General features: G+C 72.4%; 48 protein-coding genes and 1 tRNA gene. 21 read left to right on the forward strand and 28 right to left on the reverse strand.

What is annotated here, in order from left to right:
• Positions 1–25: 25 nt before the first annotated feature.
• Positions 26–1,099 carry a bifunctional RNase H/acid phosphatase gene (locus ACFWGZ_RS05680; protein WP_382450284.1) on the reverse strand — a complete coding sequence of 358 codons (1,074 nt, stop codon included), beginning with the start codon at positions 1,097–1,099 and terminating at the stop codon, positions 26–28.
• Between the two features lie 59 nt (positions 1,100–1,158).
• On the opposite strand from ACFWGZ_RS05680, the gene ACFWGZ_RS05685 reads away from it, so the two are divergent.
• Positions 1,159–1,241: transfer RNA gene (locus ACFWGZ_RS05685), tRNA-Leu, on the forward strand.
• A 252-nt stretch (positions 1,242–1,493) separates the two neighbouring features.
• Here ACFWGZ_RS05685 and ACFWGZ_RS05690 read toward each other — a convergent pair.
• The 4 genes from ACFWGZ_RS05690 to ACFWGZ_RS05705 are packed head-to-tail and all read right to left on the reverse strand — an operon-like array spanning position 1,494 to position 4,291.
• Positions 1,494–2,231, reverse strand: a complete 738-nt coding sequence (locus ACFWGZ_RS05690; RefSeq protein WP_382450285.1) for a zinc ribbon domain-containing protein — start codon at positions 2,229–2,231, stop codon at positions 1,494–1,496.
• Positions 2,228–3,055 carry a Nif3-like dinuclear metal center hexameric protein gene (locus ACFWGZ_RS05695; protein WP_382450286.1) on the reverse strand — a complete coding sequence of 276 codons (828 nt, stop codon included), beginning with the start codon at positions 3,053–3,055 and terminating at the stop codon, positions 2,228–2,230. The genes ACFWGZ_RS05690 and ACFWGZ_RS05695 overlap by 4 nt, the downstream gene beginning before the upstream one ends.
• The gene (cobC, locus tag ACFWGZ_RS05700) at positions 3,052–4,047 is read right to left on the reverse strand and encodes an Rv2231c family pyridoxal phosphate-dependent protein CobC (protein WP_382450287.1); all 996 of its coding nucleotides are present in this window, start codon (positions 4,045–4,047) and stop codon (positions 3,052–3,054) included. Before cobC ends, ACFWGZ_RS05695 begins: the two co-directional genes overlap by 4 nt.
• Positions 4,048–4,084: 37 nt before the next feature.
• On the reverse strand, positions 4,085–4,291 hold the full coding sequence (locus tag ACFWGZ_RS05705) for a hypothetical protein (protein WP_090104856.1): 207 nt from the start codon (positions 4,289–4,291) through the stop codon (positions 4,085–4,087).
• Between the two features lie 85 nt (positions 4,292–4,376).
• Here ACFWGZ_RS05705 and ACFWGZ_RS05710 point away from each other — a divergent pair, with 85 nt between their 5' ends.
• The 4 genes from ACFWGZ_RS05710 to ACFWGZ_RS05725 are packed head-to-tail and all read left to right on the forward strand — an operon-like array spanning position 4,377 to position 6,918.
• Complete coding sequence (locus ACFWGZ_RS05710; protein ID WP_382450288.1) at positions 4,377–4,829, forward strand: low molecular weight protein-tyrosine-phosphatase; 453 nt, start codon at positions 4,377–4,379, stop codon at positions 4,827–4,829.
• Entirely contained in the window at positions 4,808–5,539 is a 732-nt protein-coding gene (locus ACFWGZ_RS05715; RefSeq protein WP_382450289.1) for a fructosamine kinase family protein, read from the forward strand. The genes ACFWGZ_RS05710 and ACFWGZ_RS05715 overlap by 22 nt, the downstream gene beginning before the upstream one ends.
• Positions 5,540–5,543: 4 nt before the next feature.
• Positions 5,544–6,092 (forward strand): DUF1349 domain-containing protein, encoded by a 549-nt coding sequence (locus ACFWGZ_RS05720; protein ID WP_382450290.1) that lies wholly within the window; start codon positions 5,544–5,546, stop codon positions 6,090–6,092.
• 4 nt (positions 6,093–6,096) lie between these two features.
• Positions 6,097–6,918, forward strand: a complete 822-nt coding sequence (locus ACFWGZ_RS05725) for an SURF1 family protein (protein WP_382450291.1) — start codon at positions 6,097–6,099, stop codon at positions 6,916–6,918.
• On the opposite strand, the gene ACFWGZ_RS05730 is transcribed toward ACFWGZ_RS05725, so the two are convergent.
• Positions 6,826–7,758 (reverse strand): cobalamin biosynthesis protein, encoded by a 933-nt coding sequence (locus ACFWGZ_RS05730; RefSeq protein ID WP_382450292.1) that lies wholly within the window; start codon positions 7,756–7,758, stop codon positions 6,826–6,828. The two genes, ACFWGZ_RS05725 and ACFWGZ_RS05730, sit on opposite strands and share 93 nt — an antisense overlap.
• A gap of 72 nt (positions 7,759–7,830) precedes the next feature.
• Here ACFWGZ_RS05730 and ACFWGZ_RS05735 point away from each other — a divergent pair, with 72 nt between their 5' ends.
• The 4 genes from ACFWGZ_RS05735 to ACFWGZ_RS05750 are packed head-to-tail and all read left to right on the forward strand — an operon-like array spanning position 7,831 to position 15,555.
• Positions 7,831–9,303, forward strand: a complete 1,473-nt coding sequence (locus ACFWGZ_RS05735; protein ID WP_382450293.1) for a DUF2397 domain-containing protein — start codon at positions 7,831–7,833, stop codon at positions 9,301–9,303.
• Positions 9,300–10,493, forward strand: coding sequence for a TIGR02678 family protein (locus tag ACFWGZ_RS05740; RefSeq protein ID WP_382450294.1), 1,194 nt, complete (start codon positions 9,300–9,302; stop codon positions 10,491–10,493). Before ACFWGZ_RS05735 ends, ACFWGZ_RS05740 begins: the two co-directional genes overlap by 4 nt.
• Positions 10,490–14,542 carry a TIGR02680 family protein gene (locus ACFWGZ_RS05745; protein ID WP_382450295.1) on the forward strand — a complete coding sequence of 1,351 codons (4,053 nt, stop codon included), beginning with the start codon at positions 10,490–10,492 and terminating at the stop codon, positions 14,540–14,542. The genes ACFWGZ_RS05740 and ACFWGZ_RS05745 overlap by 4 nt, the downstream gene beginning before the upstream one ends.
• Positions 14,539–15,555: a DUF2399 domain-containing protein gene (locus ACFWGZ_RS05750; protein WP_382450296.1), complete on the forward strand. Its 1,017-nt coding sequence runs from the start codon at positions 14,539–14,541 to the stop codon at positions 15,553–15,555. The genes ACFWGZ_RS05745 and ACFWGZ_RS05750 overlap by 4 nt, the downstream gene beginning before the upstream one ends.
• On the opposite strand, the gene ACFWGZ_RS05755 is transcribed toward ACFWGZ_RS05750, so the two are convergent.
• Positions 15,544–16,020 carry a MarR family winged helix-turn-helix transcriptional regulator gene (locus ACFWGZ_RS05755; RefSeq protein WP_382450297.1) on the reverse strand — a complete coding sequence of 159 codons (477 nt, stop codon included), beginning with the start codon at positions 16,018–16,020 and terminating at the stop codon, positions 15,544–15,546. The two genes, ACFWGZ_RS05750 and ACFWGZ_RS05755, sit on opposite strands and share 12 nt — an antisense overlap.
• A 56-nt stretch (positions 16,021–16,076) precedes the next feature.
• Here ACFWGZ_RS05755 and ACFWGZ_RS05760 point away from each other — a divergent pair, with 56 nt between their 5' ends.
• Together ACFWGZ_RS05760 and ACFWGZ_RS05765 are read left to right on the forward strand one after the other, a co-directional pair.
• The gene (locus tag ACFWGZ_RS05760) at positions 16,077–17,276 is read left to right on the forward strand and encodes an FAD-dependent monooxygenase (protein WP_382450298.1); all 1,200 of its coding nucleotides are present in this window, start codon (positions 16,077–16,079) and stop codon (positions 17,274–17,276) included.
• A 46-nt stretch (positions 17,277–17,322) separates the two neighbouring features.
• Complete coding sequence (locus ACFWGZ_RS05765; RefSeq protein ID WP_382450299.1) at positions 17,323–18,939, forward strand: hypothetical protein; 1,617 nt, start codon at positions 17,323–17,325, stop codon at positions 18,937–18,939.
• On the opposite strand, the gene ACFWGZ_RS05770 is transcribed toward ACFWGZ_RS05765, so the two are convergent.
• The 7 genes from ACFWGZ_RS05770 to ACFWGZ_RS05800 all read right to left on the reverse strand — a co-directional run bounded on the left by ACFWGZ_RS05770 (position 18,930) and on the right by ACFWGZ_RS05800 (position 26,235).
• Complete coding sequence (locus ACFWGZ_RS05770) at positions 18,930–20,081, reverse strand: hypothetical protein (protein WP_382450300.1); 1,152 nt, start codon at positions 20,079–20,081, stop codon at positions 18,930–18,932. The two genes, ACFWGZ_RS05765 and ACFWGZ_RS05770, sit on opposite strands and share 10 nt — an antisense overlap.
• 3 nt (positions 20,082–20,084) lie before the next feature.
• Positions 20,085–20,393 carry a WXG100 family type VII secretion target gene (locus ACFWGZ_RS05775; protein ID WP_382450301.1) on the reverse strand — a complete coding sequence of 103 codons (309 nt, stop codon included), beginning with the start codon at positions 20,391–20,393 and terminating at the stop codon, positions 20,085–20,087.
• Entirely contained in the window at positions 20,390–20,890 is a 501-nt protein-coding gene (locus ACFWGZ_RS05780; protein WP_382450302.1) for a YbaB/EbfC family nucleoid-associated protein, read from the reverse strand. Before ACFWGZ_RS05780 ends, ACFWGZ_RS05775 begins: the two co-directional genes overlap by 4 nt.
• A gap of 94 nt (positions 20,891–20,984) precedes the next feature.
• On the reverse strand, positions 20,985–21,941 hold the full coding sequence (gene nudC / locus ACFWGZ_RS05785) for an NAD(+) diphosphatase (protein WP_382450303.1): 957 nt from the start codon (positions 21,939–21,941) through the stop codon (positions 20,985–20,987).
• Positions 21,938–23,329: a M16 family metallopeptidase gene (locus tag ACFWGZ_RS05790; RefSeq protein WP_382450304.1), complete on the reverse strand. Its 1,392-nt coding sequence runs from the start codon at positions 23,327–23,329 to the stop codon at positions 21,938–21,940. The genes nudC and ACFWGZ_RS05790 overlap by 4 nt, the downstream gene beginning before the upstream one ends.
• The gene (locus tag ACFWGZ_RS05795; RefSeq protein ID WP_382450305.1) at positions 23,326–24,609 is read right to left on the reverse strand and encodes a M16 family metallopeptidase; all 1,284 of its coding nucleotides are present in this window, start codon (positions 24,607–24,609) and stop codon (positions 23,326–23,328) included. Before ACFWGZ_RS05795 ends, ACFWGZ_RS05790 begins: the two co-directional genes overlap by 4 nt.
• 9 nt (positions 24,610–24,618) lie before the next feature.
• Positions 24,619–26,235, reverse strand: a complete 1,617-nt coding sequence (locus tag ACFWGZ_RS05800; RefSeq protein WP_382450306.1) for a DUF2207 domain-containing protein — start codon at positions 26,233–26,235, stop codon at positions 24,619–24,621.
• Positions 26,236–26,370: 135 nt separating this feature from the next.
• On the opposite strand from ACFWGZ_RS05800, the gene ACFWGZ_RS05805 reads away from it, so the two are divergent.
• The 3 genes from ACFWGZ_RS05805 (at position 26,371) to ACFWGZ_RS05815 (ending at position 29,875) form a co-directional block, all read left to right on the forward strand.
• Positions 26,371–27,609: a neutral zinc metallopeptidase gene (locus tag ACFWGZ_RS05805; RefSeq protein WP_382450307.1), complete on the forward strand. Its 1,239-nt coding sequence runs from the start codon at positions 26,371–26,373 to the stop codon at positions 27,607–27,609.
• A 127-nt stretch (positions 27,610–27,736) separates the two neighbouring features.
• Entirely contained in the window at positions 27,737–28,969 is a 1,233-nt protein-coding gene (locus ACFWGZ_RS05810) for a neutral zinc metallopeptidase (RefSeq protein ID WP_382450308.1), read from the forward strand.
• A gap of 12 nt (positions 28,970–28,981) precedes the next feature.
• On the forward strand, positions 28,982–29,875 hold the full coding sequence (locus ACFWGZ_RS05815) for a neutral zinc metallopeptidase (protein WP_382450309.1): 894 nt from the start codon (positions 28,982–28,984) through the stop codon (positions 29,873–29,875).
• On the opposite strand, the gene ACFWGZ_RS05820 is transcribed toward ACFWGZ_RS05815, so the two are convergent.
• From ACFWGZ_RS05820 to ACFWGZ_RS05830, 3 genes are read right to left on the reverse strand one after another with little or no spacing between them, the layout of a single operon-like run.
• Positions 29,872–30,339, reverse strand: a complete 468-nt coding sequence (locus ACFWGZ_RS05820) for a hypothetical protein (protein WP_382450310.1) — start codon at positions 30,337–30,339, stop codon at positions 29,872–29,874. The genes ACFWGZ_RS05815 and ACFWGZ_RS05820 overlap by 4 nt on opposite strands.
• Positions 30,340–30,372: 33 nt before the next feature.
• A complete protein-coding gene (locus ACFWGZ_RS05825) occupies positions 30,373–31,629 on the reverse strand; it encodes a sensor histidine kinase (RefSeq protein ID WP_382450311.1) in 1,257 nt (418 codons plus the stop codon).
• On the reverse strand, positions 31,626–32,294 hold the full coding sequence (locus ACFWGZ_RS05830) for a response regulator transcription factor (protein ID WP_382450312.1): 669 nt from the start codon (positions 32,292–32,294) through the stop codon (positions 31,626–31,628). The genes ACFWGZ_RS05825 and ACFWGZ_RS05830 overlap by 4 nt, the downstream gene beginning before the upstream one ends.
• Before the next feature lie 79 nt (positions 32,295–32,373).
• On the opposite strand from ACFWGZ_RS05830, the gene ACFWGZ_RS05835 reads away from it, so the two are divergent.
• Together ACFWGZ_RS05835 and ACFWGZ_RS05840 are read left to right on the forward strand one after the other, a co-directional pair.
• On the forward strand, positions 32,374–32,946 hold the full coding sequence (locus tag ACFWGZ_RS05835) for a hypothetical protein (protein WP_382450313.1): 573 nt from the start codon (positions 32,374–32,376) through the stop codon (positions 32,944–32,946).
• A gap of 73 nt (positions 32,947–33,019) precedes the next feature.
• Complete coding sequence (locus ACFWGZ_RS05840) at positions 33,020–33,460, forward strand: hypothetical protein (protein WP_382450314.1); 441 nt, start codon at positions 33,020–33,022, stop codon at positions 33,458–33,460.
• A 6-nt stretch (positions 33,461–33,466) separates the two neighbouring features.
• Here the strand turns inward: ACFWGZ_RS05840 and ACFWGZ_RS05845 are convergent, their stop codons facing one another.
• Together ACFWGZ_RS05845 and ACFWGZ_RS05850 are read right to left on the reverse strand one after the other, a co-directional pair.
• Complete coding sequence (locus ACFWGZ_RS05845) at positions 33,467–34,507, reverse strand: potassium channel family protein (RefSeq protein WP_382450315.1); 1,041 nt, start codon at positions 34,505–34,507, stop codon at positions 33,467–33,469.
• A complete protein-coding gene (locus ACFWGZ_RS05850) occupies positions 34,504–35,928 on the reverse strand; it encodes a M20/M25/M40 family metallo-hydrolase (protein WP_382450316.1) in 1,425 nt (474 codons plus the stop codon). The genes ACFWGZ_RS05845 and ACFWGZ_RS05850 overlap by 4 nt, the downstream gene beginning before the upstream one ends.
• Positions 35,929–35,990: 62 nt before the next feature.
• On the opposite strand from ACFWGZ_RS05850, the gene ACFWGZ_RS05855 reads away from it, so the two are divergent.
• Together ACFWGZ_RS05855 and ACFWGZ_RS05860 are read left to right on the forward strand one after the other, a co-directional pair.
• A complete protein-coding gene (locus ACFWGZ_RS05855; protein WP_382450317.1) occupies positions 35,991–36,371 on the forward strand; it encodes a hypothetical protein in 381 nt (126 codons plus the stop codon).
• 67 nt (positions 36,372–36,438) lie between these two features.
• On the forward strand, positions 36,439–36,975 hold the full coding sequence (locus tag ACFWGZ_RS05860) for a hypothetical protein (protein ID WP_382450318.1): 537 nt from the start codon (positions 36,439–36,441) through the stop codon (positions 36,973–36,975).
• A 781-nt stretch (positions 36,976–37,756) separates the two neighbouring features.
• Here ACFWGZ_RS05860 and ACFWGZ_RS05865 read toward each other — a convergent pair.
• From ACFWGZ_RS05865 to ACFWGZ_RS05880, 4 genes are all read right to left on the reverse strand, one after another.
• Positions 37,757–41,122, reverse strand: coding sequence for an ATP-dependent helicase (locus tag ACFWGZ_RS05865; protein ID WP_382450319.1), 3,366 nt, complete (start codon positions 41,120–41,122; stop codon positions 37,757–37,759).
• Between the two features lie 98 nt (positions 41,123–41,220).
• On the reverse strand, positions 41,221–44,358 hold the full coding sequence (locus ACFWGZ_RS05870; RefSeq protein WP_382450320.1) for an ATP-dependent helicase: 3,138 nt from the start codon (positions 44,356–44,358) through the stop codon (positions 41,221–41,223).
• A 128-nt stretch (positions 44,359–44,486) separates the two neighbouring features.
• Positions 44,487–46,601 carry a putative bifunctional diguanylate cyclase/phosphodiesterase gene (locus ACFWGZ_RS05875; RefSeq protein WP_382450321.1) on the reverse strand — a complete coding sequence of 705 codons (2,115 nt, stop codon included), beginning with the start codon at positions 46,599–46,601 and terminating at the stop codon, positions 44,487–44,489.
• Between the two features lie 104 nt (positions 46,602–46,705).
• Positions 46,706–47,563, reverse strand: coding sequence for an SAM-dependent methyltransferase (locus tag ACFWGZ_RS05880; RefSeq protein ID WP_382450322.1), 858 nt, complete (start codon positions 47,561–47,563; stop codon positions 46,706–46,708).
• A gap of 120 nt (positions 47,564–47,683) precedes the next feature.
• On the opposite strand from ACFWGZ_RS05880, the gene ACFWGZ_RS05885 reads away from it, so the two are divergent.
• Together ACFWGZ_RS05885 and ACFWGZ_RS05890 are read left to right on the forward strand one after the other, a co-directional pair.
• Positions 47,684–48,997, forward strand: a complete 1,314-nt coding sequence (locus tag ACFWGZ_RS05885; RefSeq protein ID WP_382450323.1) for a cytochrome P450 — start codon at positions 47,684–47,686, stop codon at positions 48,995–48,997.
• Positions 48,998–49,015: 18 nt separating this feature from the next.
• Positions 49,016–50,011 (forward strand): alpha/beta hydrolase, encoded by a 996-nt coding sequence (locus tag ACFWGZ_RS05890; RefSeq protein WP_382450324.1) that lies wholly within the window; start codon positions 49,016–49,018, stop codon positions 50,009–50,011.
• Here the strand turns inward: ACFWGZ_RS05890 and ACFWGZ_RS05895 are convergent.
• Entirely contained in the window at positions 50,008–52,092 is a 2,085-nt protein-coding gene (locus ACFWGZ_RS05895; protein WP_382450325.1) for a putative bifunctional diguanylate cyclase/phosphodiesterase, read from the reverse strand. The two genes, ACFWGZ_RS05890 and ACFWGZ_RS05895, sit on opposite strands and share 4 nt — an antisense overlap.
• Before the next feature lie 407 nt (positions 52,093–52,499).
• On the opposite strand from ACFWGZ_RS05895, the gene ACFWGZ_RS05900 reads away from it, so the two are divergent.
• The gene (locus tag ACFWGZ_RS05900; RefSeq protein ID WP_382450326.1) at positions 52,500–52,826 is read left to right on the forward strand and encodes an MGMT family protein; all 327 of its coding nucleotides are present in this window, start codon (positions 52,500–52,502) and stop codon (positions 52,824–52,826) included.
• Positions 52,827–52,843: 17 nt separating this feature from the next.
• On the opposite strand, the gene ACFWGZ_RS05905 is transcribed toward ACFWGZ_RS05900, so the two are convergent.
• Genes ACFWGZ_RS05905 through nirB form a run of 4 tightly spaced genes read right to left on the reverse strand, consistent with a single transcriptional unit; the run spans position 52,844 to position 57,343 of the window.
• On the reverse strand, positions 52,844–53,491 hold the full coding sequence (locus ACFWGZ_RS05905; protein ID WP_382450327.1) for a sirohydrochlorin chelatase: 648 nt from the start codon (positions 53,489–53,491) through the stop codon (positions 52,844–52,846).
• The gene (locus ACFWGZ_RS05910; protein WP_382450328.1) at positions 53,488–54,582 is read right to left on the reverse strand and encodes a uroporphyrinogen-III synthase; all 1,095 of its coding nucleotides are present in this window, start codon (positions 54,580–54,582) and stop codon (positions 53,488–53,490) included. Before ACFWGZ_RS05910 ends, ACFWGZ_RS05905 begins: the two co-directional genes overlap by 4 nt.
• Positions 54,579–54,890, reverse strand: a complete 312-nt coding sequence (nirD, locus tag ACFWGZ_RS05915; protein WP_382450329.1) for a nitrite reductase small subunit NirD — start codon at positions 54,888–54,890, stop codon at positions 54,579–54,581. The genes ACFWGZ_RS05910 and nirD overlap by 4 nt, the downstream gene beginning before the upstream one ends.
• Entirely contained in the window at positions 54,887–57,343 is a 2,457-nt protein-coding gene (nirB, locus tag ACFWGZ_RS05920; protein WP_382450330.1) for a nitrite reductase large subunit NirB, read from the reverse strand. The genes nirD and nirB overlap by 4 nt, the downstream gene beginning before the upstream one ends.
• Positions 57,344–57,380: the final 37 nt, after the last annotated feature.

The raw sequence follows: 57,380 nt of genomic DNA on the forward strand, positions 1-57,380 counted from the left end.
GCCGCGGCCCCGCGCCTGCGGAAGGTCAGCTGAGGTGTGAGGTGTCGTTGACGAGCTTCACCGACGCGTGCCCGTCGGGGTAGAACTCGGCGATCGACACGCCTGTGAGGTCGAGGTGCATCCGGAACAGGAACTGCGGCCCCACGTCCAGCGCCTGCCGGAGCAGGGTCTTGATCGGCGTGACGTGACTCACGACGACGACGGTGCTGCCGCCGTACTCGGCGATGATCTCGGCCCGCGCCTTCCGGACCCGCGCGTGGACCTCGTCGAAGCTCTCGCCGTTCGGCGGTTTCACGCTCGTGTCGCCCAGCCACCGGCGGTGGACCTCGGGGTCCTGCGCGGCGGCCTCGGCGAACGTCAGCCCCTCCCACGTGCCGAAGTCGGTCTCGATGAGCCCCTGGTGGGTGACGACCTCCGCGCCGATCTTGTCGGCGAGCTTCCGGGCGGTCTGGGCGGCCCTGCGCAGCGGCGACGAGACGACCGCCGCGATGCCGTCCACCTTGGACAGACGTTCCGCGGCCTTCTCGGCCTGCTCGAGGCCGAGCTCCGTCAGTTCGTGGTCGCCGCGGCCGGAGTAGCGGCGTTCGACGGAGAGCGCGGTCTGCCCGTGGCGCAGCAGGATGAGCCTCGTGGGGTCGCCCGTCGCGCCACTCCAGTGCGGCTGCTTGTCCCCCTCGGCCGCGGCTCTGGTTTGGGTTTTGCCGCCGTCCATGGCTTCGTTGGCGAGCCGGTCGGCGTGCTTGTTGCGTTCCCGCGGGATCCACTCGTACCCGACGCTGCTGAACTTCGCCGCCAGGGCCTGGGCCTCCTTGGCGAGCGGCTGCATGGACGGGTGCTTGATCTTCCAGCGCCCGGACATCTGCTCGACGACGAGCTTGGAGTCCATCCGCACTGCGACGATCTCCGCACCGACCTCGCCGGCGGCCCTCAGCCCCGCGATGAGCCCCTGGTACTCGGCGACGTTGTTCGTCGCCACCCCGATGGCCCCCTTGCGCTCGGCCAGCGTCTCGCCGGTGACCCCGTGCCGCACAACCGCGCCGTAACCAGCAGGTCCGGGGTTGCCCCGGGATCCGCCGTCGGCCTCGACGATGACCTTCACGGGGCGATCGTAACCCCGCGTTCATGGCCGTCCCGGGGGCCTGTATGCTGTTCCCATCAGTCTGGGTGGCGGAATGGCAGACGCGCTAGCTTGAGGTGCTAGTGCCCGTAAGGGCGTGGGGGTTCAAGTCCCCCCTCGGACACAGATGAACCCCCACGGGGTTGATGGAGACATCAGCCACGTGGGGGTTTTTGCTTGAGCGGGTTCATCGGAGAACCGGTACCAGCCGACCAGCGTGCCGGACTCGTCGGTCACCCCCGGCGGAGCCCAACCGCCGGACGACGCCTGAACCCGCGGACAACCGAAGGGTCATCCGCGGGCGTCACGCCCCAGGGCTCAACTGGCGCCGCGAAGCAGAACGGCGCCATCGGCCTTTGTGGACTGCCGGAAAGCGTCAGGCCTTCGGCTCCGCGATGCGGATCAGGATCGCGCCGCACTCCTCGCAGCGCACGACCTCGTCGGCCGGCGCCTCCTTCACCTTGCCGAGCGCGCTGCGGTCCAGCTCGATGCGGCACGCGCCGCAGCGGCGGGACTGGAACACCGCGGCGCCGATGCCCCGCTGTTCGCGCTGGCGGTCGTAGAGCTTCAGCAGGTCGTCCGGGAAGCCCTTGGCCATCACGGCGCGGTCGGCGGTGCGGCGGGTCTCCACGGCCTCCAGGTCGGCCAGGGCCGCGTCGCGGCGGCTCGAGGCCTCGGCCAGGGACGTGCGGGCCTTGTCCAGTTCCACTCGGGCGAAGGAGGTGTCGGCGTCGACGGCCTCGCGGCGTTCCATCAGCTCCAAGAGGTCGTCCTCCAGGACGCCCTGGCGGCGCTGGATGGTGGCCAGCTCGTGTTCGAGGTCGGTGAGCTGCTTGGCGCCGACCGAGCCGGACTGCAGCAGCTTGCGGTTGCGGTCGGCGCGGGTCCTGACCTGCTCGATCTCGGTTTCCTGGCGCTTGAGGTCGCGGTCGAGGTCGCCCAGGGTGGTCTCGGCGGCCACGAGGGCGTCCTGCTTGGTGCGCACCAGCTGCTCGGCGTCGGCGATCTCCGCGATCTCGGGCAGCGTGCGGCGGCGGTGGGTGACACGCGCCAGTTCGGCGTCGACCTCGGCCAGGTCGAGCAGCCTGCGCTGCACTGCGGGGTCGGCTTTCACGCATGTCCTCCTGCTGCTGAGCTCGTCGCGCCTACGGTCCACGGGTCGGTCCGGCGAGTGGAGACGAGTACGTCGACCCTACCGCCGAACTGCTCGCGCAGGATTTCCGCCGCCTGCTCGCACCACGGCCACTCGCTGGCCCAGTGCGCCACGTCGACCAACGCCGGGCCGCCGGACTCGACGTGCTCGGACGCCGGGTGGTGGCGGAGGTCGGCCGTCACGTACGCGTCGACGCCGGCGCGTGCGACCGCGGCCAGGAAGCTGTCGCCCGCTCCGCCGCACACCGCCACGCGCCTGATCGGGCGGTCCGGGTCGCCCGCGGCCCGCACTCCCTGGACGGTGGCGGGCAGCGCGTCGGCCACGCGTTGGGCGAAGACCCGCAGCGGTTCGGCCTCCGGCAGGTCGCCGATGCGGCCCAGGCCGGTGCCGGGCGCGTCGGGCGCGGGTTCCAGCGGGCCGGTGACGTCCAGCCCGATCGCTCTCGCGAGCGCGTCGGACACGCCCGGCAACGCGCTGTCGGCGTTGGTGTGGGCGCAGTACAGCGCGGCGCGGTTGCGGATCAGCTTGTGCACCAACGCGCCCTTGGGGTCGTCGGCGGGAACGCCGTTGACCCCGCGCAGGAGCAGCGGGTGGTGGGCGAGCACGAGCTGCGCGCCGGACTCGACGGCTTCGTCCACAATGGACGACGTCGGGTCCACGCAGACCAGCACGCGCGTGACCTCCTCGGCGGGGTCGCCGCACACGAGTCCGACGGCGTCCCACTTCTCGGCGGTCTTCGGCGGATACGCGGACTCCAGGACCGCGATCACGTCGGCGAGCTTCACGCCAGTTCCTCCATCACTACCCGCAGCGCGTCCACGAACACCGCGAACTCCTCCGGCGGCCGGATCGCGACGCGCACGTACGTGTCGTCCAGGCCGGGGAACGTGTCGCAGCGCCGCACCGCGATCCCCTTGTCCCGCAACGCTTCTCGCGTGCCGCGCGGCACCCTCAGCAACAGGAACGGCGCGCGCGGCGGCACGACCACCAGGTCGCCCAACCGGTCCACGGCGTACGCGGCGTGCGCGGCGGCTTCCAGCGCGAACCGCGCCGAAGCCTCCAGCGCGGAAGGTTCGCAGCACGCGGTGATCGCTTCGAGGGTGAGGCTGCCGACGGGCCAGTGCGGGCGGCCGTGCGCGAGGCGCGCCAGCGTGTCCGGGTCGCCGAGGAAGTAGCCCGCGCGCAACCCCGCGAGGCCCCAGGTCTTGGTGAGGCTGCGCAGGACCAGCACGTCCGGGTCACCAGCGAGCGACTCCGGCTCGCCGGGCACGGCGTCCATGAAGGCCTCGTCGACGACGACCCGGCCGGGCAGCGCCTTCACCGCCGCGGCGGCGTGCAGCACGGAGGTGGGGTTCGTCGGGTTGCCGACCACGGTCAGGTCGGCGCCGGAGACGACGTCCGGGAGCGTGAAGTCCTCCGAGAGCAGCACGTGCTCGACCGGGACACCGGCGTCGCGGAACGCGACCTCGGGCTCGGTGAAGCCGGGGTGCACGATCGCGGCACGGCGCGGCGAGAGCTTCGGCAGCAGCGCGAAGCCCTCGGCGGCGCCGTTGAGCAGCAGGACCTCGTCGGGCGAGCGCCCGTGACGGCGTGCGACGGCCTCACGGGCGCGCTGCTCCGCGCTTGCCGAGGGGTAGCTCCCCAGGTCGCCGAGCGCCGCGGCCAGCCGGTCGCGCAGCCAAGCGGGCGGGTGCGGGACCCGCACGTTGACGGCGAAGTCGGCGAGGCCTGGTGCGGCGTCGACGTCACCGTGGTGGCGCAGGTCTGGGCTGGTCATCGCCCGAGATACTAGGCGACCAGCTCAGCGGCCCGCGTCACTGCATGTAGCGGCGGAGCTCGGTCAGGTGGCTGATCAGCTCGTCCAGCTGGAACGTGTCGAGCTGCGCGGACTCACCGGGCGGGGTGCGGAAGCAGACCCGCCCCTTCTCGTTGAGGTACACCTCGAACGCACGTCGGCGCCCGAGGGCGTCGGTGCACCCGATGATCTCCCGTTGCGGGGGCACGTCGGTACCGGTCTGCATGGGCGGCCTCCATGTCGTTTGTCCGTACATCTTGCGACAGTGCTTGAGCGTTACCGTGCGGCGGCACCCCATAGGCTGCGCGGTCATGCACGTCTCGTTCGTCTGCACCGGCAACATCTGCCGGTCCCCAGTGGCAGCGCTCGTCTTCCGCGAGCGGCTGTCCCGGGAAGGATTGTCCTCCCGGGTCCGGGTGTCCAGTGCCGGCACCGGCGGCTGGCACGTCGGCGACCCCGCCGATCCGCGGGCGGTGAAGAGCCTGGCGGACAAGGGTTACCCCACCGACCACGTGGCCGCGCAGGTCGGGGCAGAGCACCTGGACGCCGACCTGCTGGTGGCGCTCGACTCCGGGCACGCCCGCGCGTTGCGCCGGATGGCCGACCCCGAACGGGTGCGCCTGCTCCGTTCGTTCGACCCGGACGCCGACGGCCCCGACGTGCCGGACCCCTACTACGGCGACGACGCCGGGTTCGCCGAGGTCCTGACCATGGTCGAGGCCGCCGTGCCGGGGATGGTCGCGTGGGTGCGCGAGCGGCTCTGAGGACGAAGGTCCAGTCGCCGCGGGCCACCGCCGCCGAGGCGGCCGGCCTGCGGTGGATCCGCGTCGACAGCGGTCCGCCGGTCCCCCGCGTGCACGAGGCGCGGGAAGGCCGGTTGGTGATCGACGAGGTCGAGCACGGCACGCCGGATCTTCAGGCGGCCGTGACCTTCGGGCGCCGGCTGGCCGCCCTGCACCTCGCCGGCGCGGACGCGTTCGGCTCACCACCGCCCGGTGGTCCGCGCGAGGCCACGATCGGCGCGGCCCCGATGGTCAACGAACCGGCGGACGAGTGGCCCGAGTGGTTCGCGTCACAACGCATCCGGCCGTACGCGCGGGAAGCGGAGGTCGACGTCGGCGAGGTCTGCGCGAGGATCGGCGACCTGGCCGGTCCGCCCGAGCCTCCCGCGCGGCTGCACGGCGACCTGTGGAGCGGCAACGTGCTGTGGGGCGCGGACGGCCAGGTGTGGCTGATCGACCCGGCCGCGCACGGCGGCCACCGGGAGAGCGACCTCGCGATGCTGCGGCTCTTCGGCTGCCCGTTCCTCGACCACGTCCTGGGCGCCTACCGGGAGGTCGCGCCGCTCGCCGACGGCTGGGAGCGGCGGGTGGCGCTGCACCAGCTGTTCCCGCTGCTCGTGCACGCCGTGCTGTTCGGCGGCGGCTACCGGTCCCGGGCCGTGGCGGCGGCCCGCGAGGCGCTGCGAGGATGAGGGCATGGACCTCACCGGGTGGACGTGGCTCAACGAACCGCGGCAGTGGTCGGCCGACCCGCTGACCGTGCGCGCCGACGCGGGCAGCGACTTCTGGCGCCTGACCGGCAACGGCCTCGTGCGCGAGAACGGCCACCTCTTCGGCACGGCGCTGACCGGCGACTTCACCATCACGGCCACGTTCAGCGGCGAGTACGCGGCGCAGTACGACCAGGCCGGCATCGGGCTCGTCCTCGACGGCGAGAACTGGATCAAGGCCGGGGTCGAGGTCTACGAGGGCAGGCGCCAGGCCAGCACGGTCGTGACGCGCGGGTTCTCGGACTGGAACCTGGCGCTCGTGGGCGAGTTCGAGCGGTTCACCGTCACCGCGCGGCGCCAGGGCGACGCGGTGTGGGTGACGTACGGGCTCGACGGCGCGGAGCCGGTGACCCTGCTGCGCAAGGCCTACTTCCCGCCGCAGGTCGAGGCCAAGGCGGGGATCTTGACGGCGAGTCCGGACGGGGAGGGGTTCACCACCCAGTTCCACGAGGTCCAGGTCACGCAACTACCGTGAGGACGTGCGGTTCAAGTTCCTCCTCAAGCCGGGCTGGCTGGCGCTGACCCTGGCCGTCTGGGTGTTCGCGGGTGCCTGCATCTACCTGTTGTCCCCGTGGCAGTTCGGCCGCAACGACGAGCGCCAGGCGCAGAACTCCGCCATCACCAAGTCGCTGAAGAGCGACGCGGTGCCGTTCGGCGCGCGGCACGACGAGTGGCAGAAGGTCGAGCTCAAGGGCCGGTACCTGCCCGAACTGGAGGCGCTGGCCAGGCTCAGGACCGTGCAGGGCGAGGCCGCGTTCGAGGTCATCACGCCGTTCGAGACCACCACGGGTCACCGGGTGCTCGTCGACCGCGGGTACGTGCGGCCGGTCAACGGCATCAAGCCGCCCGGCTTCGCCACGCCGCCGGCCGGTGAGGTCACGCTCATCGGGCTGGCCAGGCCGAACGAGTCCAACGCCACCCCCGCGTTCGAGCAGGACGGCCGCAAGCAGATCTACTCGATCAACAACGACGCGGTCGGCCAGGGCATCGAGCCCGGCTACTACCAGCTGATCGAGGACCAGCCGGGCGCGCTCGACACGCTGCCGCTGCCGCGGATCGAGTCCGGGCCGTTCTTCTCCTACGCGCTGCAGTGGATCGCGTTCGGCGTCATGGCGGTCGGCGGCTGGCTGTACTTCACGGTCCGCGAGGCGCGGCCGGGTGGCGTGCTGCACGAGGGCAGCAAGCGCAAGAAGAAGTCGATCGCCGAGCTACTTGCGGAAGAGGGCGACGAAGGCGCTGACGACCCCCGCGCCGAAACCGACGACGCGGGACAGCTCCACGGCACGCGTCACGTGACCTGAGTCCGGGTTGCGGCCGTGGCCCATGACGGGGCGTTCCTCGACACCGTGCGAGTAGACCGTGCGGCCGCCCAGGCGGATCTCCAGCGCCCCGGCGAAGGCCGCCTCGACCTGGCCCGCGTTCGGCGACGGGTGCGCTGACGCGTCCCGGCGCCACGTCTCCAGCGCCTGCGAGGCCGAGCCGCCCACGACGGGCGCGCCGCCGACGGTCAGCACCGCCGCCAGGCGGGACGGGACCAGGTTCAGCAGGTCGTCGAGCCGTGCCGAGGCCCAGCCGAACCGCAGGTAGCGCGGGGACCTGTGGCCGACCATAGCGTCCAGCGTGTTCGCCGCGCGGTAGCCCAGCAGGCCGGGGACACCGGCGACGGCGCCCCAGAACAACGGCGCCACGACGGCGTCGGAGGTGTTCTCGGCCACGGACTCCACGGTCGCGCGGGCCAGGCCGAGCGGGTCGAGCCGGGAGGCGTCCCGTCCGCACAGCGAGGGCAGGCGCGACCGGGCCGCCTCCACGTCGCCGTCCGCCAGCTCGCGGCCCATCGACGTGCCCTCGGTGGCCAGCGAGTTGCCGCCCAGCACCGTCCAGGTCGCCACCGCGGTGGTCAGGGTCTGCGCCCAGAACCCGCGGCGGGCGAACCGCTCGACGGCGACGCCCGCGGCCACGGTGCCGCCCACCAGCACGGCCGAGTACACGACCCCGGCGGCTTGCGAATCGGCGTAGACGCGCTTCTCCAGGGCGGCCGCGGACCGGCCGAATGCCGCTACCGGGTGAAATCGGCGTGGATCACCGAACACCGCGTCCGCGGCCACGCCCAGCAGCAAACCCAACGCGCGCCCCGCACCCACGGCACCCTCCCCAGCTCGTCGAAGGCACGGTAGCGCCGCGTCGCCCCCGCACGCGCATTAGGGTGGCCGGTCGTGGAGCACAAGCGGCTGAAGTTGTACGCCTACCTGGACGCGCGCGATCACCAGCGCACGTACCTGGCGATCATGCGGCTGTTCACCTCCACGCTGCTCGCGGACCTGAGCGCCGGCGAGGTCGCCGGAGCACTGGCGGGGCAGGAGCGCGAGGGCCGCGTCGAGCAGGGCGAGAGCCGCATCGAGAACGTCATCAACCGCCTCAGGCAGCTGGTCGAGTGGGGCAACCTGGTGCAGGGCCGGCGCGAGGTCGTCGCCGCCAGCATCGCCGAGTTCCAGCACGGCAGCGTCCGCTACCAGGTCTCCAAGCTCGCGGTGCGCGTGCAGCGCGACGTCGACGAGCTGCTGCGGGTCCCCGAGGGCGCCCGCGAGGTCTCCCGCGAGCTGCTGCCCGCCATCGAACGCGGCCTCAACGAGCTGGGCGGCAGCCTGTCCGTCGCGCTGCTCAACGAGGGCGACAAGACCAAGGAGCTGCTGGCCGAACGCGTCACGACGCTGTTCCTGCAGCACGCGGAGCTGGCGGCGACGGTCCGCGACTTCTACGCCTACCTCGGCCAGGTCGTCACGCGCAACCACCTCGCGCCCGACGAGATCGCGGGCTTCCGCAACCTGCTGGTCGAGTACATCCAGCGGGTCGTCGAGGACGTCCTCAAGTTCACGCCCCCGATCGCGGCGGCGCTGGCCGGGCTCACGAAGGCCCGCGGCGAGCTCGTCCGGCTGCTGGGCACCGACCTCGGCCAGCACGTCGAACGGGCCCGCGGCCGCACGCCGGAGGACTGGCAGGAGCTCACGGACTGGTTCGTCGACCGCCCCGGCCGCCCGAGCCAGGTCACGGCGCTGCGGGAGGCCACCGCCCGCGCGATCGGCAGCCTGCTCGCGAGCGTCAAGCGGGCCACCTCCGGCGGCGGTCTCCTGCCCGGCAGAAGGGCCGAACTGCTCAAGCTCGCGGCCTGGTTCGACGGCTCGACGCGCGAACAGGCGCACGAGATCTACGCCTCGGCGTTCGGCCTCTACTCCGCCCGCCACCTCTCCCCCGCCCCGGAGCACGACTCGGACAACGAGCGCACGCCGTGGCGCGACGGCCCGGTCTGCGACGTCACCGTGTCCGTGCGCACGCGCGGCGACCGAGGAGCGCGCGGCCGGCCGTCGCGCATCCTCGACGACCCGATGACCGAGCAGTCGCTGCTCGCGGAGGCCCGGGAGGCCGACGAGGTCCGCGCGCGGCACGTCGCCGAGCTGACCCGGGCCGCCGGGAACCTGGAGAACACCACGCTGACGCACGGCGCGCTGGAGGTGTTCTGCGAGCTGCTGACGCTCGCGATGGCCCAGCGCGACTCCCCGCACGACAGCGGATCCGCGAGCGACCCCGTGCGCGGACTGGAACTGGAGATCGCCCGCGGCACCACGACCAGGATCAGGTCGGCCGCCGGGACGCTCACGCTGCACGACGCGACGGTGGCCCTGAAGCGATGAACCAGCTGGACTCCCTCTCCGAGATCGACGCCGCGAACGTCGTGCGGTGCGCGCGGACGTTGCTGCGGCGGCCGATGCTGCGCGCCGACGGACCGGACGGCGAGCTGCTCGGCCTCGTCTACCGGCACCGGGCGACGTTGCAGGACCTGTTCGCGGGCCTGCTCGGCTACCGGCTCGTCGTCGAACGCCGGTTCGCGCGCCTCTACAAGTCCGGTCCCGGCCACGACGACACCCGCGGCGTGCTCGGCATGTCCCCGCGCGGGTACGCCTACCTGGCCCTCACGCTCGCGGTGCTCACCGGCATCGGCCGGCAGACGCTGCTGTCCCGCCTGGTCGCCGACATCCGCGCCGCCGCGGTGGAGGCGGGCATCGGCGCGCCGGACGACGTGGCCGAGCGCAGGGCGCTGACCGCGGCGCTGCGCCACCTCGTCTCCCTCGGCGTGCTGCACGAGACCGAGGGGTCGGTCGCGCAGGACCTGCTGCCGCAGGAGGCGCTGATCACGATCGACACCGACCTGCTGGGCCAGCTCGTCACGGGTCCCGTCGGCGAGGCGCAGAGCCCCGGCCACCTGGTCGAACTGGCCGCGCGGCCGGGTCCGCGCGGGGTCGAGCACGCGGTGCGCCGCAAGCTCGTCGAGACCCCGCTGGTGCTCTACGCGGACCTGCCGGACGACCAGGCGGAGTGGCTGCGGCGCAACCAGCGCAAGGAAACGGCGTTGCTGGAGCAGGCTTTCGGCCTCTACACCGAGTGCCGTGTCGAGGGCGTGCTCGCCGCCGATCCCGAGGACTTCCTGACGGACCTGTCGTTCCCCGGCGTCTCCACGGTGGCGCGCATCGCGTTGCTGGCGCTGCCGGACCTGCTCGACGGCGACGACGAGACCCCGCCCGCACGGCACGTCGTCACGACCGGGCGGCTCCGCGAGGTCTGCGCGCGACTGGTCGAGGACTACCCGGCGGCGTGGTCGAAGCAGTTCACCGACGACCTCGACCGGCTGGTCGCCGAGGTGGCGGAACTGCTGCGGCGCATGGGACTGGCCGCGCCGCACGAGGACGGCTGGTCCCTCAGCGCGGCCGCGCACCGCTGGCTGCCGGTGCCCGACGGCGACCCCGAACGAGAACAACCGACCGAACCCGTGGTGGTGCGCGAAGCGCCGAGCTGGTCCCTGTTCGACGAGGAGAACGTGTCATGAGCAGGTGGCGGCTGCACCGCGGCGGCGTGGTCAACATCTGGCAGTACACCGAGCAGACGTTCGACTTCTCCGGTGGCCGCGCGATCTTCCAGGGCACCAACGGGTCCGGCAAGTCCCGCACGCTGGAGCTGCTGCTCCCGCTGTGCCTCGACGGCGACCTGCGCCAGGTCGGCTCCAAGGGCTTCGACACCGTGAGCCTGCGGCGCCTGATGCTCGACGACTACGACGGCGGCCCGAACCGCATCGGCTACACGTGGGTCGAGCTGGTCCGCGAGGCTGCCGACCACTCCGGCAACGAGTACCTGACGTGCGGGCTCGGGGTGAAGGCGTCGAAGACCTCGCAGGCCATCACGGACTCGTGGCGGTTCGTCACGCCGCTGCGCGTCGGCACCGAGTTGCAGCTCGCGGGCCCGGAACGCGTCCCGCACGGCCCGGCGCAGCTGCGCGACCTCATCGGCGCGGACTGCATGTTCGAGGAACCGGCGTTCCGCGCGAAGATCGCCGACACCGTCTACGGCGTGCCCGCCGCGCGGTACGGCGACCTGCTGCACCTGCAGCGGACGCTGCGCAACCCCGACGTCGGCCTGAAGGTGCTGGAGGGGCAGCTCGAGCAGATCCTGTCCGACGCGCTGCCGCCGCTGGACCAGGCGATGGTCGAGCAGCTCGCGACGTCGTTCGACGACCTGGAGTCGATCCGGGAGAACATCGTGCGACTGTCCTCGGCGGACAGTGCGCTGACGACGTTCCTCAAGACCTACCGCGACTACGCGTTCGGCGGTCTGCGCGGCGCGTCCGAACGGCTGGAGTCGGCCGAGAAGTCGGTGGCGAAGCTGCGGCGGGAGCAGGCGAAGCTCGCGCAGGAGCTCGACCTCACGCGCATGGAGCGGGCTGCGGCCGAGCAGGCGCTCACCGACATGGAGACCGGCGAGCAGCAGGCCGAGGAGACCATCGCGGCGCTCAAGGAGCTGCCCGCGTTCCGCGACCTCCAGGACCTCAAGACGCGCGAGAACCTGGTGGCGCAGATGCGTTCCTCCGCCGTGGCCGCGCTCGAGACCGCGCACCGCCAGCGGGCGCAGGAGGACGCGGCCGTCGACGCCGTGCTGCGGCTGCTGCGGCGGCTCGCGGAGGACCTCCAGGCCGCCGACGCGCTGAGCGGCCCGTTGCGCGAGCACCTGCGCCTGGCGGGCATGGACGCCGGGCTCGCGCCGCGGGTGCCGCAGGTCCCGGCCGCCGAGGCAGGCGTCACGACGGCGTCGGTGCGGGCCAAGCCCGACCCCGAGGCCGACCCGCTCCCGGTCGAACGCCGGGTGCCGCCGGCCGCCGCGACCGAGGACGTGCTCACCGCGCTCACGGCGGTGGCCGGCCAGACCGCGGACATCGCCTCCCTGGCCCGCCGGCGGGGTGCGCTCGCCCTGGCGCTGCACGAGCAGGCGCTGGCGCTCGACGCGCAGCAGCGCGAGGTGGAGTCGTTGCGGCAGAAGGCCCGCGACGCCCAGCTCGGCGCGACCGAGTCGACGTCGCTGCGCAACCAGGAGGCGCAGGAGCTGGCCGAGGTCGTGCAGGCCTGGCTGGAGCAGGTGGAGGTGTGGACGTCGAGCGGCCCGCTGCTCGACGAGCGGCCCGCCGACGCGCTGGAGCTGCCGCGCACCGCCGATCCGGCCGCCGCCAAGAGACTGGGCACGACCGCGCGGGAGTGGGTCGGGCCGCTGGTCCGGGCCGCCCGCGACGCCGCGCACGCGTTCACGCAGCAGCGCGCCGAGCTGCGGACCCGCCTCGACGCGCTGGACGAGGAGCTCATCGGTCTGCGGTCGGGTGCCGAACGGGTGCCGGTGCCGGGGCAGTACGTGTCCGCGAACCGCGACGCCGGCCAGGGCGCGCCGTTCTACCGGCTGGTGGACTTCGCGCCGTCGCTGACGGAGCGGGACCGGGCGGGGCTGGAGGCCGCGCTGCAGGCGAGCGGCCTGCTCGACGCGTGGGTGACGCTGGCCGACACCGAGCTGAACGACGTGCTGGCCGTCGCGAGCTCCCCGGTCGGCGGCCGCACCCTGGCGGACGTGCTCGTGCCCGCGGTCGAGGGCTCGCCGGTGCCGGAGGGGTTCGTCGCGGACCTGCTGCGCGCGGTGTCGCTCGACGACCGGGACACGCTGAGCCTCACCACGGACGGCGTGTGGCGTTCCGGTGTGCTGACCGGCCGCTGGACCAAGCCCGAGGCCGAGTTCATCGGCGCCGGTGCGCGGGAGGCGGCGCGGGGCCGCCGGATCGCCGCGCTGGAGGACGAGCTCGCGGAGCTGAGGGGGCGGCTCGGCACCGCCGAGGACGACCTGGCCCGCGCCCACGAGCACGTCGCCACGTGGGAGGCGCACGTCGCGGCGTTCCCCGGCGACGGCGAGCTGATCGCGAAGCAGAGCCGGGTGCAGGCCGCCGAGGAGTCCGCGGCGCGGTCGCGGCAGCGCACGGTCGAGCTGCGGGAGGCGTTGGAGGACGCCGGTTCCCGGCTCGAGGCGGCGCGCTCGGAACTGACCCGCCAGGCCGGTGACGCCGGGCTGCCGCCGGACACCGAGGCGCTGCGGCAGGCCCAGGCGGCCGCCGGCGAGGCCCAGCGGACCGCGGACCTGCTCGGTGACGCGGTGCAGAGGCGTTGCCAGGGCACGATCTCCGACCTCGCCGACGCATCGCACCGCTACCACGAGGCCGTCGCGGACCGGCAGACCGCCGAGGCCGACGCCGACTCCCGCTGCGTCGACCACGCGGCCCAGGCCGGGACGCTGGCCGAGCTGACCGACGCGGTCGGTGGCGAGGCCAGGGAGATCAGCGAGCAGCTCAAGTCGCTCGAGAAGTCGCGCCGGAGGATGCGCGACGACCTCAAGGGCGTGCGGGAGAGCATCACGACCGCACGCGAGCAGGCGGCGAAGCTGGAAGCGCTGCTGGAGAACAACTCCGCGCAGGTCGCCGAGTCCGAGGAGGGTCTCGGCCGGGCGACGGCGAACTTCACCGCCACGGTCCGCGCGCCGGGCCTCGTGGCGGCGGCGTTCCCGGACCACGACGGTCCCGCCGACGACGCCTCGGTCCGGGCGCTCGTCGCGGAGACGGGCGAGCGCCGCGGCGGCACCGAGGCCACGGTGATCGCGAAGCTGCAGGCGTTGCAGACCTCGCTCGCCGGCAGCCACGACATCGCGGCCGAGCAGCACGCGGGCCTGCTGACCGTCACGGTGACCGGCGAGGAGGGCGCGAAGCCCGTCGCCGTCGCCGCCCGGCAGGTGACGACGAAGCTCGCGGAGCAACGCGGGTTCCTCGACGAGCGGTACCAGGGGATCTTCGCCGACTACCTGATCCGCGACCTCGCCGAGTGGCTGCGCGGCCAGATCAGCGTCGCCGAGGACCTCACCAAGCGGATGAACGAGGTGCTCGGCCGGGCCCGGTCGAGCCAGGGCGTGCACGTGAAGCTCGCCTGGAAGTCCTCCGGCGCGCTCGACGACCAGACCCGCCAAGCGCTGTCGCTGGTGCGGCTGCCGTTCGGCGAACGCACGCCGGAGCAGGACGCCACGCTGCGGCGCGTCTTCACCGAGCGGATCGAGAACGAGCGCGACACGCACTCCGGCGGTTACGCCGAGATCCTGTCGCGGGCGCTCGACTACCGGACGTGGCACCAGTTCACGGTGACCGTCGCGGACACCGGGCCCGACGGCAACCCGCGCGAACGGCGGCTGCGGCAGCTGTCGTCCGGCGAGACGCGGCTGATCTCGTACGTGACGCTGTTCGCGGCGGCGGCGAGCTTCTACGACGCGGTGAGCGACGAGTTCGACCCCCTGCGGCTGGTGCTGCTCGACGAGGCCTTCGAACGCCTGGACGACCCGACGATCGCGCGCATGCTGGGGCTGCTGGTCGACCTCGACATGGACTGGGTGATCACCTGGCCGTCCGGCTGGGGCGTGTCCGACAAGATCCCGCGCATGCACATCTTCGACGTGCTGCGGCCGAAGAACGGCCGTGGTGTCGCGTGCACGCAGACGACGTGGGACGGCGCGGCGCTCGATCGGATCGACCCGTGAACCCGGACGCACCCGAGCTGGCCGAGTTCTGGCGCCTCGCCCGCGAGACGGTGGAAGGCGGCGGCCGGTCGGCGTTCAGCTTCCGCGTCGAGGACGAACGCACGGCTCTGGCGCTGGGCGAGCTGCTGCGCAAGCCGATCGCCCACCCTGCTCGCCGGCAGATCTCGCTGGCCCGCCTGGACGAACACCTCCGCGCGCATGGCAGCACGTTGCCCGAGGTGCTGGAATCGGTGCACGGCAAGCCCGTCGGCATGGCCACGACGCAGGAGGCCTCGACCGCGGACGCCGTGCTGAGGTTCGCGCTGCGGGAACACGGCCTGCTGCAGTCACCCTGGGCCGCGGAGTGGATTGAGCACGTCCGCCGGTACGGCAAGATCCCGCAGCCCGCGCTGCCGATGATCGCGAACCAGGCCGCGGCGGTCCTCGCGAGGCTGAGCCCGCGGCCGCGCCGCTGGACGACCCGGTTCGCGCTGGCGGGCAACGACCTCGACGACGGCCGCCCGCTCGCGCGCGTGGTGCAGAAGGCGTTGCAGCTCGCCGGCACCGACTGGGAGCGCTCGGGCGTGCTGCCGGACGCCTACGGCAACCCGGTGCTGACCTCGCAGGGGTACCTGACGCTGAACGACACCCTCGAAGCGCGGGAGGTCACCGTCGTCCGCAGCCCGCGGCTGCTCGAGTCCGGTGTGCCCGGCCCGCTGGTGGTGCTCCCGAACGGCCTGACGCCGCAGGCGAAGCACCACCTCGACGGCAAGACCGTGCGGTGCCACCAGGACTTCACGCCCGAAGGCCTCCGCGTCACCAACGAGGTCCTCGCGTGGACCGGTGGGTCGGCGTGGCGGATGTCCGCCGCCGACTACCGCGAAGCCGTGGCAACGCTGATCGCGCGCGGTGTCGAGCTGCCGACGCTGAACACCCGCCCGGACACCGCGAGCTGGGACCCCGACCTGGCGGACACCATGGCCACCACCGGTCTGGTGGTCACCGAGGAGCACCTGCTGCCGTCACTGCTGTGACGTCTGCGGGGGCGCGTACCGCCGCACGTCCCAGCGGTCGTGGCCCTCCATCAGCTTGCGCCCGATCCGCCGCAGGTCGGCGAGGTCGCGGTCGCTCAGCAGCTCGGTGAACTCCTCGGCCAGCGCCGCCCGGTACACCCGCGCCGTCGTGCCCGTGCACATCCGTTCGCCCTCGGGCGTGAGCACGGCGATCACCAGCCGCCGGTTGTCCGCCGGCTGCTCCCGGGCCACCCAGCCGCGCCGGACGAGCCGTTCGACCAGGCGCGTGACGCCGGACGGGCTGACGTCGAGCAGGTCGACGAGCTCGGACATCTGCAACCGGCCGCCGTTGTGGTGCAGCTGGTAGAGCGCCACGTGCTCGAGCAGCGAGCACCCGGCCTCGGCCTCCATCCGCCGTCCCAGCGCGGCCTTCACGGCGTCCACGCCCTGCTGCACGTACAGCCACGAGTAGATCGGCTCCGTCACCGGCCCATCCTAAAACAGGTTTGACGACGGGACGTTTTCACGCTCAAATGTTGAGCGTGAAAGCTTCACCTGACGTCACCGTCGTCGGCGCGGGCCCGGTCGGCCTGCTGCTGGCGGCCGAACTGGCCCTGCAGGGCGTCCGCACCACCGTGCTCGAACGCCTCACGGCGCGAGCGGACACGATCAAGGCCCAGATGATCAGCGGCCGGACCTACCAGATGCTCGCCATGCGCGGCCTCGGTCCCGCGATCGACGCCGCGAGCGAGGAGGAGGCGGACCGGCTCTCCTGGCGCCCCCGCGGGTCCACCGGCCACTTCGCCGGACTGTTCAAACTGGACGGTCTGCCGCTCGTGATGCTGTCCCAGCAGGCACTGGAGCGCATCCTCGAAGCCCGCGCCCTCGAACTGGGCGCCGAGATCCGGCGCGGCGCGGAGGTGACCGAACTGGGTTCCGGCTTCGTCGTCGGCTGCGACGGCGGGCGCAGCACCGTCCGCGGGCTCGCCGGCTTCGACTTCCCCGGCACCAACGCCACCCTGACCGGCTACCAGGCGGTCGCCGACCTCGAAGGCGACCTCCCGGACGGCTGGCACCGCACGCCGACCGGTGTGCACGCGCACGGCCCGCTCAAGGGCCGGGTGATGCTCATCGAGTACGACGGCCCGCCGGCGACGCGCGAGGTGACCCGCGAGTCGTTCGAGGCCGCACTGCGCCGGGTCAGCGGCCGCGACGTGCGGATCAAGCGGATCCACACCGCCACCGTCTGGACCGACAACACCCGCCAGGCCACGACCTACCGCCGCGGCGACGTCCTGCTGGCGGGCGACGCCGCGCACGTCCACTCGCCGTTCGGCGGCCAGGGCCTGAACCTGGGCCTGCAGGACGCCTTCAACCTGGGCTGGAAGCTCGCCACCGGCGACTCGGCCCTGATCGACACCTACACCGCCGAACGCCACCCCGTCGCCGCCCGCGTCCTGCGCAACACCCTGGCCCAGGTCGCGCTGACCCGCCCGGACCCGCGCTCGCGCGAACTGCACGCGCTGGTCGGCGACCTGCTCGACCTGCCGGAGGTGAGGTCCCGGATCTCGGCGATGGTGCAGGGCACCGACATCCGCTACGAGACCGGCTGCGCGCACCCGCTCGCCGGCACGTTCGTCCCGGGCCTGGACCTGGCCGACGGCAAGGGCACGACCACCGTCGTCGACGGCCTGGAGGCGGTGGTCCGGCCCGACGGTCACATCTCGCACATCGGCGAATGAGCGTGTTCGCCTGCATCAGGCGGATGTCCTCGCCAAGATGGGGCGCATGAAACCGCACCACTGGCCGCTCGTCGCGCTGGGCGTGTCCGCCGCCGCCGCGATCACGATCGTGGTCGTCGTGGGCAGCAGGTCCCCCGCTGTCAACATGCCGGTCCTGATCGGGATCCCGCTCGTCGCGACGTACCTCGCCCACCTGCTGTCGAAGCGGGCGCCCGGCAAGGTGCTGTTCGAGTTCCGCGTCGACCCGCGGCCCAGCTGGTACAACGACGCCGTCGAGGTCACGGACAGCGGTCTGGAGATCACGGCGTCGTCCGGCGGTGGCCGGAGGGCGTCCAGAGGTCCCACCAGGTTGTCCTACGGGTTCAACGACCTTCTCGGCATCAGCACCCGGCAGGCGGTGCCGGGTGAGGCGCCGTGGATCACGCTGTCCGACGGCCGCGGATTGCCCGTACCGCCGGGCGAGGTCGTGGTGCTGCGGACGACGTCGGGTGAGCAGGTGCTGCCGGTCGAGTCCCCGCAGAAGTTCACGGCCCTCGTGCGGTCACGGGTGTCCGGTCTGCCCGAGGTGCACTCCACTCCCGCGATGCGGACCGACAGCCAACTCGACGAGGTCGGCGACGCTCCCTCCCCGACCGGAGAGCTGACCACTCCGGTCGAGGGACCGGTCGTGTCGCTCACCGGTCCGCCGCTCGCGGTGCGCTGGCTCGTCGGAGCGGTACTCGCGCTCACCGGAACCGTTGTGCTGCCGCTTGTCGCGTTGCTCACCACCCCCGGTGTGCCGTGGCTCGTGCTCACGGCGCCAGGTGTCGCGGGTGTGGTGTGGGTGCTGAATCGGAACGTGCCCCGCGTCTGGGGCAGGGTGGCCTTCCTGGCGGTGCCGGTCAGCGTGTTCTGGTTGATCGGCAAGGGCGGATACCTCTGGGTTCCCGTTCTGCTGGTGCTGTGCCCGCTGCTGGGGCACCTGGGTGGGCGGATGTTCAGGCTGGGCGCCAACCTCGGTCGCAACGTCGAGGTGCGGGTGCCTCTGCTCAGCGGTGCGTCCCTGTACGTGCAGCGGGATCGTCTGGTGCACAAGCCCGCGTGGTCGAAGGCGGCCGGCGTCCCCGCACAGGCCATGTGGCTCGGTGACGTGACGCTCGTACAGCAGGGCTCCATGCCGAAAGTGCTCCCGTGGCCCGCGCCCAACGGCGACACGATCGCAGTCGGTGCCAGCCCGCTCCTGCGTCTGGTGGCACGACCGCAGCAGTGGATCCTGCCGGTGGCCGAAGCCGGTGAGCTGGCCGAGCTGATCCGGTCCCGGCAGGGAATGCCGGCAATGCCCACCCGGATGTCGGCCGACGAGTGGCGCGTGCTGCGTCAGTGGGCGGTGCGACGGTCGGTCGGCATGGGCCGGGCGTTCTTCGCGCGTCCCGGTATAGCGTGGCGGCTCACCGCGGCGGCGTTCACCGGCCAGTTCATCTGGATGTTCGTGCCCCTCGGCGCAGCAGTGTGGGTCGGCGGCCTGATCTCGGTGACGCTGACCGCGGGGCTGCTGGCCGACTGGTGGCGCGTGCGCGGCCGGATGCTGCTGGCCGAGCACAACCTCCTGCCGCCCGGCAGCCGGGACTGGGGCGAGGTCCGTCCGGACCACGCCCCGCTTCCCGGCTGGCAGCCCTACCGCTGAGGCGGGTCGGGCAGGTCGAGGCTCCCGACCATCCGCGGCGGGTTCGCCGACGACTTGACCTGGTAATCACTGTCGTGCGGGTCGTTCACGTTGTTCGGCCCGCCCTCACCGGGGATGTTGCTCGCATTGGTGGAGCCCCAGCCGCCCTGGTACGGGTTGTCGACGTTGGCACGCGTGGTCGTGCCCTCCGGCGAGACGTAGGTGTGTCCCTGCGTGTTGTGCCCGCTGGTCGTGACGATTCCGGTGCCGTCGTCCCGGTAGGTTCCGGTGTCCCAGGTGTTCGACAGGCCCTCGTGCCGATTGCTCATGCCGCCGACGGCACCGCCGACAGCGCCGGACGTGCTGCCGGACAGGATTGCCGAGCCGAAGTCGTCGAGACCGACCTTGCCGTGGGCGAGGTTGTTCAGCACGTTGCCGCCCGCGCCCGCGATGGCGCCTTCCACCGCACCGCGGCCGGCGGCCTGCACGAAGTTCGTGGACACGTTGCCGAGCGCGGCGCTGCCCGCTCCGACCGCACCGCCCGCGATGCCTGCCGCGACACCCGAGATGCCCGCGTCGAGCGTCTTGCCGAAGTCCCACGACTTCCGCTCACCGCTGACAACCTGAAAACCCTGGATGGCCACGTCGACACCAACGTTGATCGCCAGGTTGATGGCGATCTGCCTGAGCAGTTGCTGGAAGAGCATTTGAACGAAGGTCCGCGTGGCGGCCTGCGCGATCGGGACGCCCGCCGTGGACGCGCCGAACGTCGCCACCGCCGACGCGATCATCGCCGCGATCTGCGCCGCCAGGATGATCAGGGCCGCGATGATGCTGAGCTTCGTGTACTCGATGCCCAGCGCCGCGCTGTCGCAGCCCTCGGCGAGGTCGGTGCAGATCTGCTGCAGGTTGACCAGGTACGCGTCGCCCTCGGTGAACTTCTTCCAGTACTCCTCGAACTTCTCCGCGGTCTGCCCGCGCATGCAGCCCAGCGCGGCCGAGGACGCGCCGTTGCCGTCGCCGAGCACCTCGCCGACGGACTTGGCGGCCGCCTCCCACGCGTCGCGCATGGCGCGCAGCTTGGTCTCGTCACCTTCCGGCCAGGACGCGCCGACCACGATCGGTGTCAGCCACTGGACCGCTCCGGGGATCTCGATGCCCACGGCTCACCTCCCTCCCAGCGACCGGGCGCCGGCCTGGTCGACGGCTTCCCAGGTGTCGGCGGAGGCGTCGAGGGCCTCGCGGATCGAGTGGATGCCCTCGGCGAGCGCGGGGAACGCGTCGCGTGCCTGGGCGGCGATGGGCACGTAGGTCTTCTCGAACTCCTTGCCCGCGTCGTCACCGCCCCAGCAGCCGTTGTTGGCGTCGAGCACGGCGCGCAACGTCTCGAAGGCGGTCTGCAGCTTGTCGCCCGCGGCGGAGAACTTCGGCGAGGCCGAGCGCAGCGCTGTCGGGTCTACCTCGAAGCTCGTCACCACTGGCTCCCTCGTCGGTCCATGAAGGACTCCGGCGGCTCGTCGTCGTCACGGCGCTGCGGCTGCGGCGGGGCCGGCGGCGGTGTGAACGACTGCGGCACGGGCGGCGCGGCCGGGATGAGGTCCTTGATGGACGGCATGCCCGGGAACAGGTCGGGCAGGTCCGGGACGCCCTCCTGGTACGGCGCGAGGACGGCGTCGGCCTGCTCGCGCGCCTGGTGGGCGGCCTGCTGGATGGTCGCGACGACGCTCTGGCCCAGTTTCTCGGGCGTGCTGCGGTCGAACGCCGACGGCGCGAACGTGACGCCGGTGACGATGCCGCCGGCGTTCACCGTGACCTCGACGAGGCCGTCCTGCGAGGTCGCACGGCCGACCTTGGCCATCGCCTCGGTCTGCGCCTGCTTCAGCTCCGCGGTCTGCCGTTCGAGGTTCGCCAGCATCGAGTCGACCTGGCCGCGCAACGCCGCGTTGCGCGCCTCGAGCTCCGGGTTGTTCATGAGCCCCCTCGCAATCGGGTGTGATGTACGTGACTACGCCACATCGCAAGAGGCTAATCGGCGCAACCGCGCCATGCCGACGGTTCGGCCGAACTCACCCGGTGATGTTCGCCCCCGACCAGCTCTGCAGCATCCGGAACGCGATGGACGCGCCCCCGGCGAGCCAGAGCCCGGGAACGCTCCCCGGTTCCTCGATCGTCCTGCGCACGTCCTCCCGGGACACCCACCTGGCCTCGGCGATCTCGCCCTCGGCGAGCACCAGCGGCGCGGTGCGGTCGGCCACGGCCTCGAAGCCCACCATCAGCGACCGCGGGAACGGCCAGGGCTGCGAGCCGAGGTAGCGGATGTCGCGGACGGCGATCCCGACCTCCTCGGAGATCTCCCGCGCCACGCACGCCTCGAGCGACTCGCCCGCCTCGACGAAGCCGGCGAGCACGGAGAACCGGCCCTCCGGCCACTCCGGGCCGCGGGCCACCAGCACCTGGTCGCCGCCGTCGTGGACCAGGCAGATCACCGCGGCGTCGGTGCGCGGGTACTCCTCGCGCCCGCACCCCGAGCACACCGAGGTCCAGCCGGACTTCTCCAGCACCGTCCTGGCGCCGCACTTGGCGCAGTACTTGCCGAGCCGGTGCCACTGGAACACCGCGGCGGCGGTCGTGAACAGCCCCGCCCACACGTCGTCCAGGGTCGCGCCGGCCTGGCGCAGGTCCAGCCACTGCGGCTCGTCGGTGTGCTCCGGCGGGCCCCAGGCGCGCCCGGCCGGCACCTCGTCGCCGTCCTCGGCGGGCATCAGCACGGCGAAGTACGCCACGCCGTCCTGCTCGCCCAGCAGGACGGCGTTCACGGGCGGCTGGTCGCCGAACTCGGTGGCGGGCCGGTCGACCAGCCGCGTGCCGCGGTCGGCGACCAGCGTGCGGCCGCGGGTGTCGACGACCAGCATGCGCGCCTTGGGCCAGAGCGCGGCGAGCTTCTCCTCGTCGCCGCGCAGCGACTCGTTGCGGTCCACCGCGGTGCGCGACAGCGCGGGCAGACCGACCAGGTCGAACGTCACCGGAACGCGACCCCGCCCAGCGCCGCGAGCTTCGACTTGAGCTGCTCGGCGTCACCGACGAGCACACCGGTGAAGTTGCCCGGCGCGAAGAACTCGAGCGCCGCCGCCGCGACCTGCTCCGCCGTGACGGCCTGCAGCCGCTGCGGGTGCTCCACCAGCCAGTCGATGCCCAGGCCGAGCGCGACGACGTTCACGACGAACGACGCGAGGCCCGACTGCGAGGACGTGGAGGTGAGCAGCGTGCCGATCGCGTAGCTGCGGGCGATGTCCACTTCGGACTGCGACGGCGGGACCATGCCCAGCCGCGCCAGCTCGTAGCGGGTCTCGAGCAGCGCCGCCGCCGTCACGTCGGACGCGGTGTCCGCGTCGACGAGCAGGGTGGCGCCGTGGATCGTGAACTCGGGGTGCGACCGGGCGCTGTAGGTGTAGCCCTTGTCCTCGCGGATGTTCTCGACCAGGCGCGAGGAGAAGAACCCGCCGTAGACGAGGTTCGCGAGCTGCAGCGCCGGGTAGCGCTCGTCGGTGCGCGGGATCGACTGCGCGGCGAGGCGGATCTGCGACTGCACGGCGCCGGCGCGGTGCACCAGCAGCACGTCGCCGCCCTTCACCTCGGGCAGCGGCGGCAGCTGGACGGCCTCGCCCTCGCCCTGCCAGCCGGCGAGGGCCTCGCCGATCTGCGCGACGGCCTCGGCCGGCTCGACGTCGCCGACGACGACGAGGACCGAGCCGCGCGGCAGCAGGCCCTTCGCGTGCAACGCGGCGACGTCCTCGCGGGAGACGGCGGCGACCTCGTCGGCCTCCGGCATCTCCTTGGCGTACGGGTGGTCGCCGTACAGCAGCTTCTGCAGCGCCTCGCGGGCGATGACGCTCGGCTGCGAGCGGGCGATCGTGATGCGCTCGACGAGGCGGCCGCGCTCGCGTTCGACCTCGTCGGCCGGGTAGTTCGCGTTCGTCAGCACGTCGGCCAGCACGCCGAGCACGGTGCCGAGGCCGCTCGCCAGCGCGTTGCCGGTGAAGCTCAGCCGCTCCGGGTCGACCACGGCGTCGAGCTCGCCGCCGACCAGCGCGAGCTCCGTGTCGATCTGCACGCGCGAGCGCGACTCCGTGCCGGTGAGCACGGTGTTCGCGAGGATCTCCGCGACCGCGGAGTGCCGCGAGCCCTCGCTCGAGGTGGCCGGGTCCGCGAACGGGACGCGCAGCCGCAGCTCGACCATCGGCACGGTGGCGCGCTTGATCGCGATGACGCGCAGGCCGCTGGGCAGCACCTCGTCCACAGAGGACAGTTCGGCGGCCGCCTTCTGCGAGCCCAGCTCCGGCAGCGGGCGCGCGCCCGTGGAGGTGCGACCGATCTCCTCGGCGGTGCGGTGGGTCTTGGCCGAGGCGGTCACTGGGCTCCTCCGGTGGGCTTGACGAGCAGAAGGGCGCGGGCGTCGGGACGCAGCGCCTTGGCGGCGGCGGACACCTCGTCCACGGTCACGGACGCGATGCGCTCCGGCAGTTCGTAGATCAGCTCGGCGCGGCCGAACAGCAGCTCCGCGGAGCCGAGGCCCAGCGTGCGGTTCGTGAGCCGGTCGTGCTCCTTGTGCATGGTCGACGCCCAGCGGGCGGTGACCTTGGCGAGCTCCTCGGCCGACGGCGGCTCCTGCGCGAGCTTCTGCAGTTCCTCGTCGATGGCCGCGACGACCTGCTCCGGCGCGACCTCGGCGGTGTGGATCGCGGTGATGCTGAACGTGTCCGGGTCGCGGGCCTCGAGCGGGCCGAACAGGCCGCAGCCCGCGTTCAGGTCGATCACGATGCCCTCGCGGTGCACGAGGCGCTGCTGCAGGCGCGAGCCGTCGCCGTCGGTCAGCACGCCGGCGAGCACCAGGTAGGCGAGGTAGCCGTCGAGGTCGGTGGTCGGGTCCGGCACGCGGTAGCCGATCGCGATCGCGGGCAGCGGGGCCAGCGCGTCGCCGTGGGAGTGCCGGACCTCGCCCTGCGGCGCGGGCTCGGCGAACGACGGGCGCTCGGGCTTCGGCCGGGACGGCACGTCGCCGAAGTGCTTCTCCACCAACGACTTGGCGGTCTCGACGTCGAGGTCGCCGGCGACGGTCAGCACGGCGTTGGACGGCGAGTAGTAGGTGTCGAAGAACTCCGCGCAGTCGTCGACCGTGGCGCTCTCCAGGTCGACGAAGTCGCCGTAGCCGTTGTGCGCGTTGGCGAAGGTCTTGAACAGCACCGGCGGCAGCAGGATCCAGGGGAACCCGCCGTACGGGCGGTTCAGCACGTTGAGCCGGATCTCCTCCTTCACCACGTCGATCTGGTTGCGGAGGTTCTCCTCGGTGAGCTTCGGGGCGCGCATGCGGTCGGCCTCGAGGAACAGCGCCCGCTCCAGGGCCGCGCTCGGCAGCACCTGGTAGTAGTCGGTGTAGTCCGGGTGCGTGGACCCGTTGAACGTGCCGCCCGACGACTGCACGTGCCGGAAGTGGGCCAGCTTCTCCAGGCTCTCGCTGCCCTGGAACATGAGGTGCTCGAAGAGGTGCGCGAACCCGGTGCGCCCCTCCGGCTCGGAACGGAAGCCGACGTCGTAGTGCACGCTGACGCCGACGACCGGTGCGCTGGCGTCGGGGGCGAGCACCACCCGCAGGCCGTTGGGCAACGTGAACCTGTGCAGTTCGGGTGAGGCCATGCGGCAAGCCTACGGGTTCGGGGCGCGCAGCGATCGCAGGTGGCCCGCCTGGGCGAGCACGCCGTCGAGCGCCCCGAGGAACGCCGGGAAGCTGCGCCGGAAGTCGGTCGCGGTGCCGTACCAGTAAAGGTCCTGCTGGCCGAACGTGGCGAGCCAGCGCTCGGTCTCGCCGAGCACCACCGCGTAGGGCAGCGACCGGGAGAACACGAGCTCGCGGTCGGCCTCGGGAACGTCGTCCGGTGTCACTCCGTGGAGGTAACCGCGCAACCCGCGCACGTGCACCAGCAGCTCGCTGCCGCGCTTGGTGCGGGCGGGCATCGACCGGGCACCGAACGCGAGCGCGGCACCACCGACGGCGACCGCGAGGCCGAACAGCGCGCTGCCGATCGTCAGCGCCAGCACCGCGGTCGCGACGAGGCCGAGCACCGCGAGGCCGATCCCCACCCACCAGAACAGGCTGCGCTCGGCGTCGGGCCGGCGCACGAACCAGCGCTTCTCCACGACGTCGGCGTACAGCTCGTCGCGCACCCGCGCGAGGTCGACCTGGCGGCCGCGCAGCTGCGACACCGTCACGGCCTCGGTGCCCTGCGGCAGCAGGGCTTCGTAGACGGCCTTCTCGTAGCCCGACAGCGAGGCGTCGGCGGGGTTGCGGCGCACGATCTGCCAGTCGTGGCCCTCCGTCTCGGCGATCCAGAGGTAGTTGCGCACGGCCAGGTCGATCACGGTGGCGGTCACGTCGACGACGTCCACGTGCTCGTCGACGACGGTGCCGACCTGGCCGGGCAGCACGCCGTCGGGCGAGGCGAACGCGACGTGCCCGCCCTGGTCGCGCACGAGCACGGAGACCGCGCCGACCTCGCTCGCGAGGGCCGCGGCGTCGCGGCCGCGCAGGTACCAGAGCAGCGCGACGCCGCCGAGCAGCAGCACCAGCAGGCCGCCGAGCGCGACGGCGCTGACGGGGGTGAGGGCGAACGCGGCGGCGAGGCCGGACTGCTCGACCACGACGGCGTTCGGCGGCACGACCCCGGCGGACAGTCCGATCGCGACGTCGACCCGTTCGCCGGCGGCGAGCTTGATCTCCTGCGCGCGCACGCCCTTGCCGTCGGCGAGGTCCGCGCTCGTGCAGGGCTGCGACGAGCCGACGGGGCCCGCGAGGCAGTTGACCGACGTCGGGGAGTCGGGTGCGGAGAACGAGACGGAGACCTTGTCGAGCTCGGTGTCCCAGCCGCCCGCGACCTGCCAGCGGACCTCCAGCACGTCGCCGACCGGGGCGACCGCGCCGACGACGGTGTAGGTGAGCGTGGAGTCGCCGCCCTCGAAGGTGGTGGTGAACTCCTCACCGCTGACGCCGGCGCTGCCCTTGCCCTCGACCTTCGCGTCGGTGACCTGGTACTGGCGCTCGAGGTCGTTGCCGACGGCGAGTCGCAAGGGGACGGTGCGCTTGACCGTCTTGCCGTCGGGGACGCGAACGGTCTCGGTGACGGTGAGCTTGGCGTCGCGCTCCAGCTTCATCCGCACCTCGGTGCTGACGGTGCCGGGAAGGGGCTGCGCGAACGCGCCCGCGGCCGTCGCGCACGTCAGTGCGGCTGCTGTTGCGAGGACCGCCACTGCCCAGTTCTTCGACACGGCTGCGGACAATAGCGGAGTCCTCATATGCTCCGGCGGACTTTCGTACAGACGCCATCTGGGGGATTCACGGCGATGACACAACCACCGCCGCCGGGCTCTTGGCCGCCGCCGCGCCCGGTGGGGCCACCACCCGTGCCCTCACCGCCCCCGTACGCCCCGCCGCTGCCGCCGCCCGTGCAGGGCCCGCCGCCCGGCGCGCGCCCGCCGATGGGACCGCCACCCGGTCCCCGGCCGCCGATGGGCCCGCCGCCGTTCGCGCAGGGGCCGCCTCCCGGCATGCGTCCGCCGCCCTACGGCCCGCCGCTGCCCCCGCCGCGTCCGGTGATGCCGCCGCCGCAACCGGCGTGGGGCCACCCGCAGCAGCACGGCGGGTACGTGCCCCACGGCGGGTACGCGCCGCCCTACCCGGTCGTGCCGCCGCGCCGCCGGAGCGCGGGCCCGGTCCTGGCCCTGGTGCTCGGCGGCGTCGTGCTCCTCGGCCTGGGCGCGGTCGGCGTGTTCGCCGCGACGCTGAACAGCAAGGTCAAGGACACCGGCTACTCCGGCTACACGACCTACACCCCGACCTACGCCCCCACGAAGGCGGTGACGACCACCCCGCCGCCCACCCGCACGTCGTCGACCCGGACGCCGAGCACGCAGCAGACGCCCGCGGGCCCGAAGGCCGTCTACAAGCTCGCCGACCACCCGATCTTCGCGACCAACGTCGGCGCGAACGACTTCCCGTCGTGCCCGCTGCCGACCATGGAGTACTCGCCCGCCGGTGAGCAGCGGTTCCTCGCGGCGGCGCTGCCGTGCATCGAGAAGGCGTGGCAGCCGGCGCTGAAGGCGGCGAACCTGCCGTACCAGCCGGTCGAGCTGCAGGTGTTCACCGGCACGACGCAGACGCCGTGCGGTTCGCGGCAGGCGAACACGACCGCGATGTTCTGCAAGGGCGTCATCTACTGGCCGGGCGGTTTCTACGCGAGCGAGCAGAACGGCCTGCGCCACCCCGGCGTGTACCTGGGCCAGCTCGGCCACGAGTACGGCCACCACCTGCAGTGGCTCACCGGCATGATGCGCGCCGCCGACCAGGCCCAGTACGACGCGGGCGGGTTCGACAGCCAGAAGGGCCTCGAGCTCAACCGCCGGCTGGAGCTGCAGGCCACCTGCCTGGGCGGCATGACGCTGGCGCCGTTCTCGCACAAGAACGTCATCCCGATGGACGTGGTCAACACCGGTCTGCGTGACGCGAGCCAGCGCGGCGACTACAACCGGACACCGGACCACGGCAGCGCGCCGAACAACGAGCGCTGGGTGATGCACGGCCACAAGCAGAACAACATCAAGGCGTGCAACACCTGGGCGGCGAGCTCCGCGGACGTCTCGTGAACCGATCCCCCGGCCCGCGCGTCCTACCTACGTGGACAGTGCGCGTTAGCCCGGTCGGGGGACACGCGTTCCCGGTCCGCCTATGCTCGTACCCGACCGAGGCTCACCTATGGGGGGATCCCAGGCGATGACGCAACCACCGCCGCCGGGCAGCTGGCCGCCGCCACGCCCGGTCGGCCCGCCACCGATGCCCGCACCGCTGGGGCAGCGTCCGCCGCAGGGTCCTCCGCCACCTCCGTACGGCATGCCGCCGCAGGGCCCGCCCCCGCAGCAGTACGGCCAGTTCGGCCCGCCGCCCCCGCCGGGCCAGGTCATGCCGCCCCCGCACCCGGCCTGGGGCCCGCCGCCCCCGCACGGGTACGCGCCGTACCCGGCCGGGCCGCCGCCGCGCCGCAGGAGCAGCGGCCCGATCGTCGCCCTCGTCCTCGGCGGCGTGGTCGTCCTCGGCCTGGGCGCGATCGGCCTGTTCGCCGCGACGCTGAACAGCAAGGTCAAGGACACCGGCTACTCCGGCTACACGACCTACAGCCCGACGTTCACGGCGCCCACCACGACCGACGGCAAGACCGCGGCGACGACGACCCCGTCGCGCCCGTCGGCCTCCCGCGCCCCGGCGTCGCAGCCGGCCCAGGTGGGCCCGAAGGCCGTCTACGCCCTGGCGGACCACCCGTTCCTGAAGCCGAACATCGGCGCGAACACGATCGGCGGCTGCCCGCTGCCGGGCATGGACTACTCGCCGGCGGGCCAGGACAGGTTCCTGCGCGCCGCCCTGCCGTGCATCGAGAACATGTGGAAGCCCGCGCTGCAGGCGGCGAACCTGCCGTACCAGCCCGTCGAGCTGCACATCGTCACCGAGACCATGCAGTACCCGTGCGGCACGGTGCGCCCCGACCAGACCGCCCGCTACTGCCAGGGCGGCATCTACTGGACGGCGAACGCCTACGCCGCCGAGCGCAACCCGAACAACCCGAACCACCCCGGCAAGTACCTGGGCCAGCTGTCCCACGAGTACGGCCACCACCTGCAGTGGCTCACCGGAATGCTCAAAGCCTCGGACCGCGCGCAGTACGACGCGGGAGGGTGGGATACTCCGAAGGGCCTCGACCTGAACCGCCGGATGGAGCTGCAAGCCACCTGTTTCGGAGGTATGACCCTGGCCCCGCTCTCGCGCGGAGCGGTGCCGATGGACGTCATCCGGGTGGGTCTGACCGACGCGGGCAACCGGGGCGACTACGACATCTACCCGACGAAGGACCACGGGACGCCGCAGAACAACGCGGCCTGGGTGGACCGCGGCTACCGGTCCAACAAGGCCTCGGACTGCAACACGTGGGCCGCCGACCCGGGATCGGTCTCCTAGAAAGGGCGATACGTGACCCAACCGGCCAAGAACAACCCGGTGGTGCTCGGGGCAGTCTTCGTGCTGGTGGTGACCTTCGTCCTCGGGATCGGTCAGCTGAGCCGTCCCAGACTCGTGGCGGGCCACGCCCTGGCGAGCTCGCGCCCGGCCCCGTCGGCCTCGACCCCGCCGTCGGCCCCGATCCGGCCGCGCGCGGTCTACCGCCTGGCGGACCACCCGGTGCTCGTCACGCCGGCGTCGCTGGCGCCGCAGACCTGCGCCCTGCCGCCGTTCGGCGTCTCGGACCAGCAGCTGGCCGCCTACTACGCGGCGGGCGTCGACTGCCTGGACGCGGCCTGGGCGCCGTTGCTCGCGACCGCGAACCTGCCGTTCGACAAGCCGGTGCTGGACGCGTCGGCCGAGCTGAAGGACGGCCCGTGCGGTGCCGCCCCGGAGTCGGACCACGCGGTGGCCTACTACTGCGGCCGCAACCGGACGATCTACATGCCCACGTCCCGCCTGCGCGACAACGGCGGCGGTGACGCCCCGGCCACGCACCTGGCGACGCTGGCCCACGAGTACGGCCACCACGTGCAGGCGCTGACGGGCATGCTGCGGGCGGCGGACCTGAAGATCAGCGAGGCGGGCGAGCGGACGCAGGCGGGCCTCGAGATGTCGCGCCGGATCGAGCTGCAGGCCAACTGCTTCGCGGGCATGTTCCTCGCGAGCGCGGCGGGCCGGGGCTCGGTGCCGCAGAGCCTCGCCAGGCAGGCGCAGGAGGACTTCCGGTACGCGATCGAGGAGACGCCGGAGAACAACGCGCACGGGTCGGCGGCGAACCAGGCCCGGTGGGCGACGGCGGGCTTCCAGGCCAACTCGACGGCGTCCTGCAACACCTTCGCGGCGCCCGCGCCGGAGGTCGGTTAGCTCAGGCCGGCCCGCTCGTCGACGAACCGGGTGGGCGTGCCGAGGAACAGGCGGGCGTCGGACACCGGCCCGTAGGCGAGGTTCAGCGTGGTGAGCAGGTAGTTCCAGCCGCCGTCACGGGAACGCTGCCAGCGGTGGTCGAGCTGCCACCGCACCCACTGCCCGCGTTCCAGCCGCGCGGGTGAGGGCCGGTCCCGCCGCTGCGGCGGGGCGAACAGGGTGTTCTGCAGCTGCACGGACAGCACCCCGTCGTCCTCGCGCAGCACCAGCGCGAGCCGGTCCACCTCGGACTTCTCGGCGGACCAGGCGGGCCGGAAGCCGTCCCGCTCGTGCAGGCGCGCCTCGTGGACGGCGGGCCGCAGGTGGGGCAGGACGAACCCCGCGGGCACCGAGCCGGGGAGACCCGGCCCGCCCCGCTCCGGCCTGACCCACTCGGTCCTGACCCACTGCACGACGACGTCCACCCCGACAGGGAACCAAACCGGGGCCCGGCCGGGCTACCCGATTCGCGGGAGCACCACCCGGAACACCGCCCCGGCGGCAGACGGCTCGCAGGTCAGCTCGCCGCTGTGGGCGCGCACGACGCCGCGGGCGATGGCGAGGCCGAGACCGGACCCGCCGGACCGCCGGTCGCGGGCGTCGTCCAGCCGGACCAGCCGGTCGAAGATCCGCTCCCGTTCGCCGTCGGGCACCCCGGGGCCGTTGTCGGTCACGGTGAACCCCGCCGGGTCGACGCGGATGCGCACGGTGCCCTGCGGGCCGCTCGCCTGCCGGGCGTTGTCGACCAGGTTCGCGAGCACCTGGGCCAGCCGCTGCCCGTCGCCCACGACGGTCACCGGCACGCCCTCGGCGGTGATGTCGAAGTCGGGTGCCACGTACCGGGTCCTCGCGACCTCGGCCTGGGCGAGCCCCAGCAGGTCGACGGTCTCGCGCTGCATCTCGTACCCGGCGTCGAGCTGGGCCAGGGCCAGCAGGTCGTCCACCAGCCGCCCGGCCCGGCGGGCCTCGCGCACCAGCAGGAACGACATCTGGTCGCGGTCGGGCGAGTCGACGGGCGCGGACACCAGCGCCTCGGCCACCGCCTGCACCCCGGTGATCGGTGTGCGCAGCTCGTGGGCGGCGTCGGCGACGAACCGCCGGGTGCGCTGCTCGGAGCCCTCCAGGGAGTCGAGCATCCCGTCGAAGGCGGCCGCCGTGCGGCCGAGCTCGGTGTCGGTGCGGGACGGGTTCAGCCGCCCGCCCCGGTGGCCGGCGGCGATCGCCTGCGCCAGCGACGTCATGGCGTCGAGCGGAGCCAGGGCCCGCCGGACGACGAGGATCATCATCAGCCCGGTGAGCGCGATCGCCCCGAGTCCCAGCAGCACCAGCAGCTTCCGCAGCCGGAGCTGGGCCTGCGAGATCGCCTCGGTGTCGGCGTAGAAGGAGAACTTGTTGCCGTTGATGGTGCGGTTCTTGCGCTGGTACTGCTGACCGTCCTCGGGCACCTCGCCGATCACCGACCCGGTGGGCAGCTCGACGGTGACGCGGATGTTCCGCTTGGACAGCTGCCGCACGACGTCGCGCGGCGGTGTCCCCCGCACCAGCGCCGTGATGGCGCGCGTCTCGGTGTCGCGCAGCACCCCGTCGACGTCGCGGGACGACTGCGTGGCGAACGTGCGGTCGACCGCGATGACCAGGGCCACCAGCACGAGGAAGAGCACGAGCAGCACCGACACGGCGACCCGGCGGCGCAGTGAGACGGTGCGGAGGTTCATTCGTCGGCCCGCAGCACGTACCCGAGTCCGCGCACGGTGTGCACGAGGCGCGGGCCGTGCTCCTCGATCTTGCGGCGCACCGCGCTGATGTGGACCTCGACCAGGTTGGGGTCGTAGTCCTCGTAGCCCCACACGGCGGTGAGGATCTGCGTCTTGGACACGACCCGCCCGCGCTGGGCGGCGAGGTAGACGAGCAGCCGCAGTTCGGTGGCGGTCAGCTCGATCGCCCGGTCGGCGCGCATCACCACACCGGCGTCGGCGTCGACGACGAGGTCGCCGACCTGCACGGTGGACGGCGTGCGGCCGAGCCGGCGCAGCACGGCGGACACCCGTGCGACGAGCTCGGCGAGCACGAACGGCTTGCCCACGTAGTCGTCGGCGCCGCCGGACAGGCCGCGCAGCCGGTCGGGCACGCCGTCGCGGGCGGTCAGCATGACCACCCCCGCGCCGGACGAGCGCCGGATGACCTCGAGCAGCTGGAAGCCGTCGCGGCCGGGCAGCATGACGTCGAGGACCACCAGGTCGGGCCGGAAGCGGCCGAGGTCGGCCTCCAGCTGGCGCCCGTCGAGGCGGTGCTGCACCTCGTACCCGGACTCGCGCAGCGCGGACGACACCGCGGCACCGATGGCCTCGGCGTCCTCGATCACCAACACCCTGGCGGACACGCCCCCATTCTGCTGATCATCCGGGCCGCGGGCGACTCGCCTTCAGCTCGTCCTCAGATTGAGGGCGCACCCTGGTCCCATGTCGAAGAAATCAGCGTGGGCCGGCGCCATCGTCGCGGCCGTCGGTCTCACCGTCGGCGGCATCGCGGTCGCGACCGCGGCCGAGGGCCCCGGCGGTCCTGCGGCGGCATTCGCCGAGCGCCACCCCGGCGGCGGTCCCGGCAAGCCGGGCCACGGGGACAAGGCGAAGCTCAAGGACAGCACTCTCGTGGTCGGACGCGTGAAGTCGGTCGAGTCCGGCAAGCTCACGATCACCAAGGACGACGGCAGCGAGGTGTCGTTGACCACGGACGGCTCCACGAAGCTGCGGGGCGGCGACGTCGCCGGGCTCAAGACCGACCAGCGCGTGACCGTGCGCGTGAAGGACGGCAAGGCGCTGAACGTGGCGCTGGCGAAGGCGAACGAGCGCGGCACGATCAAGGACGTCAACGGCAACAACGCGACGTTGGTGCAGGTCGACGGCCTGCAGACGCCGCTCGACCTGTCGTCGGTGAGCGAGAAGCCGAAGAACGGCGACTTGGTCGCCGTGACCGGCACGGTGTCCGACGGCAAGACCATCAAGGTCGACAAGGTGAAGCAGCTGCCCAAGTAAACCTGGGCTCCACGCGGGCCGCCGCGTCTGCGAACATCGCAGTGTGGCGGTTCCGCGAAGCCCGAACAGATGGGTGTTCATCCTGCTGGTCGTCGGACTGGTCGGGATCGGGGTCGCGGTCGCGCTCCTGGTGCCCGCGAAGGTCCTCGGCGCCGCCGAGCCGCCCGCACCGGTGGCCGCGACCGTCGTCGAGACCGGCGCGTGCGGCCAAGGCATGGACACCGTCGAGTGGGACGCGGGCGGCGAGAAGAAGAAGGCCAAGCTGGACGGCTGCGGCCACGGCAAGGGCGAGACCGTCCAGATCGTCGCGACGGGCTCGGACATGGTGTCGTCCTTCGCGTCCGTCCCGACCGGACCGCCGGTGTCGAGCCGCCTCACCGCGCTGCTGCTGTGCCTGGCGGCGCTGGCGGGCGGCTTCTACGCGTTCCTGTTCCGGTACGCGCCGCTGCGCGCCCCGGCCGTGCTGCCGGTGCGCGGGACCGCGGGCGGTGCCGGGACGGCGCCCACGAGCTGAGCGCCACTAGTCCCCGGCGGGGGTCACCTTCTTGACGTAGAGCAGCCGGTCGCCCGGCTCGATCGCGTCGGCCTCGGGGGCGTCGACCCGGAACAGCTTCCCGCCGCGCACCACGCCCAGCACTATGTCGGACAGGTGCCGCGGCGACCCGCCCACCTCGCTCGTCTCGACGTCGCGTTCCGCGATCGCGAGACCCGCGTCCGGGGTGAGCAGGTCCTCGACCATCGCGACCACGGTCGGCGTCGCGGTGGCCATGCCGAGCAGGCGGCCCGCCGTCTCCGACGACACGACGACCGAGTCGGCACCGGACTGCTTGAGCAGGTGCTCGTTCTCGCGTTCCCGCACCGACGCGACGATCTGCGCCTTGGGGGCGAGCTCGCGGGCGGTGAGGGTGATCAGCACGGCCGTGTCGTCCCGGTTGGGGGCGACGACGATCGCGCGCGCCCGAGCCGCACCGGCGACCCTCAGCACGTCGTTGCGCGTGCCCGATCCGTGCACGGTCACGAGCCCGATGGCGGACGCGGCGTCGAGAGACTCCTGCACGGTGTCCACGACGACGATGGAGCCGGGCTCGACCCCGTCGCCGAGCAGTGCCGCGACCGCGGACCGTCCCTTGGTGCCGTAACCCACGACCACGACGTGGTCCCGCACGACCCGCCTCCACTTCTGAATGCGCAACGCCTGACGGGAGCGCTCGGTGAGAACTTCGAGTGTCGTGCCGACCAGCACGATCAGGAACAGCACCCGCAACGGCGTGATGACCAGGACGTTGACCAGCCGCGCCGACGACGACGCGGGCGTGATGTCGCCGTAGCCGGTCGTCGAGAGCGACACCGTCGCGTAGTAGAACGAGTCGAGGAGCGAGACGCCGTCCTCGTTGACGTCGCGGTAGCCGTCGCGGTCCAGGTAGACGATGAGCACCGCGAGCATGAGCGCCGCCATCGCGCCGATGACGCGCTTGAGGATGGCCCGGACGGGGCTCTGCACCTGGTCCGGCATCTTGATCACGCCGACGAGCGAGTGCGACGCTTCGTCCGACAGGCTCATCGAGTAGTCCTCTTCGCGATATCCGCTCGGGCGAGCATCCGCCACAGGTGGGCGGCCGCCTCCGCGCCCTTGAGGAGCAACGGCACCACCACGCGCTCGTTCGGCGCGTGGACGCGATCATCCGGCAAGGTCGCGCCGAGGTAGACGAGGGGGACCCCGAGCAGTGCCTGCAGCACAGCCGCGGGCCCGGACCCGCCGGCCCGCGCGAACCGCACCGGCTGGTCGAACGCGAGCTCCAGGGCCTCCCGCACGGTGGCGTTGGCCGGGTGTTCGGGGCTGATCGCGTACGGCGGGACGCCGGTGCCGCGGAAGTTGACCTCCGCCCGGATGCCCGCGGGCGTGTGCCGCGCGACGAACTCCGCGAGCTGCTCCTGCACCTTCGCCGGGTCCTGGTCGGGCACGAGCCGGAAGCTGATCTTCGCGGTGGCCGACGCCGGGATGATCGTCTTGAGGCCGGGGCCGGTGTAGCCGCTGTGCAGGCCGTTGACCTCGGCGGTGGGCCGCACCCAGATCCGTTCCAGAGTGGAGTAACCGGGCTCGCCGTGCGTTGCCTGCGCGCCACCGCCGTTGTGGGCGAGCCAGCTGCGTTCGTCGAAGGGCAGCGCGGCGTAGTCGGCGCGTTCCTGCGCCGTCGGTTCGCGCACGTCGTCGTAGAAGCCGTCGAGCTGGATGCGGCCCTCGTCGTCGTGCAGCGCGGCGACGAGTTTCGCGAGCGCCGTCGCGGGGTTGGGAATCGCGCCGCCCGCCCGTCCGGAATGGACGTCGTCGGTGCCGCCGAAGAACATGATCTCGCCGCCGAGAACACCGCGTTGCCCGGTGTTCACCGTGGGGGCGTCGCGTTCGTGCAACGAGGTGTCGGTGAACACCACGAGATCGCACGCGAGCGCATTTCCATGATCGTCGAGCAACTTTCCCAGATGCGGCGATCCTGATTCCTCTTCACCCTCGATGAAGAGTTTCACGGTGACGCTCGGCGCATTTTGTCCGGTTGCGGCCAAATGCGCTTTCATCCCGAGCAGGTGCATGGCGACCTGCCCCTTGTCGTCGCTCGCACCCCGCCCGAGGATCTCCTCGCCCCGGACCACGGGCTCGAACGGCGGGTGGTGCCACCGTTCGACGGGATCGACGGGCTGCACGTCGTGGTGCCCGTACACGAGCACGACGGGCGCCGCCGGATCGTCCGAGGGCCAGCACGCGAACACCGCCGGGAGCGCCGGCCCGTCGTCCCAGATCTCGACCTCGGGCCAGCCATCGCCGCGCAGCCGGCCGGCCAGCCACTCGGCGGATCTGCGCACGTCACCGTGGTGACCAGGATCAACACCGATGCTCGGGATCCTGATCCACTCCAGGAGCCCGGCCACGAAGGAGTCGCTCAACGCGGCCACAGCGGCGCGTTCGGGATGACGAGAATCACCTGCCACGCCCGTGGACAATAGGCCAGCCCGATCTCGCCTACGCCGCGTAGGCATGACAGGGTGACGCCATGGAACCGAACCGTTCCCGTACGCGGTCGGCGCTGGCGCTCGCCGCACTGCTCGGCCTGGCAGGAGCGACCCACTTCAGCAGGCCGAAGTACTACGACGCGATCGTCCCGCGATCCCTGCCCGGCACCCCGAGGCAGTGGACCTACGCGTCGGGCGCGGCAGAACTGGCAGTCGCAGTGGCGGTGGCCACTCCGCGCACCCGCAGGCAGGGCGCACTGGCCGCCGCGGCGTTGTTCGTCGCGGTGTTCCCGGCAAACGTGAAAATGGCTCTGGACTTCCGCCAGAAGTCGCCAAAGGCCCGCGCACTGGCGTATGGTCGCCTGCCTCTGCAGATCCCACTGGTGGCCTGGGCCTGGAAAGTGGCCAAAGCCGCCCCATGACAACCCTGGGTAATCCTTAACCAAGTATCCCCCAAACGCTGTCATTTTCCGCGCGAGGAACCCTAGGATGCGCCCTGTGCACACGCTTCTTCAGCGCGCCGCAACCGCGCTCGGCTGGAACGGAGTCGTCGTCCCCGACGTCTCCGTGCTCGGCCAGCAGGTCTCCGCGGTGGTGCGCCTGCTGCCCGACGTGCACGAGTGGAGAACGGCCAACGGCTGGCCCCCGAGAGCCGACCCGTCGTGGTTCCGCTCGTGGTTCGAGCCGGAGGCCCACGACCGCCTGCCCGTCGCCGCCGTGGAGCTGGTCGGCGTGCTGGTCAGCGAGTCGACCACCGACCGCGCCCTCCAGTCGTGCGGAACCTTGCTGACCCTCGCGCCGTGCGCGGTGATGCTGCCGCGAACCGAGTCGTCACAGGCCTGGTCGTACATCGAGCTCGACTACTACGGCATCGGCGTGGTCGTCGGAGACGAGTCGACGGCCGAGCTGATGGTGCCGCCGGAGGACCGCTCGCCCGAGTTCGGGCCTTCGCTGTTCGGGCGGTGGCTGCTCGAGGTGCTTTATGAGCGGGTTTTGAAGGCTTCCCATGCGCCGGCTGGGGCTTGAGGGTTTCGTTTTGCCGGTGGATTTGCTGGTGGTGCGCGGGTGGGGGCTCGGCCGCGTGGTGTGAGTTGGTCCGGCTGGGGGCGTCGCCTTCTGGCGTGCGGGCTTGGGCCGCGCCGCGCCAGCCCACTGCCGCGTCACTCCACCGCCGTCCTAGGCCACCGCCGCGCCAGGCCACGGCCGCGTCACCTCACCGCCGCGCTACCCCAGCCCGCTGCCGCGCCGCTCCACCGCCGCGCCACCTCACCGCCGCCCCAGGCCACTGCCGCGCCGCCTCACCGCCGCCCCAGGCCACTGCCGCGCCGCCTCACCGCCGCGCTACCCCAGCCCGCTGCCGCGCCCCTGCCGTGCCCGACCGGCCGCGCCGCCCCTGCCGTGCTGTTCGCGAGGCCTCCGCCTGGCTGCGGGGCAGCCTGTTTCTCCTGCGGTGACGGGCCCTCCAGCGGTGGCAGCCCGCTCCAGCAACGTCTTGGTCCTCCTGCGGCGCCGACAGCCGCAGTCCGAAGTGGCGACAGCCGCAGTCTCACCCTGTCCGGCACCGTCCGGAGGCTCTGGCGGCGTCTGAGCGCCGAAGGCCGACTACCCACCCGGTGCGGCGCATGGTCCGCAGCTCGACGCGGTCCGCACCTCGAGGCGGTCGTCCGCGCCGGGAGCCCGCTGCTGCCCCCGCGCTCTTCCTTGTCACGCAACGATCGAAAACCGTTGTGGGTTCCCGGCTGTCCACAGGCTACCCACAACCGGAAACCCGCAGGTCAGGAAGCAGCAGCCTGTGGACAACTCGCGATCATGACTCCACCGACCTGATCAGGTCCCTCAGGCCCTGCTCGTCGAGCAGGTCCGCCGGACGCACCGTGTGGTCGTGCCGGACGTAGTGGAACGCGGCGCGGACGCGGTCCAGTGGCTCGCCCGTCAGGGCCGCCCAGGCCAGGCGGTAGGCGGCCAGCTGCACCGACAGCGCCGGGAGGGCCGCGGAGTCCGGGACCGCGCCCGTCTTCCAGTCCACCACCGTCCAGCCGTCGGGGTCCCGGTAGACGGCGTCCATGCGGCCCCGGACGGAGATGCCGTCGAACTCCGCCTCGAACGGCACCTCCACGTCGTGCGGGGTGCGGTTGGCCCAGGTGCTCGTCAGGAACGACTCCTTCAGGCGGTCCAGGTCGGCGTCCGGGGCCGCGTCGGCGTCGCCTGCGCCTGGGAGTTCGTCCAGGTCCAGCAGGCGGGTGGCGCCGAAGCGGTTTTCCAGCCACGTGTGGAACGCCGTGCCCCGGCGGGCCAGCGGGTTCGGGGGGAACGGGAGTGGGCGGCGCAGGCGGCGGGCCAGGTGGTCCGGGTCCTTCGCCAGTTCGACCAGCTGGGAGACGGACAGGTGGTCCGGCAGCAGGACCTGTTCGCGGCGGTTCTGGGACGCCGCCCGTTCGGCGAGCAGGACGTCGACGTCCTTCGCCCAGCCCTCCGGGTCGTCGTCCTCCGGCATCTCCGGGTCGTCCGGGACGACGTCGTCGGGCAGGGGTTCCGGCTCCGGCGGGAAGTCGTCGTCCGGGGGCTCGTCCTGCGGTGGCGGGTAGTCGTCGTCGTCCTCCGCCGCGGCGGGTTCGGGGGTGTCGAAGATCAGCGGCAGTGGTTCCGGTGGGGTGTTGCGCAGCGTGTCGAGGGCAGCGAGCACCAGTTCGGCGCCTTCGACCACGGCGTCGCGGCGTTTGCCCAGCGGGTCCGCGGGCCAGAGGCGGGATTTCACGTCCTCGGCCAGCGGGTTGGGGGTGTCCGGTTCCGGTTCGGGGGCCCAGGCCGAGATGTCGCCCGGGGCGGGGTCTCGTTGCAGGACCTCGTGCATCTCGCGCAGGAAGACCGACGGGCCCTTCGGCTTCTCGCCCGCCTCGCCCCACCAGTGGCCCGACATCAGCAGGCTGTGTTCGGCCCTGGTGACGCCGACGTAGAAGAGGCGCCGCTCCTCGACCAGGCGGCGGTCCTCGAACTCCTCGGCGTGGAGGGTGAGGGCCTCGTCGACCTCCTTGCGGTTGTAGCCGGCGGACAGCTTCAGGTCCGGCAGGTCGGCCGAGTCGCCGCGCAGGGGTGCGGGGAGTTCGGTCACGGACTTGAGCCAGCACGACGACTTCTTGCGGCCCGGGAACACGTCGCGCACCAGGTGCGGCAGCGCGACGATGTGCCACTCCAGGCCCTTGGCCGAGTGCACGGTGAGGATCTGCACGCGGTCTTCGGCGACTTCGACCTCGCCGGGTTCGAGGCCGTCCTCGGCGTGTTCGGCGGTGTAGAGGTAGTCGAGCAGCGACGGCAGGGTCGCGGACGGCGAGGCGGCGGCGAAGTCCATGACGACGTCGGAGAACGCGTCGAGGTGGGCGCGGCCGACCATGCCGGGGCGGGACATCGACTCGATGTCGAGCAGCAGGGTGCGTTCGACGTCGGCGACGAGTTCGGGCAGCGGCTGGTCGAGCCTGCGGCGCAGCGCCGCCAGTTCGCCGCCCAGGCGCCGGATGCGGCGGTAGCCGTCGGTGGAGTAGGCGTCGGGGTCGCCGGGGTCGTCCACGGCGTCGGCGAGGCCCGCCTGTTCGGCGTGTTCGCCGGGCAGGGCGTCGGCGAGGACGAGGAGCGGGTCGTCCACGACGGACTGTCGCGGTGCGACGCCGGCGAGTTCGCGGGCGCGGGACCACAGGGCGGCGAGGTCGACGGCGGCGAGTCGCCAGCGCGAGCCGGTCAGCAGGCGTGCGGCGGCGGTGCCCGCGAGGGGGTCGACGAGGACGCGCAGCGCCGACACCAGGTCGCGGACCTCGGGTTCGTCGAGCAGGCCGCCGAGGCCGACGACCTCGACGGGGAGTCCGCGTTCGCGCAGTGCGGCGGCGATGGCGGCCATGTCCGAGCGGCGGCGCACCAGCACGGCGGCGGTCGGGGGCGCGCCTTCGGCGTCGAGGTGGGCTTCCCACTGCGCCGCGACGTTGTCCGCCAGCCAGTCGAGTTCCTGGCGGATGTCCTCGTGCAGCGCGAGGCGCACGTCGCCCGGTCCTGCTCCGGGGCGGGCGCGCAGTTCTTCGACGTCGAGGCCGGCTTCGCGCAGCGGCAGCGAGACGGCGTTGGCGAGTTCCAGGACCTCGGGCGGGTTGCGGAAGCTGGTCAGGAGCCCGAACTTGAGGGTGGGCGGGAAGTCGTCGGCGAAGCGCGGCAGGTTCGCGGCCGATGCGCCGCGCCAGCCGTAGATGGCCTGGGCGGGGTCGCCGACCGACGTGACGGGCATCGCCTCGCCGAGGCCGAAGAGCGAGCGCAGCAGCACGCGCTGGGCGTGGCCGGTGTCCTGGTACTCGTCGAGGAGGACGGCGCCGTACCGCTCGCGTTCGCCGTCCGACACCTCCGGGAACGCGGCGAGCTGTGCCGCCAGGGACATCTGGTCGGCGAAGTCGAGTGCGGCCTCCTTGCGCTTGCGCTGCTGGTAGGCGTCGAGCAACGGCAGCAGTGCGACCCGCAGTCGTTGTGCGGCAACGATGTCGCGGAGCTTCTCCGGCAACGCGTCGCGCTGCCGGGGCGCTTTGGGGGCGTTCTCGACGAGTGCGCAGAACTCGAGGGCGTGCGCCTCCAGCTGGTCCGGCGTGACCAGGTGCTCGCCCAGTTCGCCGGCGAGCGACAGCAGGTAGCCGGTGATGGTCGCCGGCACCTTGTCGGTGTCGAGGTCGCGGGCCCAGGTGGCCACGACGCGGTGGGCGAGCTGCCACGACGCCGTCTCGGTCAGCAGCCGCACGCCGGGTTCGACGGGCAGGCGCAGGCCGTGTTCGGTGACCAGGCGGCCCGCGTACGCGTGGTAGGTGAGGACCACGGGTTCGCCGGTCAGCACCGACATCTTGCGTTCGCCGCTCGGGTCGAGCTCGTCCAGCAGCGGCGATCCCGCGAGCCTGCGCAGGCGGGCCCGCACGCGGTCGGCGAGCTGCCGGGCGGCTTTGCGGGTGAACGTGAGGCCGAGCACGCGGTCGGGTTGCACGAGGCCGTTGGCGACCAGCCACACGACGCGGGCGGCCATGGTCTCGGTCTTGCCCGCGCCCGCTCCCGCCACGACCAGCGCGGGCTGGGCGGGTGCGGCGATCACCTCGGCCTGCTCGGGGGTGGGTTTGTTCAGCCCGAGCGCCTCAGCGATCTCGAACGGGCTGACGGTCACCTGTACATCTTCCTATCCGCACTTCGTGCGCCCGCAGCACCCGGGCTGGTGTGTCCGCCGACCGGTTGCCCGCACGGAACGTGCAGGTCAGCGACCACCTATTCGCTCACCTGCCGCCCGGAGGGGTGGACCGGGCAGGTCGTGCGCGCCGGGCAGCGGTCGCAGTCGGCGTTCTCCCGCGCCGTGTAGCCCGGCCCGAGGACCGACTCGGCGGCTCCCTGGACGACTTCCAGCCAGGCGCGGACGCCTTGTTCGTCCAGCGGTGCCTGGGTGCGTTCGACGGCTCCTGTCTTCTTGTCCTCCTTGGCGACGTAGAGCAACCGGGCTCCTCCCGGCTCTGTTCCCAGCCCGATGTGCGTGAAGCCGCCCAGGGACGACGCGAGCTGGTAGACGGCCAGCTGCGGGTGTTCCTGGGACGCCTCGCGGGAGACGGGGCTCTTGCCGGTCTTGAGGTCGATCACGACGGGGCGGCCGTCCTCGTCGTGTTCGAGGCGGTCGACCCGGCCGCGGACCTGGAGCCACGGGCCGCCGTCGCGCTTGGGGACGTCGACGACCATCTCCTCCTCGACCGCGACCTGGGTGAGCTGGCCGCGGCTCAGGGTGAGCCAGGCGAGGAACGTGTCGAGCATCTTCTCCACGCGCAGCCGCTCGCGGCGGGAGAACCACGGTGCGCCCGCGTCGACGGCTGCCCACGCCTCGTCGAGCTTCGCCCGCAGCTGGGCCGAGTCCGCGCCCGACGCGGCCGCCTGGGCCAGTGCGTGGACGAGCGTGCCGGTGACCGACGCGAGCTCGGCCGGGTCCTGGCCGCCGTGCCGCTCGACGACCCAGCGCAGCGGGCACTTGGTGATCACCTCGATCGTCGACGGCGTCACGCTGACCTTCTGCTCTTCCGTCCACAGTGGAGCGTCGATCGACACGTCCGCCAGGCCGTACCAGGACTCCGGGTGCGCGCCGGGCACGCCGGCTTCGGCCAGCCGGGCCAGCTGGGCGGCGGCGCGGGAGCGGCGGACGGGGTCCTCGGAGTCCGAGCACACCACCCGGCGCAGCTCGCCGACGAGCTCGCCCAGCACCAGACCGCGTTGCGGGCGGTGCAGCTTGCGCTCGTCCTCGGCGGACGACTCGATCTCGTCGAGGAACCGCGACGGTTGCTCGTCCTCCCCGCGGACCGCGCTGATCAGCAGCTTCGACCGCGCGCGTGAGGCGGCGACGAGCAGCAGGCGGCGTTCCTCGGCCAGGATCGGCGCCACGGCGGACACCGACGGTTCCAGGCCCGCCAGCACGTCCACCATGCGTTCGACGCCGAGGACGGTGCCGCGCAGCCGCAGGTCGGGCCAGCTGCCCTCCTGCACGCCCGGTACGGCGACGACCTCCCACTCGCGCCCGGCCGCCGAGTGGGCGGTGAGCACCGAGACCGCCTCGCCGACGGGGGCCGACGCGGCGAGCGTGTCGCCCACGATCCGCTGCGACTCCAGGTAGTCCGCGAACCCGGCCACCCCGGAGCCCGGCAACCGGTCGACGTACTTCGCCGCCGCCTCGAACAGCGCCACGATCGCGTCGAGGTCGCGGTCCGCCTGCATGCCGGGCATCCCGCGCCGCGACGACTGCGCCACCCACCTGTCCTGCAGCCCGGTGGCCGTCCACAGGTCCCACAGCACGACCTCGACGGACTTGCCGTCGGCGATCGCCTTGCGCGCCAGCGACAGCAGGTGCGCGATCCGCCGGGCGGGCAACGACTCCGCGTCCTCGAGCGCCGCCAGCCGGTCCGCGGTCTCGACGACCTCGACGAGCAGCTCCCCGCTCGGCCGGTCGCCGCCCGCGGCCATCTCCAGCCGCCGCAGGCCGCGCCGCAGCCGCCGCAGCGCCAGCGGGTCCGCGCCGCCGAAGGACGACGACAGCAGCATCGCCGCCGTGTCCTCGTCCAGCGACCCCGGTGCCGCGGCGGCGCGCACCAGGGCGAGCAGGGGACGCACGGAAGGCTGCTGCGCCAACGGCAACTCGTCCGACGCCACCGCGACCGGCACCCCGGCGGCGAGCAGGGCTCGTTGCAGCACCGGCAGGGACAGCGTGGCCGACCGCACCACGACGGCCATCTGCGACCACGGCACCTCGTCGGCCAGGTGCGAGCGGCGCAGCTGGTCGGCCACCCACGTGGCCTCCTGCGCGGACGACGCGAGCAGCCGCACCTGCACGGACCCTTCGCCCTCGACCGGCTCGACCGCGCGGGCGGGCGAGGCTCCCGGCAGGCGGGAGGCCAGCCGCGCGACCGCGTCCCGGATCTCCGGCAGCATCCGGTGGGACTGCCGCAGCACGACGGTCTCGCCCGCGACGTCGCGCAGGATCTCCGGGTCGGCGCCGCGGAACGTGAAGATCGCCTGGTCCGGGTCGCCCGCCAGCACGAACCGGCCCGCCGCCGACCCGAGCGAGCTGATCAGCGAGTACTGCATCGGATCAAGGTGCTGGGCGTCGTCGACGAACAGGTGCCGGACGCGACGCCGTTCGCCGAACAGCAGCTCCTCGTCGTTGACGAACGCCGCGTACGCCGACGACACCAGTTCGGCCGCGTCGTAGGCGGGGGCGTACGCCGTGGCGGAGTCCATGCCGGACAACAGGTTCACGGCTTCGTACTGCGCCCCGAACCGGCCGGCCGCCACCCACTCGTCGCGGCCGTGCTGCTCGCCGAGCTCGATCAGGTCCTCCGGCCCCAGGCCGCGTTCGGCGGCCCGCAGCAGCAGGTCGCGCAGCTCGTGCGCGAACCCCGGCAGCTCGAGCGCGGGCCGCAGCCGCTCGGGCCACTTCAGGGCGCCGGACTCGACGTCGCCGGCGAGCAGTTCGCGCACCATCGCGTCCTGGTCCGGCCCGGACAGCAGCCGCGGCGGCGGCTCGCCCAGCAGCACGGCCTGGTTGCGCAGCACCGCGAACGCGTACGAGTGGACCGTGCGCACCAGCGGCTCGCGGATCGCGGGCAGGTGGCCGGTGAGCAGCCTCGTGATGTGTGCGCGCAACGCCGCGGACGCACGCCTGTTGGCCGTCAGGACCAGCACGCTCTCCGGGTCGGCGCCCTGCTCCAGCACGACGTGCGCGGCCAGTTCGGCGAGCAGTGTCGTCTTGCCGGTGCCGGGGCCGCCCAGCACCCGCAGGAATCCCTCGTGCGCGAAGACGCTCTGGGCAGCCGGGTCCCACCGGGGACGCGGGCGCGTCTCCGGTTTCCTGCGGACCAGCTGGGGTGGAAGTGCCACGTCCCGATTTCACCACGCTGCACCGACAAGATCAGCGACGTCCGCCGGACGGAGCAGCGGTCCACACTGGGGCGAAAGGGGTGCCGAACAGTCCGTTCGAGTCCGATTGTGAGCTGCGTCACTACGAACTAGCGGCCGGACACGCCCTCCAGGAACTCCCCCGGCGTCGCGGGCTCGCCGAAGTACGACCCGGTGCCGAAGTCCGCTCCCGCGGCGCACCACCACCGGGCGTGCTCCTCGCTCGAGATGCCGTCGACCGCGACCGTCACGCCCGCCTCGCGCATCAACGGCAGCAACGCCGTCACGTACGGGGACCGGCGCTCGACCAGCGGCGGCGCCACCCGCACCGACCTCACCGGCAGCTCCGCCACCGCGGCCGGGTCGAGCGGCCCCAGCCCGAAGTTGTCGAGTCCCATGTGGACACCCATGCCCGCGAGCGTCGACAGGTTGTCCGCGGCGTCGGCCAGCGGCACCACCTCGGCGGGCATGCTGAGCGCGAGCCCGCGGGCGTCGAGACCGGACTTCTCCAGCACCCGCACCACGCGCGACACGAGGTCGGCGTCGGTGGCCTGGTGCGGGGTGAGGCGCGCGACCAGCGACCTCTCGAACCGGCCGCGCCGGCGCCACCACGACGACTGGCCGCCCGCGACCTCGAGCAGCCACTCGCCCAGCGGCAGCACCAGTCCCGTCGACTCCGCGAGGCCCGCGCACCGGTCGTGGCCGAGCACGCCGAACCCGGGCCGGTCCCAGTGCAGCAACGCCTCCACGCCGCTCACCTCGCCGTCGGCCAGCCGCACGATCGGCCGGTATCGCGCGGTGACCTCACCGTTCTCCCACGCCTGCGGCATCGTCACGGCGAGCAGGTCCTCGCGCCGGTCCGCGGCGTCCTGGCCGGGGTGGAAGACCTCCCACTGGCCGCGCCTGCGGACCTTGGCCCTGCGCAGCGCCGTGTCGGCCGCGCGCAGCAGGTCGACGGGTTCCGCGTCCTGCTCCGGCCGGTGCACCACGCCCGCGCTCATCGACACCGCGAGCCCGTGACCGTCCACGTAGGCCGGTTCGAGCAGGTCGTCGTTGATGCTCTTCACGATGGCGCCGATGGTGGGCGTGGCGGCGGTGTTCTCGATGAGGACGCCGAACTCGTCGCCGTCGAACCGGGCGATCATGCCCTTCTCCCCGGCCAGCAGCACCCGCAGCCGCTGCGCGACGTGCTGCAGCAGCCGCTCGGCGATCCGCGCGCCGAAGGTGTTGCTCAGCATGCCGAACGCGTCGACGTCGAGGTGCAGGACGGTGATGCCGTGCTCCGGGTCCGCCTTGCGCAGCGCGGTCTCCAGCTGGGTGGTGAAGAACTGGCGGTTCGGCAGCCCGGTGAGCACGTCGTGCAGCGACTGGCGCTGCAGCTCGTTCTGCAGCAGCTCCAGCTCGGTGCCGTCCTCGACGACCACGACGAAGTGGCTGCGCTCGTCGTCCGCGCCGCGCAGCAGCGACGCCGTCAGCGTGAGCCGCGCCGGTTCGCCGTCGGCGCGCAGCATCCGCTGCGCCTGCCGCACCCGCTGGGTGGTGCCGGCGACCAGGTCGTCCAGCGCCTCCCGCAGCATCTCGGCGGAACCGGGCGCGACGAGGTCGAGCAGTGCCCGGCCGGTGAGCTGTTCCGCCGTGCAGCCGAGGATCTCGCCGATGGCCTCGTTCGCCCTGAGCAGAGTGCCTTCGAGGTCGACGATCAGCACGCCGTTGCTGGAGGAGGTGACGACCTCGTTGTAGCGGGCCTCGCTCTCCTTGAGGTTCCAGTTGGCGTCGCGCACGGCCTTGAGCAGCGACCGCTGCATGCTCTCCTGCTGCGAGAGGACGGACTCGGTGTTGGCCGTGGTGAACCCGGTGCCGAGGGCGCCGAGGGCGCGTGCGATCCGTTCCGCGTACCGCTCGACGGGCTGGAACTCCGGCAGCGCGGGCAGTCCCCTGCCGAGCACGTCGGCGGTGCAGCGCATCCCGAGCCGGCCGAGGTGTCCCAGACCCGCGAGTGCGGCGCCGATCCCCTCGACGGCGAGCGCGTCGAACTCCTCGTCGTGCAGCACCGCGCACAACGCGTCCAGCCGATCGCCCAGTTCCCGGTCGAGGTCTTCACGGCCCATCGGAACGGCCACGGCACCGAGCAGCAGGTACGACCATTTGCGTGCGAGAGTGCGGCGCGCCGCGGCATTGTCCTGCGGCGAGGGCGGGACGTCGGGTATTCGACTCGGGTTGGACATTCGAGTGCGCCTCGCATTGACTCTGAGGTCCCAGAAGTTTACCCACGCACCGTGAGCCCCACCTCAACCGGTAGCGTGAATCGGCATCACTCGATCGAAATTCTCTATGGCTTGATGCCCACGCCGGCGAAAGCGACCCTGTTCACCTCGGGATCGTCGGAGAAGTCGCTCGGACCGGCGGGCCGCCATTCGGCGTATTTGACGAGTCCGGGCTCGACCAGCTCGAAATCACCGAAGAAACCGGCGATCTCCCGGTGCCCGCGCTCGATCACCTCACCGCCGCCGACCTTGTTCAGCCGGTCGGTGACGGCTCTGACCTCCGGGTTGTCGTGCTCGCTGCAGATGTGCGAGATCGCGAGGCAGCTCCCGCTCGGCAACGCCTCGCGGTAGCGCCTCACCAGGCCCTCGGGGTCGTCCGCGTCCGGCACCCAGTGCAGCATGAACAGCAGCAGCACACCGACCGGCTGGCCGAAGTCGATCAGCCTGGTCACCTCGCTGCTCGACAGGATGCTCTCCGGGTCGCGCATGTCGGCCTGCAGCACGCCGACGCGGTCGTTGCCGGCGACGATGAGCTCGCCGTGCGCCACGGCGACGGGGTCGCGGTCGACGTAGACGACCCGGCTGTCGGGAGCGACGTCCTGCGCGACGTCGTGCACGTTCGAGACGGTCGGGATGCCGGACCCGATGTCGAGGAACTGGCGCACGCCCCGGTCGACCATGAACCGGACGGCGCGCCGCAGGAAGGCCCGGTTGACCCTGGCCGCGCTGCGCGCGTGGGGCATCAGCTGCTCGGCCCTGTCCCCCATCAGGCGGTCGACCGCGAAGTTGTGGGCGCCGCCGAGCAGGTAGTCGTAGACCCGCGCCGGACTGGGCACCGAAACGTCCACGCCCTCGGGGATCCAGTTCTTCGCACCGGTCACGACGACCACCCCTTCGGATTGCGGACGCACCAGCTTAGTCATGCACAAAGCGCACATGATTAGGCCACCAGTGTGAACAGACGCCACCCGATCGGGCACTGTTACCCTCGACCGAACGACTCATATGGTTGTCCCCCTCTTTCCCCGTGACGAGGAGCGACGATGTCCGTCCCGGTGGCACCCGGCAGGTTGCCATTTCTCGGGCATTCGTTGCCAATGCTCAGGAAAAAATTCGAGTTCACCGCGAATCTGCGTCGGCAGGGCGAGCTCGTCGAAGTCGACCTCGGGCCGTTGCGCGCTTTCTTCGTCACCAGTCCCCGATTGATGCACCAGGTGCTGGTCACCGACGCGCCGAAGTTCCACAAAGGCCGGATGTACGACAAGTTCCGGCCGTTCGTGGGCAACGGGCTCGCGGTGTCGAACGGGGCGTTCCACCTGCGCCAGCGCCGCATGGTGCAGCCGGCGTTCCACCGCGACCGCATCGCCGGGTACGCGGAGGTCATGCTCCGGGCGACGCAGGACCTGGTGGCGGGCTGGCGGCCGGGCGAGGTCCGGCCGCTGGAGGTCGACATGCAGGGCCTCGCCGTCACGATCGTCGGGGAGGCGTTGTTCTCCACCGAGATCGGGCAGCGGGCGATCGCCGAGGCGCGCCGGTCCGTGTTCGTGATCATCCGGAACGGGATCGTGCGGGCGCTGTCGCCGGGGTTCGTCGAGAAGCTGCCGATCCCGGCCAACCGCGAGTTCGACGAGGCCGTCGCCCGGATGCGGGCCATCGTGCTGGAGGTCGTCGCCAGCCGGCGCGACGACGACACCGACCACGGCGACCTGCTGTCGACGTTGCTGTCGGCCAGGGACCCCGAGACCGGTGAGCCGATGACCGAGGACGAGGTCTTCGACGAGGTCATCACGCTGCTCACCGCGGGGATCGAGACCACCGCGCTGGCACTGGCCTGGATCTTCCACGAGATCGCCGCCGACCCCGAGGTCGAACGGCGGGTGCTGGCGGAGGTCGACGAGGTCCTGGACGGGCGCGAGGTGACGGTCGCCGACGTGCCGAAGCTCGCCTACCTGGGCAGGGTGGCGACCGAGGTGCTGCGGAAGTACCCGCTGTGGCTCGTCATGCGCCGCACCGCCGAGGAGGTCGAGCTCGGCGGCGCCCGATTACCGGCGGGCACCGAGGTGCTCCTCAGCCCGCACACCCTGCACCACGATCCCGAGCACTTCCCGGACCCCGAGCGCTTCGACCCGGACCGGTGGACGCCCGAACGCGCCAAGCGGCTGCCCAAGGGCGCGTTCGTGCCGTTCGGCGGCGGCATCCACCAGTGCATCGGCAACCACTTCGCGCTGACCGAGATCGCCGTCGTGGCGGCGACGGTCCTGCAGCGCCACCGGCTGGTCCCCGACCGGCCCGTCCGCACGAAGTTCACCAATGCGGCCTACCCCCACGACCTCATGATGAAGGTCGTCCCCCGCTAGTTGGAGGTTCGTTCCACCATGCGTTTCCGTCGGCTCTGCGCCGCCGTGCTGCTCGCCGCCCTCATCCCGGTGCCGTCCACCGCGAACGCCGCGACGACCTGCGAGGACGTGTTCACCCCCGTCCAGTTCGGACTGGTCCGGCAGACGATGTACGGCAGGCTGTGCGTCCCGCAGGGAGCGAGGACCGTCCAGGTGCTCGTCCCCGGTGGCACGTACACCAGCGGCTACTGGGACATCCCCGTCGACGGCGAGACCCGGTCCGTCACGCGCGCCATGAACAAGGCGGGCGTCGCCACCATGACCGTCGACCGGATCGGTTCCGGCAGGAGCAGCAAGCCGCTCAGCATCCTCGTCGACGTCCCCAGCCAGGCCGAGGCCGTGCACCAGGTCGTCCAGAACCTGCGGTCCCGGTTCGCCAAGGTGTTGGTGGGCGGGCACTCCATCGGCTCCGCCATCGCCATGGTGGAGGCGGGCACCTACCGCGACGTCGACGGCGTGCTGGTCACCGGCATGACGCACCAGTGGGACTACGTGCGCGCCGTGCCCGCGCTGACCAACCTGATCCCCGCCCTGCTCGACCCGAAGCTGAGCGTGCGCGGCCTCGACGTCGGCTACCTGACGACGGCGCCGGGCACCCGCTACACCATGTTCCACGCGCCGGGCCCGAACATCGCGAGCGTGGTCGCCCTCGACGAGTCCACGAAGGACGTCGTGTCGGCGAGCGAGTTCGTCACCACCGCGCTGATGTCCACCCTCGTGCTGCCGGCGAGCAACGCGATCACCGTGCCGGTCATGACCGTGCAGACCTCGGACGACTACTTCTGCGGCACCCCGCCGCTCGGCGCCGACTGCTCGTCGGCCCAGGCGCTGGTCGCGTCGGAGAAGCCGTTCTACCTGCGGGCGCCGCGCCTGGACGGGTTCGTGGTCAGCGGGTACGGGCACGTGTTCAACTTCGACACCAAGACGGCCGACCGCTACCACACGGCCGTCGTCGCGTGGCAGCGGACGCTCTAGCGCAGGGTCTTCAGCACGTCGCCCGCGTTCTCGGGCGAACCGAAGTGGGCGCCGATCGCGAGGTCGGCGCCCGCCTCGGCCCACCACTGCGCCTGGTCGCCGTTCTCGACGCCGTCGACGCACAGGTGCACGCCCAGGTCGTGCACGGCCGGGACGAGCGCCGTGGACCGCATGTCCCTGCGCCGCACCAGGTCCTTCGGCACGAGCACGGACACGACGGGCAGCTCGGTGAGCCACCCGAGGTCGCGGGGGCCGAGCCCGAAGTCGTCGAGCGCGATCCGGACTCCCCGCTCCGCCAGCGCGCCCAGGTTCTCCGCCGCGCCGGCCACGCCCAGCACGCCGACGGGCATGCTCAGCGTCAGCTTCTCCGGCGGCATCCCGGTTTCGCCGAGCACCTTCGCCACCCGGGACACCAGGTCGGCGTCGGTGGACTGGTGGCGGGTGAGGCGGACGCCGAACTGCGCGTCGAGCTCGCCCCGCTGACGCCACCACTGCGCCTGGCCCGCGGCGATCCGGATGAGCCACTCGCCCATCGGCAGGATCAGGCCCGTCGCGTCGGCGAGGTCGGCGCACCGGTCCGACAGGTCCCAGTGCAGCAACGCCTCGACGCCCGCCAGCTCCCCGGTCGCGAGCACGCGGACCGGTTGGTAGGTCACGCCGATGTCGCCCTGCTCCCACGCGCCCGGCATGACGACGGCCAGTGCGCCGTCGCGCCGGTCGGCCGTGCTCTCGCCGCCGCGGAACAGCTGCCACTGCCCGCGCTGGTCCTTCTTGGCCTGCCGCAACGCGAGGTCGGCCATGCGCAGCAGCTCGGTCGGCTCGACGTCGGGCGACGGCCGGTCGACCACGCCGGCGCTCACCGAGACGGCGAGGCCGTGGTCGTCGACGAAGACCGGTTCGGCCAGGTCGGCGTTGATGGAGGCCATGATCTTCGCGATGCCCGGTGTGGTGGCGGAGTTCTCGACGACGATGCCGAACTCGTCGCCGTCGAACCGCGCGACCATCGCCTGCTCGCGCGACAGCACGGCCCGCAGCCTGCGTCCCACGTGCTGCAGCAGCTTCTCGCCCACGCGGCCACCGAGGCTGTTGCACACCAGGCCGAACGCGTCGAGGTCGAGCTGGAACACCGTGACGCCGAACCGGGGGTCGGCGCGGCGCAGCACCGTCTCGAGGTGCGTGGTGAAGAACTGCCTGTTGGGCAGGCCCGTCAGCACGTCGTGCAGCGACTGCCGGCGCAGTTCTCCTTGCAGCAGCGCCAGTTCCGTGTCGTCGTCGGCGACGGCCAGCACGTGGCTCGGTTTGCCTTCGCCGTCGCGCAGCAGTGACACCGTCAGCGTGACCTTGGCCAGGTCGTCCTCGCCGCGCAGCAGCTGCATCGGCTCCCGCTCGAAGTCGCCGCGTTCGGCGAGGACCTTCTCCATCATCTCGCGGAAGACGACGATCGAGTGGGGCGCGACGAGCTCCATGATCCGCGTGCCCGGTTCGGGACGGCGGCCCAGGATCTCGACGACGGCGTCGTTCGCCCACACCACCCTGCCGTCGAGGCCGACGATCAGGATGCCGTTCGTCGACGAGATCGCGACGCCCTCGAACTTGGCCTCGCTCTGCCGCTGGTCGCGCTGCGCGTCGCGGGTGGCCTTGAGCAGCGACTGCTGGATGCTCTCCTGCTGGTCCAGGATCGCGCGCCCGCGCGCCGCGCTGAAGCCGCACGTGAGCGCGCCGATGCCGCTGACGAGCCGCACCGCGAGCTGCTCGGTGCCGCGGAACTCCTCGAGCGCGAGCAGTCCCTTGCCCAGCACGTCGACGGTCCGCCTGAGCCCCGGTTCGTTGACGTAGCCGAGAGCGACGAGGCGCTCGCCCACCTCCTCGAACGGGGCAGGGTCGAACGGCTCGCCGTGCAGCGCCGCGCACAACGCGTCGAGCTGATCGCCCAGTTCGGCGTTCAGCTCGTCTCTGCTCAACGCGACCACCACGACGCTGCTGAGCAGGTAGCTCCACTTGCGCGCCAAGGCTTCCCGCGCACGGACGGCGGCGGTGCCCTGCGGTGGAGCGGCATCGGGTTTTCGGCTCAGATTCGTCATTCCCGTTGCCCTGCATGGGTTGAAGAGTGTCCGGCAGTTTACCCACCAGCAGTCGGCGTCCATTGAGCCAACCGTGTGATCCTCCGACACTACAGTGTGGTTTCAGTCCATACGACTGACGCCAGCGTACAAGAACATGGTCATGATTCGCTCGTCCTGGCGCTGGGCCGTCGGAGTGACCGCGAACCACCCGTTCAGTCCCTGTCGTCCGCACCCGAACGGCTCCTAGTGTGGTCAGTCCTCGCTTCCCACGCGCCGCCGTGAACGGACTGAAGCGCATGCCCAGACGATGGCTGGTCCCGCTCCTGCGCTGGCTCAGAACCGGCCCCCGCCGACCCCGGGCGGGGTCCCGCCCGCCGAGTCCCGCGCCCCCGCGGGGCCGAAGACGATCTAGCTAGACTCGCCGGATGGACGAAGAGATCCACGAGCGGGTCCGCGACCGCATCAGGGCCATCCCCCGCGGCCGGGTCGCCACCTACGGCGACATCGCTGATCTCACGAAGGCCCCGTCCCCCCGCCTGGTGGGCCGAATCCTGAACGAGGACGGCCACGACCTGCCCTGGCACCGGGTCCTGAAGGCCGACGGCACCTGCGCCCCGCACCTGCGCGACACGCAGCTGCAGCTCCTGCACGAGGAGGGTGTGCCGAACCTGGACGGCAAGGTGGACCTGCGCGAGTACCGCTGGGAGGACGCGCGCCGGCCGGCACCGGAGGAGCCGCCGGGCCTCTGGTGAGCCGCTGGGCGCGCGGCTCAAGCCGACTTCGACGCCACCCGAGCCTCGACGTACCGCCGGACCAAAACCTCCGCCACCAGCGGATGAGCCCCCACGGGTTCGGCGACGAGATCAGCCCCGCACTCCCCCAGCGACGAGTGGAAGACCCCGGGAGCCAGCAACCAGGCCCCGACGACGACCCGCCGCCCGGGAAACCGCCCGGCGACGGCGGCGACGACCTCGGCGACGGAGGGCGAAGCGGTCACGAACCCCACCCCGGCGGCCCCCAGAGCGGCAGCGGCCCGCCGGACATCGGCCACCGCACGGGCGTCCGAGGACCCGGCCGCGGCGAGCACCAGGACGTCCCCGTCCGAGTACCCGGCCTCCGCCACCCGGTCCCGCACGGCAGGCACCGCGTCCACCCCGAGAGGCGGAGTGACCACGACCCCGGCCCGTCCGCCGATCTGCTCGGGGATGTCGACGCGGACGTGGTACCCGGCAGCCAGGAAGACCGGCACCACGACACAGGGACCGTCCACAACGGACCGGACGTCGGGCTGCAGGACGTCCGCATAGGCGACGACGACCGGAACGTCCACCTCCTCGGCCACCAGAGCGGCGATCGAGGCGCACACCTCGGCCCCGCGGGCCGAACGGGTCCCGTGAAAAGCCAGCACCAGCTTCACGCGGGCTCCATGGCCAGCCGGTAACCGCGTTTGACCACGGTGCACACCATCTGCGGTGACCCCAGGGCGGTCCGCAGCCGCCCGATGGCGGTCTCCACGGCGTGCTCCTCCCCGCCGGAGGGCAGGGCCGCCAGCAACTCCTGCCGCGACACCACCCGCCCCCGCGCGGCGACGAGAGTCCGCAGCACGGCCATCGGTGCCGGAGCGACGGGCCGCAGCTCCCCGTCGATCACCACGGCGGACGCCCGCATCTCCATCTCCCGCGACGCGATCCGCAGCCGGGTGGCCCTGGCCGGCAGCTCGACGGCCAGTTCCCGCACCATCGACCCGATCCGGGACCGCACTGGCTGCACGACCGGGATGCCCGCGGCCACCAGCGGCCCGGCGGTGATCGCGCCGACTCCGACGACGAGGACGTTGCGCCGCAGCGCTTCCACCAACGCCGGTTTGCGCGGCCCGGCCGTGCGCAGCACCGACGCGGCGGCGGGGGCGCTGGTGAACGTCAGGGCGTCGACCTGGCCCGCGAGCACCGAGTCGAGCAGCGACTCCAGCGGGCGGACGTCGGCGGGCGGCTCCCAGCGGTAGACCGGGATCTCCACCACGTCGGCGCCGGCGGCGGCGAGGGTGTTCACGAAGTCCGGCAACGGTTCCCCGTGCAGCTGCACGGCCACCCGCTTGCCCGAGACGCCCATGCGCAGCAGGTACTGCAGCAGTTCGGCGTTCGACTCCGACGACGGCGACCACGTCTCCACCAGGCCGGCCGCGCGGACCGCGCCCTTGGCCTTCGGGCCGCGGGGCAGCACGACGGCGGACGACAGGGCGCGGTGCAGGCGGCTCGCCAGTCCCCAGCCCTCAGCCGCCTCGAACCAGCCGCGGAAGCCGATCGCCGTGGTGGCGACCACGACGTCGACCGGGGCCGCGACCAGTGCCAGGGTCGCCTCGTGCAGGGAGGCGTCGTCGGGCAGCGGCACGATGCGCAGGGCCGGGCCGTGCAGGACGGCCGCCCCCTTGCGTTCGAGCAGCGCGATGAGCTCGTCGGCGCGGCGGGCCGCGGTGACGCCGATGGTGAAGCCCGCCAGCGGTGCCGTCATGTCAGCTCCACGACGCCGTCGCGCACACGCACCCGGTGCACCGCCACGGACACCGACGGTTCGTCCAGGCACTTGCCGGTCGCCAGCTCGAACGCCTGCTTGTAGACCGGGGACACCACCACCGGCACGCCGCCGCGGTCGCCGACGATGCCGCGCGACAGCACCGCCGCGCCGCTGAACGGGTCGATGTTGTCGAGGGCGTGCAGCGCGCCGTCGGCGGTCAGGAACACCGCCACCTGCGAGCCGTCGGGGAGCAGGGCGGCGACACCCTGCTCCGGCCGCAGCACGTCGAAGTCACAGACGATCACCTGACGACCTCCGGGATGCCCAGCGGGACGGGGACGCGCTGACCACGTTCAGCGCGGAACGAGATCGAGGGGTCGGGGGCGTCCGGCGCGTTGACGAACGACGTGAACCGCGCCAGCTTCTCCGGGTCCTCCAGCACGCCGCGCCACTCGTCGGCGTAGTCGGCGACGTGCGCGGCCATGTCGGCCTCCAGTTCGGCGCAGATGCCGAGCTTGTCGTCGACCACGACCTCGCGCAGGTGGTCGAGGCCGCCGTCGAGGCCTTCCAGCCACACCGACGTGCGCTGCAGCCGATCGGCCGTGCGGATGTAGAACATCAGGAACCGGTCGATGATCCGGACCAGCTCCTCGGTGTCCACATCGGACACCAGCAGGTCGGCGTGGCGCGGGGTGAAGCCGCCGTTGCCGCCCACGTAGAGGTTCCAGCCGTTCTCGGTGGCGATCACGCCGAAGTCCTTGCTGCGGGCCTCCGCGCACTCGCGGGCGCAGCCGGAGACGGCCGACTTGAGCTTGTGCGGCGACCGCAGGCCCCGGTAGCGCAGCTCCAGCTCGATGGCGAGGCCGACCGAGTCCTGCACGCCGAACCGGCACCAGGTCGTGCCCACGCAGGACTTCACCGTGCGCAACGACTTGCCGTAGGCGTGCCCGGACTCGAAGCCCGCGTCGACCAGCCGGCGCCAGATCAGCGGCAGCTGGTCGACGGTGGCGCCGAACATGTCGATGCGCTGGCCGCCGGTGATCTTCGTGTAGAGGCCGTAGTCGCGGGCCACCTCGCCGATGACGATCAGCTTCTCCGGCGTGATCTCGCCGCCGGGGATGCGCGGCACGACCGAGTACGTGCCGTTGCGCTGCAGGTTCGCCAGGTACCTGTCGTTGGTGTCCTGCAACGACACCTGCGTCTCGCCGAGGATGTGCCCGTTGCCCAGCGACGCGAGGATCGACGCCACCGCGGGCTTGCAGATGTCGCAGCCGCGGCCGGTGCCGTGCTTGCCGATCAACGCGCTGAACGTCGTGATCCGCGTCGCGCGGACGATCTCGAACAGCTCGGCCCGCGAGTGGGTGAAGTGCTCGCACAACGCCTTCGACTGCTCGACACCGCACTCGGTGAGCAGCTTCTTCAGCATCGGCACGCACGACCCGCAGCCGGTGCCCGCCTTGGTGCACGCCTTCAGCTCGGCCACGTCGCACGCGACGCCGGACCGGATCGCGTCGGTGATCGTCTGCTTGGTGACCGCGTGGCACGAGCAGACCTGCGCGTCGGCGGGCATCTCGACGTCGACGGCACCGCCCGGCTGCAACAGCGCCGCCGGGACCTCCTTGCCCACCAGCGGCCGCAGCGACGGGTACGCCGACGCGTCACCGACCAGCACCCCGCCGAGCAGCGTGCGGGCGTCGTCCGACACCACGAGCTTGCTGTAGGTGCCGGCCACGGCGTTGTTCACGACGACTTCCAGCGCGCCCTCGGTGACGGCGTGCGCGTCGCCGAACGACGCCACGTCCACCCCGAGCAGCTTCAGCTTCGTGGACACGTCGGCACCGGGGAACACCCGCGCGCCACCGGCGAGCTGGTCCGCGACGACCTCGGCCATCGCGTAACCGGGCGCGACCAGCCCGTACGCCACGCCTTCGACGGCGGCGCACTCGCCGATCGCGAACACGTGCGGGTCGGCGGTCCGGCAGGCGGCGTCGACCAGGTAGCCGCCGCGCGGTCCCAGCTCCAGCCCGAGGTCGAGGTCGGTTCGCGGCCGGATGCCCGCGCTGAACACCACGACGTCGAGGTCGAGCTCCAGCCCGCTCGCGAGCTTGGCGATCAACCGCGACCCGTCGCGTTCGATCGAGGAGGCGGAGGTGCCGGTGTGCACGGTCAGGTCGAGCTTCTCGACGAGGCGCTTGAGCAGCCCGGCGCCGCCGTCGTCGACCTGGATCGGCATCAGCCGCGGCGCCAGCTCGACGACGTGCGGGGAGACCCCCATGCCGCGCAACGCGTTGGCGGCCTCCAGGCCGAGCAGACCGCCGCCGAGCACCATGCCGGACTTCCGGCCGGGACGGGAGGCGGCCTCGACGGTCGCCCGGATGTCGTCCAGGTCGTCGATCGTGCGGTAGACGTGGCAGCCGGGCAGGTCGCGGCCGGGCACCGGCGGCACGAACGGCACCGACCCGGTGGCCAGCACCAGCGCGTCGTAGGCGACCTCGGTCCCGGACGCGCCGACGACGACCCGGCGGTCGCGGTCGACCGACACGGCCTTCTCGCCGAGGCGGAGCTCGCAGCCGGTCAGCGGCGCCAGTTCGAGGCCGGCGGAGCTCCAGGTGTCCACATAGGACGAGAGCGCCACCCGGTCGTAGGCGGGACGGGACTCCTCGCCGAACACGACGATCCGCCACGCGGAGTCGCGCAGGATCTCGACGAGCCGGTGCCCGACCATGCCGTTGCCGATCACGACCAGCGTGCGAGTCATCGAAGCCCCTCCTTCCGCCCGGAATCGTCACCGGGCG

Origin of the sequence: Lentzea sp. NPDC060358 (genome assembly GCF_042725365.1) — a bacterium.
Classification (GTDB): Bacteria; Actinomycetota; Actinomycetes; order Mycobacteriales; family Pseudonocardiaceae; genus Lentzea.

Excerpts from the sequence above, each read along its gene's own strand:
- cobC (WP_382450287.1), bottom strand. The coding sequence starts at position 4,047 with ATGACCAGCCCAGACCTGCGCCACCACGGTGACGTCGACGCCGCACCA.
- ACFWGZ_RS05705 (WP_090104856.1), bottom strand. The coding sequence starts at position 4,291 with ATGCAGACCGGTACCGACGTGCCCCCGCAACGGGAGATCATCGGGTGC.
- ACFWGZ_RS05710 (WP_382450288.1), top strand. The coding sequence starts at position 4,377 with ATGCACGTCTCGTTCGTCTGCACCGGCAACATCTGCCGGTCCCCAGTG.
- ACFWGZ_RS05720 (WP_382450290.1), top strand. The coding sequence starts at position 5,544 with ATGGACCTCACCGGGTGGACGTGGCTCAACGAACCGCGGCAGTGGTCG.
- ACFWGZ_RS05740 (WP_382450294.1), top strand. The coding sequence starts at position 9,300 with ATGAACCAGCTGGACTCCCTCTCCGAGATCGACGCCGCGAACGTCGTG.
- ACFWGZ_RS05745 (WP_382450295.1), top strand. The coding sequence starts at position 10,490 with ATGAGCAGGTGGCGGCTGCACCGCGGCGGCGTGGTCAACATCTGGCAG.
- ACFWGZ_RS05765 (WP_382450299.1), top strand. The coding sequence starts at position 17,323 with ATGAAACCGCACCACTGGCCGCTCGTCGCGCTGGGCGTGTCCGCCGCC.
- ACFWGZ_RS05780 (WP_382450302.1), bottom strand. The coding sequence starts at position 20,890 with ATGAACAACCCGGAGCTCGAGGCGCGCAACGCGGCGTTGCGCGGCCAG.
- ACFWGZ_RS05795 (WP_382450305.1), bottom strand. The coding sequence starts at position 24,609 with ATGGCCTCACCCGAACTGCACAGGTTCACGTTGCCCAACGGCCTGCGG.
- ACFWGZ_RS05810 (WP_382450308.1), top strand. The coding sequence starts at position 27,737 with ATGACGCAACCACCGCCGCCGGGCAGCTGGCCGCCGCCACGCCCGGTC.
- ACFWGZ_RS05825 (WP_382450311.1), bottom strand. The coding sequence starts at position 31,629 with ATGAACCTCCGCACCGTCTCACTGCGCCGCCGGGTCGCCGTGTCGGTG.
- ACFWGZ_RS05835 (WP_382450313.1), top strand. The coding sequence starts at position 32,374 with ATGTCGAAGAAATCAGCGTGGGCCGGCGCCATCGTCGCGGCCGTCGGT.
- ACFWGZ_RS05845 (WP_382450315.1), bottom strand. The coding sequence starts at position 34,507 with ATGAGCCTGTCGGACGAAGCGTCGCACTCGCTCGTCGGCGTGATCAAG.
- ACFWGZ_RS05855 (WP_382450317.1), top strand. The coding sequence starts at position 35,991 with ATGGAACCGAACCGTTCCCGTACGCGGTCGGCGCTGGCGCTCGCCGCA.
- ACFWGZ_RS05860 (WP_382450318.1), top strand. The coding sequence starts at position 36,439 with ATGCGCCCTGTGCACACGCTTCTTCAGCGCGCCGCAACCGCGCTCGGC.
- ACFWGZ_RS05875 (WP_382450321.1), bottom strand. The coding sequence starts at position 46,601 with ATGTCCAACCCGAGTCGAATACCCGACGTCCCGCCCTCGCCGCAGGAC.
- ACFWGZ_RS05880 (WP_382450322.1), bottom strand. The coding sequence starts at position 47,563 with ATGACTAAGCTGGTGCGTCCGCAATCCGAAGGGGTGGTCGTCGTGACC.
- ACFWGZ_RS05885 (WP_382450323.1), top strand. The coding sequence starts at position 47,684 with ATGTCCGTCCCGGTGGCACCCGGCAGGTTGCCATTTCTCGGGCATTCG.
- ACFWGZ_RS05890 (WP_382450324.1), top strand. The coding sequence starts at position 49,016 with ATGCGTTTCCGTCGGCTCTGCGCCGCCGTGCTGCTCGCCGCCCTCATC.
- ACFWGZ_RS05895 (WP_382450325.1), bottom strand. The coding sequence starts at position 52,092 with ATGACGAATCTGAGCCGAAAACCCGATGCCGCTCCACCGCAGGGCACC.
- ACFWGZ_RS05900 (WP_382450326.1), top strand. The coding sequence starts at position 52,500 with ATGGACGAAGAGATCCACGAGCGGGTCCGCGACCGCATCAGGGCCATC.
- ACFWGZ_RS05910 (WP_382450328.1), bottom strand. The coding sequence starts at position 54,582 with ATGACGGCACCGCTGGCGGGCTTCACCATCGGCGTCACCGCGGCCCGC.
- nirB (WP_382450330.1), bottom strand. The coding sequence starts at position 57,343 with ATGACTCGCACGCTGGTCGTGATCGGCAACGGCATGGTCGGGCACCGG.